The sequence below is a fragment of the Mesorhizobium sp. WSM4810 genome (genome assembly GCF_055811235.1).
The window spans coordinates 1-52,185 of the sequence record NZ_JBVVQV010000038.1; the positions used below are offsets into that span (position 1 = coordinate 1).

A 52,185-nucleotide genomic window follows, 5' to 3' on the forward strand; every position below is an offset into this window, starting at 1 on the left:
CATCTACAGATCAATTGCGAAGTTCATGCTTCGTTCGACCTTAGCGTGTCTCTGGGAACAGTTCTTGTTCTGACCCCTCCTTCGCAGCACGATGGATGAGGTGAGTTCGCTTAGTGCCTTGTGCCGATCGCATCGTGCGGTCAGGACGCGCATCAGATTGGGCCACCTCATTCTCCTGGTCCCATGCTGGGAGGGCAAAACGCCGATCCCGAAGAGAAGCGAGGCCCTGCGGAAGACGCCAAAACTCCGGACATATGAAAGCTCGAGAGCGCTTGACCTCAACACGCCGAATAGAGAAGGCTCTTAGGCAAGGCCGGTGAGCCCTAGCCTATTGAGTCGCGGTCGGCGAGGGTGTGGTATTCGGAAATACCAGGATCGGGCTGTGCGCGTCATTGGTGCGCTAAATCTTTTGATGTCTAACAGATGAAAAGGAGGATATTCCGCAAATTCGTCCCAGTCTTCAATAGCACAGAATTCCCTGCTTTCAGCGATTTCGTTTTGGCTAACCTATTAATTTACCTAGGTCGATCTGTTTTTCTGCAAAATTCCGGGCGAGAACCGCATCATTACCGATCCCGGCGCCAACGCGCGGCTCACGGCGACCGATGTCGAAACCTTCGCACCGCCACCTGGACGAGCCCCGGCATCCTACTCACACAACTTGAGGTCCCAGTCGAGACGGCGGCCCGCGCGCTTGCCATCGGCAAGGCGCGGGGACTGACGACCATCCTTAATCCCGCACCTGGCCGGCCCTGCCGAAGGAGATATCCCTGCCGACGTTGACATCCTAACGCCGAACCAGTCCGAAGCGCGCATCCTGCTGGGGCTCGACGCGGACGATCGGCAGGCCGACGCCGATTTAGCGGCAAGACTGCGCGGCCTCGGCGTGGGACACGTCGTCATGACGCTGGGAACGGATGGTGCCTTGATTGCCGGGCCCGACGGACTGACCAAAATCGCGGGCTACCCGGTCGACGTCGTCGGCACTATCGGGGCCGGAGATGCATTCAACGGGGCACTCGCTGCAGGGCTGGCCAGTGGATTGACCCTCGCTGACGCCGTTCGCCGGGGCACCGCGGCGGGCGCCCTCGCGGTCACGAAAAACCTCGTGGTTCCGGCATTGCCCGACGAGAGACAGATTTCAGAATTGATGAAAACCGGACCGCTTGCGCATCAAGATTAAAGTTGCTTCCCTTCCTTGGGCTGGCCACCATGATCAGGATCTCGTCGGCGTCATCCCAAGGACGCCTCATTGGCGTTTGGCGCATTTGCCGCCGCGCCTTGGATGGGATGACGTTCGGCGCAACGACGCCGGTCGACATCCGCGATCAGCCGTCCTGCTCGCCACCACGAGCATTCCCAACGGCGAGCTACGCGCCATTCAGCTGCAGGATATCAACTGGCGAGCTGGCGAGGTTGTCCGGCGCACCAAGGGCAAGCGTGATCGCGTGGCGCCGCTCCTCAAGGAGACCGGCGCCGCGCTCGCCATCGCCGCCGACGGCCCAGACGCTTGTCGGGAAAGGCCGCCGCAGAAAGCTCTTCCTCCTGCCAAGCGGTTTCGCTGCTGCCGGTCTTGTCTCGCATCCGTGACGCCTCCGTGATTCGGCGTCACGGACAGAATCACGGCAGATTCATACGGGGCAATGGGCCCGCCGATGATGTGGGTAATCAGAAGTCCCGCGCAATGGCGGATTGGAAGGCCGTGACTGAGCTCTGCTGACAGCAGCGCACACCGCTTCAGCGCGTTCATACGAAGACAACGTGACAGCGCCTCGAGTGCTTGTTGGCCCTGCCGCACGACGGCGCCAGCGTTGTATCTCTCGCCAATTACCTCATGCCGCGTCAGACGAAGCTTCTGCTAACCCTAACCTGCATCAACTTTAACACTTTTCCATCAAAACATCACAAAGCTCCGGTGCGTGCACACGCAGTTGTTTCTCAACATAATCAAATACTTGGCAAAACATGTCGCACTCCCGTCGCTACGTTGACGGGAAATCTATAAGTGATAGTTTCGGCCGAAAGTTTGGTGAGACGCAGAAAATCAACTAAGTGAGCAGTTCTCCGCCGGACACACTTTTACTTGCGCAAGGTAGAAAAAAATATGCAGCTTATACTGGAGCGTTTGGCCGCTAAGATAAAGCAAGGCGATATTGATCAGCAGTCTTCCGGAATCTTACGTATTGAGCATATGTTTGATCCGGACTTCGTGTCGCATATTCCCGTAGACGACGCCTGTCAGTTCACCGGTCACCCGGATGCAATGTTTCCAGACGGAGGCGGCCTAACAGAAAAGATCCACAAACTGCAAGAGCCGGAGGATCGCCTGCTCTGTAGTGACATGCGTGATACCCATCATAAGGCGCAAATAAAGGTACACGATATCCCCAATGTTCTTGACGACTTTGAGGATTCCGTAAAGGTACTCTCACTTGACTGTTTCGATACGTTGCTATGGCGCAAGACAGCTACACCTAGAGACGTTTTCGCCGTGCTGGCCGATAATCCCGTCGCGCGAAGGTTAGGGATAACTCCTCACCAACGCGTTAGCGCAGCTGCGCGTGCGTATCGAGCGAAACCTTTAGAGAACGGATCCGGGGAGATCGATCTCGGTGACATTTATCGGTTTTTTACATCGCTCTCTGGTGAGGAACGGGAGCTATTGGCCGAGGCGGAAATCCGGACCGAAATGAATGTTTGCTTTGCATTCTCACCGTACGTCGAATTGATCAGACTGGCGCGCACCCGTGGTATCAAAATTATCGTTGTGAGCGATACGTATTTCCGCGAAGACGAGTTAAGGCGCCTCTTGGCTCGGCATTTGCCTTCGGACGTTATGCAGGCAATCAGCAAGATTTACTGCTCTGTCGACTATGGGATGTCGAAGAGCCATGGCCTTTTTCAGGTTGTAATCAAAGAGTGTGGCGTGCCTGCATCGCAACTACTTCACATCGGGGATAATGATGTCTCCGATGCGCAAGCGCCGCGGAAATTGGGCGTACGTGCGCTGCATTTCCTGCCGTTTGATCGTGAGGTCGCAGACTTCTTGCGCCTACAGCACGCGGCATCTTCGTTGATTGGACTTGAACAGACAGCACCGGAGCCAGGTCTTCTGCCATGTTATAGTCCCTTTCGGCCAATTTTTTCTGTAGCAAAACTGCGGCCGTACTCGCCTGAGACAGTGATCGGCTACATGTCATTCGGACCGGTGCTATACGCCTATGCTCGTTTTCTAATGGACGAGGTGGAAGAACTGCAACAGCAGGGCAAGCGAGTAAAGGTCTTCTTTCTGTTGCGTGATGCGCATCTTCTTTCAGCTGCGTGTGAAGCCTATGCGCGCCAGCCCGTCGGCAAGCTGGTACGAATCCGCAAATTCGTTGCTGTTGCGGCCTCTTTCAAAACCCGCGCCGATGTCGATTATTACATCAGCGGGATCGAGCCCGAATTTGACAATCTTCATGCCACTGCAAAACAGCTTTTGCTTCCGTCAGAAGTGACGGAATTGTTAATACGGATCGCCCATCAATCTGACGATCCAAAAACGGCGTTCCATCAGTTGCTGCACGAGGACGATGTTTTGGAGTTGATATTCAAGAACTCCTTTGCTTTGCGTGCCCGCCTGATGCGCTATATCTCAAAGGAAATGGAGTTGGAGGAAGGCGATACCGTTATCTTGGCAGACACAGGCTATAACGGCAAAACGCAGGAATATTTGGTCCGCACCTTCAAAGAAGAATTGAAAGTCGACATACTGGGCCGCTATGTGGTCGCCTCCGACGAGCCTTACCGTGCGGCGAACAGCAAAGCACTCATTACGTCGCGCTGGTGGAATTACACGTTATTTGAGAAATGCTGCACCTTCAAGGAAGGGGCGGTTGTGGACTATGATTTGGACGGTGAGCCAGTTCTTGGAGAGATCAAACTTAGTGAGAAGCAGTACGAGAAGGTTGCCAATGTTCAAGCTGAATGCGTGCGGTTCATCAATGATGCGAGGACGTTTTTTACCAAGGCGCGTGTGACGCACGAGTATTCTATTTTGCGGGGAGCCGCCCACGCAGCTCTACTCCGTCATGCCTACATGCCTGTTGAAGCGGAGTTGGAGTATTTCAAGGACTTCCAGCACGACAAGTTTATGGGGCCAGATCGCAAGAAGACGATCTATCATCTAGAAAGTGCTTGGAAGAATGTGCGGTGCCTGTCCTCACCTTATCGGCTGGGTGCATATGAAACGCGTAGCTTGGGGCTTGACTTCACATTCAGCGGTCTAGTGCAAAGAAGATTTCAGCTTGATCTAGACCCCGAAGATATGAACGTGCGTTTCTCACCTGTGAAAGTCTTGATAGGGAGCACACGGGAGGCCAAGATCTTCCTGGTTAGAGCACACCATCTGTATGACGGATATTTCTCCATTATGCTGCCCTATGTAAGCGGCACCCGTGTGAAAATGCTCCTGGGGGAGCACTACGAATGGTTGCAGATCTCAGACATACAACTTGTGAATGATGCAAGAAGCGTGAGTAAGAATGTGTCGAGCTCTCTCGATCTGGAAAAAATCAACCGGGAGGGAGAAATTTACCGGTGCCTGTCACAAGCAAGTGTCGCGACAATCCGTCCCGTTGATTTGCAACAGTGCAAAACGCCTCATTACTATCATATGATCTTTCGTCCATTGGTTTCCAGGGCATCTGATCCGCCGCGGAGACCAGGTGCCTCGCAATGAAGGAGGAAAATTCACGCCGCCTGCGCAGCGGTGGTTCACTGGCTCCGAGGGATTCGGAGGATAGCGATAGCAAGAACGTCCGGGGATCGATGAATCGATTGTGATGTGACGCCGGGCCGCTGGACTGATTCAACGTCTGAGGAGGTGGACGATGGCACGGGTCCGGCGACGGCATGTCTGCACGGCAGGGGGGCACGGTTCGGGGTGAAATATCGACAGCGATCCGTTGGATGGGAGAAAAAAGATCGGCGAGCGAGCGCCTGGCCTCCGGGGCGCCGACGCGGTTTAAGCCTCGATGCGTATGAGGCCTTCATTGTCGGGCTGATCGAAGAGCGTCGGGACATCACGCAGGTCCATATAGTGGTCGATGTCGCCGATGCTCAGGTCCATCAGGGCCTTCGACACCGCATCGTTCAAGTTGCCAGGCAAGGCAGTGTCGAGCCTCCCACAAGAACGCGTCGATGCTGGGCGGGACAAAGCCCCGCTCCTCGTGAAGCCAGGTCTCGTATTCGTTGCAGATCGTAAATCGCAGTGCGATCGGCGGCGCAGGTCGCTTTCGGGGCTGGTGGCCACTGCCCCTGCACAAGCCGAAGCAGCGCTTGAATGCGGCGCACGGAATCTGGTGCCAGCGCGGACCGGGACGTCGACCACGACGCTGCCGGAAGAGGGCGACCGACTCGCGCAGATATGGCTCCACTTGGGCTCGGTCACATCCGTGACCAGGATATTTCGCCGCGCAAGATGGTCGTGGAACCCGCGCGCATAAGCGCAATAGTTCAGTAGTTTCCTATCAGCACCGGGCTGCATTGTTGGCTGATCAGTACGGCTTTGAGCTCGGTAATCAGTTCGCTATCGGATTCGACATCAATGGCTCCTCCGCTGGTCAAACGACCGCAGAAATTCGCGGTAAATAATGCGGAGCAAATTCCCTCGACGAACGGCAGAATTGTGCGGATTTCAAGCGTTCCTTCACATTCCTGCGACCTCGGGATTAGTCAAGCGTCAGAAGATGGGATGGTTGCCGCCCTCCCCAGACGGCATCGCAATGTGCCAAGGTCGTGGTGTTCAACGCCACATGAAGGAGAGGACGGCAAATGAAAGATACTATGATCGGGGTGGACCTGGCAAAGAACGTTTTCCAGCTTCACGGCGCGACAATGACGGGGCATCTGAGATTCCGTAAGAAGCTGACGCGGTCACGGTTCCGGCAGTTCATGGCATGCCAGCCGCCTGCTGTGGTTGTGATGGAAGCATGCGGCAGCGCGAGCTACTGGGCTCGAGAAATGGTCAAGCTTGGCCACGAGGTGAAGCTGATCGCACCTCAATATGTGCGGCCCTTTGTCAAACGGCAGAAAAACGATGCTGCCGATGCTGAAGCAATCGTCGTTGCAGCACAGCGCCCGGAGATGCGTTTTGTACAGCCGAAGTCGGAAGATCAGCAGGCATGCGCTGTGTTGTTCCGAGGTCGGGAGCGCCTCCTCCATCAGCGCACCGAGCTTGTGAACGCTCTGCGTTCGGTGCTGTACGAATATGGTCACATCATTCCGAAAGGGATCGCCCATATCAAGCGGATTGAGACTATTCTGGAGGAGCCGAACAGTGACCTGCCTGCTCTGGTGCGCGAGGAATGCTTTGATCTGCTCGAACAGATTGCTGAAAAGACGGCCCGGATCGACGTCAAAACGGCAAAGGCCAAAGCCCTTTCCCTGGCGACCGATACAGCGCGGCGCCTGCAGACAATGCCTGGTGTCGGGCCCCAGACCGCGTTGGCGATCAGCGGCTTTGCTCCGCCGATGGAGAGCTTCAAACGCGGGCGGGACTTTGCGGCCTGGCTTGGGCTCGTGCCACGTCAATACACCTCCGGCGGCAAGGAGCGACTTGGACGCGTGTCGAAGGCTGGCCAGACCGATATCCGGTCTTTGTTGATCATCGGCGCCATGTCACGCCTGACAGTGCTGGCCCGCAAATCCATCGTCGAGGGTTCATGGCTGGCACGGATGCTGCGTCGCAAGCCGCTCATGCTGGTCGCGATCGCGCTTGCGAACAAGATGGCGCGGGCGATCTGGGCGATGATGACAAAGAAAGAGGATTATCGAAATCCGGCGCGAGTTGTGGCTGCATGACGCATATGCATCACCACACAAACTGGCGCCGGTGAAAAAGGTGTAGGAAGTCGATGACCTGAATGGGCACAATGATCGAAAAGATCCGGATTGGGAAAACCAGCCGTCGTTCCCGAGCTTGAAAGCTCTTGCAGAAGATTTGGACCCGATCCGCAGATCACCATACCGGCCCGCGGCTTCTTGAAAGGCCGCAACGACAGGCCTGAGAGAAGAACGCACTCGATCACCGGCACATCAGGTTGGAAGGCTTCTTGCATCAAGGGCGGCAACCAGAGAAGAACGACGCGGCCGATGCTGCGGCTCTTTGCGAGGCGTTGAGCCGGGCGACGATGCGTTTCGTGCCGGCACGCAGTGATCGTTATCTATGCACATTGATGATCCGTGGCGCTCGATCTGCGCTCAGCAAGGCGGCCGGCAAGCAGTATCCAAGGAGCCTCTGGCTCGGAAAGCTGCGGGCCGTGGCGGCATCCCAACGTTGCGGCCGTCGCGCTCGCCTCACCCGGCAATTGCGGCAGAATGGCAGGAGATGGCGAAACGGTCATTCCGACGCTTTCCAAACCTGATCTGTGGACCGGCTTGGCTCGGTCAATGTCTTGGGGGCCGATGAGGTGGAAGCGCGCGAAAATCCATCGGGGCTCGCGGCGACGATATATCAAGCCGCATCGAGAATCCGGATATACGTCAGATGGTGTCGTCTAGTCGCCGCTGGGACGTTAAGCATGTAATTGCGTCGAGACGACGCTGCCGGGTGCATGGTTGTCTTCGCGGTCGACATCAGTCGCCGCATGATGGAGCTCCGCGGACGAGCCTTCAATGTGGACGACGCACTTTGCTGAGACAGCGGTGCAACCCCATCAGCGGAATGGCTCGGCTCACGTCCCGGCAGGGACGTCTCAGGCGCTCAGATCCTGAACGCTATTCGCAAGATTTCATGCCTGTGGCGCCTGCATTTCGATCAAAGAACTCACCGGTCTTGAGCATCGAATGCATTATCATCGCCAGTTTGCGCGCCACAGCCACGGCAGCTCGTTTGAAGCCAACCCCCTCCCGGAGCTTGAGGCCCCACGTGCGCAAGCTGCTGTCGATCGAGCTGCGTGTCAGGATGACCGCCGCAGCCTCATAGAGAAGTCCCCGCAAATGTCGATCGCCGCGTCGGGATATATGGCCGTCATAATCGACTTCTCCCGATTGGTAGCGGCGAGTTGTCAGGCCGATCCAAGCGGCAACAGAGCGGGACTTCTTGAAGTTGCCCGGATCTTCAATGGCAGTGGCGAAAGAGGTTGCGGTGATGGCGCCATGCCGGGGATCGACATGAGTATGCGGCATGCTTGGCTTTGACGTGCATCTGCGACAAGCTGGCGCCCAAGCTCGGCGGCACGGATGCGAATGCTGCGCCAGGCTTCCAATATCGGTAGCACGACAGGAGCAATGATCGGATCTGTTTGGAAAGCTCGACGGTGATCCGGACCAGCCGGGTGCGTGCTGCCACGAGCGTGCGGGTCAACATACTGTAGAAGCCTTTCACGCGCACCTCGCGAAAGAACCCTGCTTCAGCAAGATGCGCCAAACCATCGGCGTCATTCGCATCCGTCTTGTTCGCCGCCATATCGAGAGCGGCTTTGGCATGGCGTGCATCGATGCAGATGGCTGGCAATCCCTCGGCGCGCAGCGCATGATAGAACCACACCGACAGCGGGCCGGTTTCGAACACGACGCGCTTTGCGGCCGGCGCCCGCTTGCGGACAAGCTCGGCAATGATCCTGGGATCAGATGCGCACTTCCCGCGCAAGATCCGTTCGCCTTCACGGCGGATCGACACTGCCGTCTCTTTCATCGACACGTCGAGACCGATATGTTCTTCCATGGCTGTTCTCCGTTGATGCTGGCCCGGCGTCCAGTCGTGAGCCCGTATTTCATCTTATCGGGGAACAGCCACCCTCCAAGGCTATGATCGGTTCCAGGGCGCGTCGCTCCCGCGATTACCCCATGTGGATGCCAGCCTCCCGGGCGGCATCGCAATGTACCGGGCGCCAGGATAAGCCGTGGAAAGTAACTGGTATGATCATGACGGTGCCATCCGGTCCGCGCTGGAGATACGAGATTTTCGGCGTATGGTGCGACCATCCGGGACAGGGGCACCGGGAGCACGCCAAGTGCGGGCAGGCCGATCCATTCGACGAGCTGCGAGCTCGCGTTAGTAGCTGGCCGCCCTGCGACCTGCCCGGTTGGGCCGAGAGCGCGGATCCGTAGGTGTCGCGCCGCCCGCCGCCTCGTCTTCGCCGCCTTGTCGCCCGGTCGTACGGCACCGCACGCGGGTGAAGAACGAGGTGCACGGCATCCTGCAAGCGCATCTGGCCGAAGTGCCCGCATACCGATCTGTTCAACAATAGCGGCCGGGCCTGGCTCGAGCGTCAGGTGCTCCCCGACGATGAGCGGGCCGCCATCGCTCGCCACATTCGCGAGATTGATCGCCTGGCCGAGGACTTGGCAGACCTTGATGTTGACATCGCCACGGAGGCGGTCGACGATCCGCAGGTCCGTCGGCTTCAAACGATCACCCGCGTGAATGCCATCGTGGCAACCGGTATCATCGCCGCCATCGGCGTCATCCGGCGGCTCAATGAGCCACAGAAACTGGTGAGCTACTTTGGCCTAAATCCGCGTGTCCGCCAATCCGGCCTTGGCACCGCTCAGTATGGACGTATCAGCAAACATGGCGTTCCAAAGCCCGTGCCATGCTGGTCGAGGCTGCCTGGGCGGCGACGAAGGCGTCCGGCCCACTCAGAGCCTTCTTCCTGCGCATCCGCAGCAAACGTGGCCATCAGGTCTCGCGGCGGTCGCCGTTGCCCGCAAGCTCGCCGTGCTGATCTGGCACTTGCTGACCAAGGAGCAGGACTCCTTCTGGGTCCGCCCTGCGCTGGTGGCGGCGAAGCAACGGCAACTCGCCCTCAAAGCCGGGCGCGCCGAGCGAGCGCAGTGTTGGGCGCCGCCGAGCGGCCTACGCCTACAATGTCAAGTAGTTGCGCAACCGGGAGAAGGCCGCGGCCGAAAATGCCGAGGTGCCTACGAGCTGATGGTCCGGCACTGGCGATCACGAGGGCCGAAGCGGCGCACGGACGCCACAAAGGAGGAGCGACTATAGGCTGCTTGGCGGCGCTCTCATCCTCTCGCGCCACTCTTCGCCACGTGGTCGTCCGTGCTGGGCGATCATAGCACAAAGAATGTGCCGTCACGACAATCGCCGACACGGCCTGCTCCAGCCTGGCTCCGGGCTCGACGCCGTCAAGGCATGGCCTCGAAGCGTCGTGACCTGCCGAACCGTCAGTACGACGGCCAGCCTTGACCGCGTCTCGATACGGGAGCCGATGGCGATGCGTCGGCCAGGACGAAGAAACGGACTCACCGGAACCGAACAAAGAAACGAATGAGCCAACATCAGACTTGTCGATGTCATCCGTCCAATGACGGCAATCGAATGCTGCAACGGATCGTTCAAACAAGTTTACAGAACCTTCACTGTCGCACATTGCTTACCATGGTAGATTGATCCTAGTCGGAGGTGGGCGAACCAGATTCCTGGCTTAGCTTCAATGGCCGCACGGCACGCAGCGCCGGTGCAAATAGTAAATGGAAACAAGAGCGTTCATGCGGAAAGTGCAATCCGCGTCAATGTGACATGCGCTGGTCCGACGATCTGTCCGGTTGCATACGACCTATAGCGCACTCCCTTTTATCGCATATCCGAAGGAAAACAGATGCCTCTCGAAGTTTCATTGATGTTCGGTGGGATTTCTACCGAGTATGACGCGTCGATTGCGACTTTAAATAATATCGTGTCATCATACGTATCGCTTCCCGAGAACGAACGACCATTTGTGGTGCGAAACTTTTATCACGTCAGCCGCGACGATGGGCTTGTTCGAACCTTTCCTTTTCACAGCGGCTTTACGGTTGATGAGCTTGGTTCCTTTATTTCAAATAACGCCTCCCTCTCTGGACGCACACTGCTCACCACTTTCGAAGCGATTGCATCATCTCGCAAAGAATACGTTGTGAATCTGTTGCACGGTCAATTTGGTGAAGACGGAGGCGTCCAGACCCTTGCGGCGCTCTCGGGCGTAAGAGGGACGTTCGGCGACCCGCACGTGGCTTCTCTAACAATGAATAAGTACGCAATGTCGTCGTTCGTTTCCTCGCTCCTACCCGATGAGCTAGTAAAAGTTCCAAAAACAACATTAATCAAACGTAACAGCGTTGCCGAGGCGGTCGAGATCGCGAAGTCATTCGACACCCCAATCGTTGTAAAGCCAAATTCACTGGGCTCCTCATTGTTCTCGGGGCTTTTTCGCAATCCTGGGAGTTCCGGAGCCGAGATTGAGGCTTTAGCGAAAATGATATTTAAATATGATAGTGCGGTCCTGCTCCAGGAGTTCATCCTGGGGGATGACTATACATGCGGTTGCTTGGTAAGCTCATCGGCGGTATTTCCGCTGCCGGCGGTAAAGATTGATACCGATATACAATTTTGTGGACGCGATCAAAAATACTCCAACCGTTTAACTACAAAGACCTTAGTCGAACTGGATAGTGAAATTTCGGAAAAGATACGCTGTGTCGCAAAGTCTATTGCTTCTTATTTGGATTTATACAACATGGCTAGATTCGACTTTAGAGTAACCAAGGAGTCAGAAATTTGGTTTCTAGAATGCAACTATATTCCCGGCCTAGCGAAGGATGGCACATTCGATATGATGCTTCACCGGCATGGAATGACCGTGGTAGGCTTGATTTCTTGGATTGCTGCAAACTCAACCCCATTTGTAAGACCAGACCATTACATTAATTACGAGAAACTTAATAGTTCCGACTAAGAGTCCTCTCTGATTGAAATCTTTGAAGTCGAGTTGCTCGTGCTCTTTTCCGGACCGCATCGTCCGCGGGTCACGCGCTTCTCTTCGCGGTCAGCGCTCGGGCTGCCGCATGACGGGTTCAGGAGAGCAAGGCGTCTCATCTGTGTCACGACCCTTGAAGGCTTTAGGCCCCAAGGCTCTGGACTCTCAACGAGATTGCCCTTCCCCATCGTCCACACACGGACGATCCGTCATCACCCTTGCGGGCGAAGGTTTGTATCTTGGCCCTCCAGCTGTTGTCTCACTTTATGCCGCCCGATGTACAGATAGGCGATCTCGTATTCGCCAAGGTCGCGCGTGGCGAATTCCTGGTAGTCCGCCCACAGCCGCTCGCCGATCTTGCTGACCGCGGTCTTCGATAGGAGCAGCCGCCCCGTCTCGTCGTGGAAGGCATCCTCGATGTCGCGCCCCGAAATACCGCGTGCCAGCAGTTCCACCGCCAGGTCCTCGAGCGCGTCCGTGCGTCCCTTCAGATGGTCGCGGATCTCGGAACGAAACGGCTCGTCGCGGCCCGCCACCTGCGGGGCCGAGTATTCCACAAAGCCTTCCGCCAGTGTTCTTGTCGCTTCGAAGCGACCAGATCGCGCCGCCGTACCTCAACTCCAGGAACTCCGGACAACGGCAGGTGCTGTGGAAGCTTCCGGTCTATGCTACGGTGAACGAGCAAGACAGCCCAAGCTGAACGAATGGGCCGAGCGCGGCGAAGTCACGTTGACTGAAGCCGCCGGCATGCTCAATCTGAGCCCTGCGGCGGTCCTTCGCCAGATTCGCGCCGCCATCATCCCTGCCCAGCAATATTGCATGGGCGCACCTTGGGTTATCAAACGAGGAAATACCGAAGAGTCGCATTTGATCGAGCGGATCAAGTCGTGCTCCAAGGCGCCGCTATCATCAGATTCGCATCAGAAGAGCCTTGTCTTTCAATAGCGTAGCGAGATGGGCATTATGAGGTGGGACCAGGCCCCATCACCGCACTCGCGTTCCGGGCCACGGTCGACCATCCCCGACCGATTCAGGCATAGAGAAATGTGCGCGCATCTCGGCCGAACCCCCGCGCGCTACCAGTCGGGCGAAACCGACATTCAAGGCAAGGTCGACGAACTCGCCCGTACAGCGCTTTACGAAGCGGCCCATACGCTGCTCGTGCGTAGCGAGAACTGGTCGAGCCTCAGAGCATGGGGAATGAACACAGCCAGGCGACGCGGCATGGCGCGCGCCCGGGTCGCGGTTGCGCGCAAACTCGCCCGTCGTCCTGCATCGTATGTGGAGTGACGCGACCGAGTTCCGCTATGGCAAACAACCGGTCTGCGCAGCGCGACGGCATTGCCGAACGCATCCGCCCCGGGCAGAAGCGCTAGCCGGTGCTGGCCACCTGGGTTTTTACGGCATCTGGCGCCAAAGTGCTTCTGCATCTGATGGCGGTTCCAAGGAGGACGCCGAGACGGTGAGCGCCTTCTTCCATGACAAGCGCGGCCGCGGGCTCGGCGATCCGCTGCTCGTCGTGTGCGACGGGGCAGCCGACATCATCAAGGCGATCGAGACCTGCTTTCCGCGCTCGGAGCGTCAGCGCTGCCTGGCGCACCGGGTGCAATCTCGCCGCCAAGGTGCCGGAAGACCGCTGGCCCGAGTTCAAGGCCCACGCCACCGCTGCCTATCAGGCTCCTCGCGCGCCATTGCCCGCGATCTCGCCGCGGAGCTGGTCAGGGATTATGAGATCGAGCTGCCGAGCGCGGTCGCCTGCTTCATGGACGACTTCGAAGCGGCAATCGCGCATCTGAGAATGCCGATCACTCACCGCCGCGCCATCAGGACCACCAATCTTGTGGAACGTCTGTTCTTCGAGGAGCGGCGCAGGCTAAAGATCATTCCCAATGCCTTCGGCGAGAAGCCCGTTCTCAAGCTCATGTTCGGCCGCCATGATCCGAGCTGCCGAGCGGTGGCGGGCGATCAGCTTGCGCATAACCGTGACTATAGCGATTTTGGCTGGTTTGCCCGATGCAATGAGGTGCTGATACTTTTCCCTGAGGTCAGGGTTAAAACGGGCAGCGACGAGAGCGGGCATGTAGAGTGCGCGTCTAACGTTGGCCCTTCCTGCGTATTCCGATGCACCGATTCCGATTTAAAGCCGGCCAGTCACTCCGATTTCATTCCGGCCGCCATTCCAATTTGAAGGCGGCCATTTTTCGGACCGATCCTGAGTCTCGTTGATGTTTGGGTTGGGTTTTGTTTCAGGTCAAGCTCGGTGTTTTCGGGGACGATCGGCGGGCGCTGTTTTCGCATGCTTTCACCGGTGAGATCGATGCGATAGGCGTTGTGAACGAGGCGATCCAGGATGGCGTCGGCCAAAGTTGGGTTTGCAATAATCTCCCACCAGCGATCCACGGGCACCTGACTTGTGACGATGGTTGAGCGTTGGTCGTCATTGAGTTTTTCCGGTCCCCAGCCATCAAGGATCAGCAGGTCGGTTCTGGCAAGAGATTTGAGGATCCTGCCGTATCGCCCGTCGCCTTTTGCGAGCGCAAGGGCGGCGAACAGCCTGGGAACCCGGTGGTAGGCGACTGAGAAGTCTTCGCGGCAGGCCTGGTGGCCGAGAGCGCAGGCAAGCCAGCTTTTGCCGACGCCGGCTGGCCCGGTGACAAGAAGACCGTGATGCTTTCTGATCCAGTCGCAGCCGGCAAGCGCCATGAACAAATTGCGGTCGAGGCCGCGTGCGGTGCGGAAGTCGGAAGCCATTCGCCGTGCTCGAGGCCGCGCACTTCGGACTGTGCGTCGAGTTCCTAGAAAGCGGTTGCCATGCCGAAAAGGCCGAGCTCTCGCAGCAGTTCAGGCCACCGATCTCGACAGCGCGGGCTGACACGGCTTCGGCCCGATTGCGATCGATGTCGCGAAACAGACGTAGGATGCCCGGACATGTTCGAAAGCCCTGCTCGGGATGCGGACGGTTGGCGAGAATTGCGATGACCAGACCTTCGGTCTGCGGCCCGATCGACGTGGCCCAGCGCCGAAAGCGCTCCGGCGTCCATTCGGCATAGCGCCGGTGGGAACTGGGCATGTGATCCGGATCGGTTCCATGGCGAGGACCTCCATAGCGGCGCTGATGCACCGCGACGCGCTTGCCGCGGTGGAAGATCTCGATGGTGCGCGCCGTTGCTCTCAGATCGACCTGCTGACGAATGAGGCTGTGGGGCACGGAATAAAAGAAGGTCTTGAACTCGACATGATAATCCGTCGAGACGCGGGCCAAACGCCATTCGGCAAACTCGTAATCCTCCAGTGGAAGACTGGCCAAAGCGGGCGCTCGACGGTCTCGAAGAGCTGTCGGCGACTGACGCCCAGCCGGCGCATGACGTGGTCGTTGATGCGATCGAGCGCCTGGCGAATTGCGGCATTGGCCTCAGCCAGCGAGAAGAAAGTCTGGTTGCGCAGGCGCCCCAGAATGCAGGACTGGGCGAAACGCACTCCATTCTCCACTTTCGATTTATCCCGAGGCTTTCTTGGCCGTGCCGGAAGAACGCCGACGCCATAGTGGGAAGCCATCATGCCGTAGCTGCGGTTGATCTCGGGATCGTAGAAACTGGCGCGACTGACGCCCGACTTCAGATTGTCGGGAACGACGAGTCTGGGAACGCCGTGAAAAAAACGAAACATCCGGACATGCGAGCCAATCCAGTCGGGGAGCGTTTGCGTCCAGGTGGCCTCGGCAAAGGTGTAGCTGGACGCACCCAGCACCGCCACGAAGATCTCCGCCTCGCGGATCTCACCGGTCTTGCGATCGACAATCGGAATTCTTCTTGCCGGAATAATCCACGAAGACCTTGTCGCCGGCCGCATGCTCCTGGCGCATCGTCGGCGACAGTCGCTGCTTAAATCCCCGTAGAAGTTCACAAAAGCGACTGTAGCCATAACCGTTGGGATGCGACCCTCGATACTCCTCCCACAGGATGAGCAAGGTGACGCCGGGCTTCTTGAGCTCGACCGCAAGATCGGCCCAGTTCGGTTCCGTGCGTCGTCGCGTGCCCTGTTTGACGCCGCTGCGACTGAAGAGCTTGTGCTCAAGCGCATCGTCGGTCAGCTCGCCCGGCAAGGGCCAGCTCAATCCAACCGCGGCTGCACGCTGCAAACTATCCTGCACCGTACTGCGCGCTATCCCCAATACGACCGCAATCTCGCGGGAGCTCGTCCCGCTTCCGGCAAGCCGCAGCATCTGTCTCAATTGTCTCATGGTCAGCCTTCTCTTTGCCGGCATCAAAATGTCCCCGTTCATGGCGAGGTGATTGATGCCAAAGTTGCTGACCCAGGAGGTAATCTTCAGTTCCGAAAACTGGCCGGCTTTTGATTGGAATGGTGGCCGGCTTCACGTCGGAATCCGCAGCCCTTCCACCCTTGATGAAGCTTCTGCCTTTCCATTGCCCTGATTGGCGGGCGACGGGAGCGAGTCCTGCCAGGGATGCGGCCTGTTTGTTGTCAAGTGATCCAAGCTCTGGCATTATGGCGACCAACTGGTTGGCAGTGCGTGGGCCGAGGCCAGCTATGCTGGAGATAATTTCATGCCGGCGGGCAAGTTGCGGATCGGCCGCAATGCTTGCTGCGAGCTCGGCATCGAGAGCGATTATATGCTGATCGATCTGATTGAGGCGTAGTTTGTGCTGACGCTTTAGAAGCGGAATCGTCAGGTTTTTCTCCTGGTTTTTAAGCGCGGTTCTGTCGCGCATCAGACCATCGCGGGCGCTGATAAGTTCGGCCAGCCTTGCCTGTCCGCGGTTTATAGCCGGGCGCACGGGCGGCTGCATTGTGCTAGCCATGCGGGCAGCATCACTGCATCGATCCGGTCGGTCTTGGCCAAGGTTCCAGCTGCTTGAGCAAAGCGTCGCGCACGAGCGGGGTTGAGCTTGACGCAAGGCAGATCAGCCAGAGCTTGCTCAAGTTCCCGGTGGTAAGCACCAGTCGCCTCATATGCCACGCGTTCGACTGAACATCGCCCGAGCCATGCAATTAAGGCTTTATGGCCGCTGGCAGTATTGGCAAACTGCTGGTTGCTGCCTGCAGGATAGGCATGAGCATCGAGTGTTGCTTTTGAGATATCGATGCCGATGGTTCGTGGTAGGGTATCGCTCATCTTTCCGCTGTCCTATTCTTGTGATCCGGCCCAAACGCCCCGGTTTCCGTTCAGGCCTGATGGAAAAGAAAGGGGTGATCACACCAATCGACGGTCCTCAACGACCTAGACAACTCCGATCCATCCCCTCCCGCCCGATCTGGGATGGCCATCCCAGATCGGGCAATCTCTTATTGGACCAAATGGCCTGGAAAGTCATAAGACAAGACAACTTCATCAGTTTGGGAATTGGTTCAATGGCTGATTCTGCGCATCAAAAGACTGCCCACGGCGACGGGGATCATGGCTTCGGAGACGTCCTGATTATACGCGCCGCATACGCCGCAAGCCGTCGATGAAAGGCCTGTGTCTGGCACCTCGATGAAGTCCTGGCGCGCATCCTCACGCGCCGCATTTCAAACTACGTGACAACGCGCTCGTTGCACCCACTTGCACTCAGCGACACACGCGATATGTCCGGTGGTGTGGGAGGGGCACCGCCGCAAAGCGGCTCCTACCGATCAATATCGGATTTCCGACGATGTCAGATTTCCGACAGAATGGTGATCCGCTAACTCATTGGTTTAATAACATTCCTTTTACGGCACGGTCTATGCATCCGGATCTTCGAACGCATCAGCGAGACGTCGTCCTATGATCACGCTCATCGAAAAGTTTGCGACAGATCCCTCGGGGGAAGCATCCGATTACCCACATCGTCGGCTTGATCCAATGGAGATGCCGAAGGCGATGTCGTGCAAGCGGGTCATGCCGCGCCAGACGACCATGTTGCCGGGAGGCGGATCATGTTTGCGGGCGAGATAGCCGCCAAGCATGGCGATTTGCAGCAGGTAAGCGGCGAACGTGGGCCGTTGAAGGCGTGGTCGCGTTCGGGACGCGTCGATCGGGTTGAGCGCAGTGATCTCGGCGAAGGTGAGAACGCTGTCGGGTGCGGCGTCTGGCTTGGCGCGCGCCGACATCGTGACGAAGAATATGCGCCAGTTGACCACCGCGATGAGGGCGAGGAAGTTCGCCAGCCTCTCGGCGGTCTCGAGCCTCGCCTCCTCAGCACGGCAGCAGGACTGCATGACCTTATGGAACAGCTCCGCTTCCAGCGCAGGGCATGCCAGCCGAGCTTCTGGGCACTTTCGAGCTCACAACTACCAAGATAGATAGCTGCACCGAGATACAACTCTTCGTTCCACCTGATGTACCTACTTCCAGAGAAGGATCCTGAAAATGATAGTTCGTAAGCTAGCGGATATTGAAGGCACCGACCGTGATGTTGCCTGGGGCCACGGGAGGAGCCGTCGTTTCCTGATCAAAGCCGACGGCGTTCCATATTCCTTGACTGACACGATCGTGGAGGCTGGGACCTCGTCACTCCTGCAATATCGCAATCACGTCGAGGCCTGCTACTGTATCGCCGGCAAGGGTCACGTTCGCGATGCCATCACTGGAAAGGAGCATGTCATTGTCCCAGGAACGATGTACGCCTTAGACAAACACGACGCCCACTATTTGGTCGCCCACGAGGAAGAGCTCCGTCTGGTCTGCGTTTTCCTTCCCGGTCTCAATGGCGACGAGGCCCACGACCTCGCGTCCAACGAACTCTCGTCGGCCTACTGATCGCAGAAGCACGCTGACCGGAAACTTTCCCGAATGAAACCTCTCTCCTAGCCTAGGCGGTGTGGACTCTTAGGATTCCTTTTTTGATCGCAGCGTGATCATGGGGTGGCCCGCCCCTCTCTGGAGCGATCCGTTTAGGATTGCTCTGTATTGAACGAGAGAGCAACGGACCGAGGAAGCAGAGGCGGGCCATACGTTCAAGACTGCTTTTTGGAGGGGCAGCCTTGGGTGTGATGGAGCGGTTGGTATTGAATGACGCTGCGTGGGAGCGTGGGAGTCGGAGGGCACCGCTGATCATCGGGCGCCCTGATCAGAAGGGATCGACGGGCTGGGATAACAGGAAATTCGTCCAGGCGGGTGCTATGGATTGTCCGAACAGGCTCCCCTGGCGCGATCTTCCCGATGTATTCGGCGATTGGAACAGCGTCTTCCGCCGCTTCAGTCGATGGAGCAAGCAAGGGGGTTTGGTGGCGCATCTTCGAGGCGATGTCGGATGACCCGGACTTCGAATATTTCATCATCGATTCCACCATCGTGCGAGCCCACCAATATGCGGCTGGCGCCAAAAAAAGGGTTCCGAAGATCAAGCCCTGTCGCTCTCGCGGCGTGAGCACCAAGATACAGATGTCCGTTCGCGGCTTGGGATGCCCTGTGCGGTTCACGATTACCCCAGGTCAAAAGGGCGATGCGCCACAAACCGTCGCCTTGATTGAAGGACTGCCCGCCGAAGTGGCCATGGCCGACACCGCCTATGACGCCGATTATCTTATCTACGCCAAGCCATCGCCGCCAGGGATGCGATCGCGGTTATACGCAACAACCCGCCGCGCTCGCTCAAATCCGCTCGACAAGCACCTCTACGCACAGCGGCATCTCGTCAAATGTTGCTTCTCCAAGCTCAAGCAGTTCCGCCGGGTCGCAACCCGCTTCGAGAAACCGCCCGTACTACCGCGCAGTTGTCACTCTCGCGGCTACCGTCCTATGGCCCAGGTAAATGTCCACGAAGCCTAGCATTACAGTTGGTGCGCCGGGAGACCGGCAAGGAGTAGACGGTGGAAGTCCGTTACGATGAAGGAATAACGAGCCACATCGGCCCCGAGCCGTGCGCAGGCATTCCGTGAGGGAGGTCGGCGAAGCGTCGGCAGGGGAGCGTGTAGGCCAGCCATTGAGCCGCGAAAGAGTGTTTTTCCGGGCGCCGACTCCGTCAACTGGGTGGAAGGCGAAATGGGCAGGCGCGCAAGCGCGAGTGTCTGTCCGGCCCGGCGTGGTCGGAGACCCTGGCATGTGCAGACGCTCCTTGTACGGGAACCGGGAGATCTCTGGATTGGCCATACACCCCAAGACTAATGGGTTGTCTAATCGCCGCTGGGACGTTAAGCATGTAATTGCGTCGAGACGACGCTGCCGGGTGCATGGTTGTCTTCGCGGTCGACATCAGTCGCCGCATGATGGAGCTCCGCGGACGAGCCTTCAATGTGGACGACGCACTTTGCTGAGACAGCGGTGCAACCCCATCAGCGGAATGGCTCGGCTCACGTCCCGGCAGGGACGTCTCAGGCGCTCAGATCCTGAACGCTATTCGCAAGATTTCATGCCTGTGGCGCCTGCATTTCGATCAAAGAACTCACCGGTCTTGAGCATCGAATGCATTATCATCGCCAGTTTGCGCGCCACAGCCACGGCAGCTCGTTTGAAGCCAACCCCCTCCCGGAGCTTGAGGCCCCACGTGCGCAAGCTGCTGTCGATCGAGCTGCGTGTCAGGATGACCGCCGCAGCCTCATAGAGAAGTCCCCGCAAATGTCGATCGCCGCGTCGGGATATATGGCCGTCATAATCGACTTCTCCCGATTGGTAGCGGCGAGTTGTCAGGCCGATCCAAGCGGCAACAGAGCGGGACTTCTTGAAGTTGCCCGGATCTTCAATGGCAGTGGCGAAAGAGGTTGCGGTGATGGCGCCATGCCGGGGATCGACATGAGTATGCGGCATGCTTGGCTTTGACGTGCATCTGCGACAAGCTGGCGCCCAAGCTCGGCGGCACGGATGCGAATGCTGCGCCAGGCTTCCAATATCGGTAGCACGACAGGAGCAATGATCGGATCTGTTTGGAAAGCTCGACGGTGATCCGGACCAGCCGGGTGCGTGCTGCCACGAGCGTGCGGGTCAACATACTGTAGAAGCCTTTCACGCGCACCTCGCGAAAGAACCCTGCTTCAGCAAGATGCGCCAAACCATCGGCGTCATTCGCATCCGTCTTGTTCGCCGCCATATCGAGAGCGGCTTTGGCATGGCGTGCATCGATGCAGATGGCTGGCAATCCCTCGGCGCGCAGCGCATGATAGAACCACACCGACAGCGGGCCGGTTTCGAACACGACGCGCTTTGCGGCCGGCGCCCGCTTGCGGACAAGCTCGGCAATGATCCTGGGATCAGATGCGCACTTCCCGCGCAAGATCCGTTCGCCTTCACGGCGGATCGACACTGCCGTCTCTTTCATCGACACGTCGAGACCGATATGTTCTTCCATGGCTGTTCTCCGTTGATGCTGGCCCGGCGTCCAGTCGTGAGCCCGTATTTCATCTTATCGGGGAACAGCCACCCTCCAAGGCTATGATCGGTTCCAGGGCGCGTCGCTCCCGCGATTACCCCATGTGGGATGGTCCGCAACGGGAAGGTGAGGAGCCGTAGCCGTTGATGCACGATCCAGAGAAGTCTGACTCCGGCATAGTAGCTGTGAAACGAACGAAAAAAGCTGGGCACCGGCAGCGGAGCCGGTGGAGCCAAGGCTGGGGACCAAGGGGAACGCGGAACAGCAGCACATGCACCGGACCCAGAGCCGGGCTCGCATGGTTCAACGGGGAGCGTACCGCCCGCAACCGTCGCGCCGGACGTTTATTCTGAAGGCGGATGGAAAGCAGCGGCCGCTGGCGATTGCAGCCCTGTAAGACAAGGTCGTCCAAGGGCAACGGTCATGGTGCTCAATGCCATCTATGAAGGTGACTTCTGCGGTTTCTCCTACGGGTTTCGGCCCGGACGAGGACCACATGGTGGTTGGACGCTCTGTGCGTGGCGATCGATAAGCGGAAGGTGAACTGGATTTTGGACGCCGACATCCAGAACTTTTTCGGGAGCGTCAGCCAGGATTGGCTCGTACGCTTCCTGGAACACAGGATCGGCGACAAGCGCATCATCCGCCTGATCCGGAATGGCTGAAGGCGGGCATCCCTCGAAGACGGGATCGTGACGGTGGATGACAGGGGTACGGGTCAAGGCTCGGTGATTTCGCCGCTTCTTGGCAACGTTACCTGCACTACGTCCTCGACTTGTGGGCCCAGCGCTGGCGACAGCGCGAGGCCACCGGCGACATGATCATCGTGCGCGATGCCGATGATGTGATCGTCGGCTTCGAGCATGAGGGCGACGCTCGTCGTTTCCTCGATGCGATGCGTGCGAAACTTGAGGAGTTCATGCTGTTGCTTCATCCGGACAAGACCCGCCTGATTGAGTTTGGCCGCCATGCAGCGGCAATCGCAAGCGGCGCGGGCTCGGCAAACCGGAAACCTTCGCGTTTCTAGGCTTCACTTTCATCTGCGGCAGGTCTCGCCGGGGCAGATTCCTGCTCGTGCGGAAGACCCGGCGAGACCGCATGCAGACGAAGCTCCGAAACATAAAGGAGGAGCTACGGCGCCGAATGCATTGGCCGATCCCTGAGCAGGGGAGATGGTTGAGGCAAGTTGTTACCGGCCACTTCGCCTATTTTGCCGTGCCGACAAATGGCCGCGCTTTACAGGCGTTCCGATCATGTGACCGATCTCTGGCGGCGTACGCTCAGGCGTCGCAGTCAGCGCAACAGGACAACCTGGACGAGGATCACAAGGTTGGCCGGGGACTGGCTCCCACAAGCCAAAATCCTTCATCCATGGCCAAACCAGCGCTTTGCCGTCAGGCACCCGAGGTAGGAGCCGAGTGCCCGAATTGGGCTCGCTCGGATCTGCGCGGGGGGCGTCGTGCGGGGTGGCGCGTCAATACACCGGATCGGCCGGCAAGATCACCAATTGCCAGATCGGCCGTCTTTGCGTGCTATGTGTCGCGCCGCGGCCACGCCTTCATCGACCGAGCGCTCTATCTTCCGAAGGCCTGGACGGATGATCGGGATCGTACGGCCAGGGCCCATGTGCCTGACGATGTCGGCTTTGCCACCAGGCCGGCACTGGCGCTCACCATGATTGAACGTGGCATCGCGTCGAATGTGCCATTTTCCTAGACGTTATGACCGTGGTCTGCGGGGTGGCCCGCCCTTAGACTTTGCAGCTGTAAGCAAAACGGGGATTGCTCGGGAATGCCGAGCCGAGCCCTCGCAAAGGAAGGACGGGCACATGAACGAGGATAAGGTTTTTTTCGTCGGTGTCGACGTGTCGAAGGCCAAGCATGCGATTTGCAATTGCCGAGTGCGGACGCAATGGACAGGTCCGCTATTTCGGCGAGATCGAGGCGACACCGGCGGCGGTGGAGCGATTCGTGCGCAAGCTGGAGAAAAAGTCTCGCCGCTTGCATTTTGCTACGAAGCCGGCCCCACCGGTTACGGTTTTTATCGCCAGATCGTCGATCTCGGCCACCGCTGCGATGTTGTTGCGCCCTCGCTGATCCCCAAGCGTGCGGGCGAGCGTGTCAAGACGAACCGGCGCGATGCGGTGAGCCTGGCGCGGCTGCTGCGGGCCGGCGAGTTGAAGGGAATATGGGTTCCAGATGCGGTGCATGAAGCAGTGCGAGACCTGGTGCGTGTTCGTTGCGCGGCGAGCGAGGATCTCCGCAAGAAGCGCCAGCAGCTCCTCTCATTCCTGCTTCGCCATGGTCGGATACTACCGGCCGCAGGAACTGGAGCCCGGCGCATGCCCGCTGGCTGGCGGCGCAAAAGTTCGACCATCCGGCTCAGCAGATCGTGTTCCAGGACCAGGTCGATGTGATTGCCGATGCACATGACCGGTTGGATCGGCTGGATGAGCAGCTTGTCGAACTCGTGCCGAACTGGTCGATGGCGCCGGTGGTGGCGGCCTATCAGGCGCTTCGTGGTGTTTCCTTCATCGTTGCAGTCACCTTTGTCAGCGAAGTCGGCGACGTCCGCCGCTTCGACAATCCGCGGCAATTGATGGCCTTTCTCGGCCTCGTACCCTCGGAGCGGTCAACCGGCGACACGGTAAAGCGTGGCAGCCTGACGCTTGCCGGCAATCGCCGCGCCCGCCGCATCTTGGTGGAGGGTGCCTGGAGCTATCGCTATCCCGCCAGGGTCACGGAGCCCATTCGCGTCCGGCTCGAAGGGTTGCCAAAGTCAGTGCGGGAGATCGCCTGGAAGGCGCAGACACGGCTTTGTGCGCGCTACCGCCGCATGACGGCTGCCGGCATGCGCATTTCGCTGATTGTGAGCAGCCATTTCACGCGATGGTGAGCGCTCATTTCATTTGATCGTGAGCAGGTATTTCACGCGATCATGAGCGGCCGCTTCGACGTCCCTGTTCATTGATTCAGGTGTTTGCGGCTGCGTCAAGAGCGTGAGCGCGGGCGTTGTGTTTTCGCATGCTATCGCCCTCGAGGGTTATGCGGTGGGCGTTCACATGGGGGATTAGGTGTCAAGTCGATTGAAGCAAAGTCGATCTCCTTCATTGCATACGGTTCCAGGCTTGGGCCCAAACTACTGACACGGCTCGCTTTGCCGAGCCTGATCCAACTCACATTCGGTCGCCGTTTATTCCGGTCGCACCAATATCCCGCGTTCGGCGGGCTGAGCCCAGGATGACGAGACCATTCTGTGAAAACGGCATTTTTGCCAAACGCTCACTCGGTCGTCACCTGGATCCGCCAGGGTTCATGAGGCCCCGGAAGATTTCAGAAAGATGAAGTGGTGGACGTGTTATGCGTTTTTCATAACGGCACCTTCGATCACGACCCCAGAGGTCACGTACTTCCACAGGGCGACCAGCAGCTTGCGCGCCAGCGCAACGATGGTCGTTTTCTTCATGCGCCCACCGTTGCATTTAACGCGTGCCTTGAACCATTTTGCTAATGCCGAGTCCGGTTGGTGCCGCAACCATAGCCAAGCAGTTGGATCAGCGTTGTTCGCAATCTTGGATTGCCCGCCTTTGATACGCCTTGCTCCCGGTCGATCGAGCCGCTTTGCCAGGGCGTCGGCGCGAGGCCCGCATAGGCGGCAACTTGACGGCGGTTGACAAAATGCCGGAACAGCCCCTCCGACCAAAGGGTGTTGGCGAATTCCGCACCGAGTCCTTTGATCTCAAGCAGCATCGTGACCGGCGCAGGCTTCGTGCTGTCAGCAGTCTGCGCCGCGATGAGCGCATCGCGTTCATCCTCGATGATCTTGATCTGATTGATGACCAGTTCCAACCGGTCCAGCTCCCGGCTAATCTGGGCCTTCATATGCCGTGGCAGTGTATGTCCATCTCCCGTCCGCAACTCTTCGAGTCGTTGGCGGCGATTTTTTGTAAACTGGTTCGTAGTCGGTGATGCCTTGCGAGAACAGCAGGCTCTTGACGCGATTGACATGCGCGACGCGCTCGACCATCAGCGCCTTGCGTTCCCGGCCAATTCGCCGCCGGTCCTCATCTTCACCGGATATCGTTCCCACCATTGAGCATACGCGCGGCTCTCCTCTTAAAGGCCAGCAAGACGCGCAGTAGCGCCTCGCCATCGATGCGATCAGTTTTCACACGCCGATGACGACGTGGCGTGGCGATCGACGCCGGGTCCACAACGTGGCTCTCGATGCCCTCTTTCACGAGAGCCCGGTGTATCCAGAAGCCATCGAGACCAGCCTCCTGGATCGTAATGATCGGATAGCTCTGCCCGGTCTTGGCGCGGCTTCTCTCCCGCAGCTTCGAAAACAGATCAAACAGCCCGGCAATGTTGCCGGCTGTTATGGGATACTTCGACATCTTCTCGCCGTTCCCCGGCAACACCGCTGTAATCAGCCAGGTTGAACGGGACAGTTCCATCGAAACGAAAATTGCCGCAAGATTGATCTGGATGGCGGCAGCGGGTCTTTCGGTCTTGAGCATCGGGGCCTCAGAATGAATGGTTGGTCGTACGGCCAATCATTCTGCAAAACGCTGGCCGGCATCCATACCCATGGATCTGTGAACGATACGGTCCAGCATCGCATCACCGAGCGTGGGAGCGCGGCCATGGCGATCATCGAGGATTTCCAGGAGGTCGCGGCGCTCGGCGGCGTTGAGGACCGACAGGCCCCAGTCGTCGAGGATGAGCAGTTGAACGCGCCCGAGCGTTTTGAGCAGGCGGCCATAGCGCCCGTCGCCGCGCGCCAGCGCGAGCGCCTCGAAGAGGCGCGGGACGCGATGATAGAGCACCGAGCGATTGTCGCGGCAGGCTTTGTGGCCGAGCGCGCAGGCGATCCAAGTCTTGGCCAGGCCGGTTGCGCCGGTGACCAGGAGTTTCTCGCCGCGGTCGATCCAGTCGCCGTTGACGAGTCTGGCGAAGACAGCGCGGTCGATGCCGCGCGGGGTGCGCAAATCGACATCTTCCACGCATGCGCTCTGGCGCAGCGCAGCGAATTTGAGGCGCGTCGTGAGCCGTTTGGTGTCGCGCTCGGCGGCTTCGCGATCGACAAGCAGCCCGATGCGTTCCTCGAATGACAGGGCATCGAGATCCGGTGATCGTCGTTGCTCCTCGAAGGCTTTGGCCATTTCGGTCAGGCCGAGTGCGACCAGTCGTTCATGGGTGGGATGGGTGAGCATTGGGTTCTCCCTGGTTCAGTGGAAATAGCCCTGACCGCGAATGTTGCCGTGGCGCAGGGATTGGTGATCGGGCGTCTCGTCGAGGAAGCTGCGATCAAGGCCGTTCTTGAGGATCGAACGGATCGAGGCGACGGAGCGTGCCTTGATGAGGATGCCGCGTTGGCAGGCTGCATCGACGCGCGCGTTGCCGTAACTCTTGGTCAGCGCCAGAATGCCGAGACAGGTGCGAAAGCCCTGCTCGGGATGCGGCCGGTCAGCGATGACGGCCTCGAAGAAGGCGGCCGTGGAAGGACCGATCTTCTCGCCGGCGGCGATCAGACCTCCCGGCGTCCACTTGCCGTAGCGGCGATGCGCGCTCGGCATGTGATCGGCAACGGTCGTATGGCCGCGCCGGTTGGGCGCGCGGGCGTGGCTGGCGATCCGCTGGGCGATCGAAGACAGCTTCGAGACCGCCAAGAACGAACTCGGTCTGACCACAACGAGACCCGCTCCTGGCTGGCATCGCCATGTCTCGCTGGTCATGCTCGCTTTCGCCATTGTGGCCGTCATTCGCCATCGCGCCAGTGCCATGCCGCCCGCAAAAACGATGCGGCCCTCAAGGCGCAAGACCGGCACTGATCCGTTTGGTCGATCCAGGAAATCCGCCGCATCGCCACCCGCCTCGCACGGGCGCGCATCGAACCTTCATACCTCATCGCCTGGTCGCTCTGGCGACGAGCACATCAGGCCGCTGCACGACGAGCACACACTATAGCCTACGCGGCGGTGACGATTTAACAATCTGACCATAGGACGATAGCCGCGCGAAGCCCATGAAATTGGCGAGCAGCCTGTCGTACCGTGTTTTGACCAGCCTGAGCTGCCTGAGCTTGCTGAAGAAGCGCTCGATGCGAATGCGCTCGTTCTAAAAATCGCGGCCGTAGCGTCGCGGGACGTTGCGGTTGCCGCTCGGGATGACGACCTCGGCGCGACGATCGCAATACGCACCCTTGTCATGCGCGTTGTTCCTCCATCCGAATAATTCTCCAGGAACCGAGTTCTACGAGGTGTCCTCGCTGACGAAACTAATCTAATTCCTGACCAGGGAACATTACCGCAGCGGCAGCGGATCCCCATGCCATGGCTGGTTGGGTCTTGAACAACGGTCCAAAGTTCCAGAGGATAATGTAGCGGAGCCGGGTTCACCACGGCATGCCAGTTGAACGCACGGCGTCAACGCGCAGGGTCTGGACGAAGCCCTGCGACACGTGCTGTCGGCTTGTCGGGTTGCCGACACATATTCAATCACCAACTGCGCCATACACTAAGTTGCTGAAAAGCATACGTTAAAAATTTCCCTTCAGACAGTTCAGCAAGGGGCATGAGTTTTGCACGGTTTCTTGCGAGGCGATCGTAGCTGCCCTGCGGCAAGGCAGCAAAGATGTTGCAGGAGTTCGGCAAGGGAAGTTGGCCCTTGCTGTATTGTTCGGCACGACGGCACGACAAGGACTCTGAATACGGTTGTGAGAAGAACAGTCAGCGGCTCAGCGGTCGTGTGGAACGTTATTGGAGGCAGCGAGGTGCAACAGGAAGCTACAGAATTTGCACTGAATTCATCGCAGGAGCGAATGTGCTTCTTGGATGCGATTGATCCGCAGCGCAAGGATCTCAACATATGCTGCGCAATAGAAATGACGACCCGATTGTCGACCCGGCAGCTGCATGAAACCCTGATACCCATTCTGTCACAGCACGTCTTCCTAAATACGCGGCTTGTCCGCCGTGATGGGCGTTATGTTTGGCTTCATCCAGTAGGAGAGGGCTGCCTAAAAGAGGTTGTTCTATCCGAGAGAGCCTGCTCATCGGTGCAGCAACTTTCTGCTCTGTATCAGGAGTTTATAAGCCAGCCTTCTGGACTGATGGTTCGCTGCCCGTGGCGGGTCCAACTTGTTCAGTGCGAAAGCAAGAGCTATCTTTTCTGCCTGTTTCATCACATCATCTGCGACGGGGAACGATCACTACTTTTATTGCTGCAAAGCCTGTCGGGCCAAACCAAGATTGAGAGGGACCGCGGCACGCTGGTCGGAGTCCCTTTGGCAGAGCCACCGACGAAAGTCGATTGGGAAGCGGTGTCGCGCCTCGCTGATGACGTCGACGATCTGGGCGATCTGCGCGCTAGGTTCCACCACATTGGCACGCCGCGACCGACTTTGAGTGAGTTTGTCATTGCGCCAGATGAGCGGATTTGGGGCCATCACGAAACTGAAGCGTGTCTTCTGTCCGCATTGCAATTCGCGACCGCAAATCTGTTGAACAACGAGCAGATTATCGTTGCTATTCCTCAGGATTGCGTTCCCGACAGCTGCCCGGAATTCGGCTATTTCGGAAGTCCAGGATTGGCACTGATACCGCCATTGATTGAAGGCAGCTGTTTTGGGACAGGTTTGGGCCAAGTGCCGCAATGGGCACTGGCGCAGGTGGAACTCTCAACCCGCATCGGGCACGTTCCGTACCAGGAGATCGCCGCCTCGCCTGGTTTTGCGGAATTGGGCCAAGCTGACAATCTGTTCGATGTTCTCTTGGTGCGGCGTCGGATTTTCGGCTTTTCCAGCCCGTCGATCGCACGAGTCTTCGAACCGGCACCATCCCTCACGCCGTACCTGATGGTCGCCAATCATTGGCATGACGCTTCCGGACGGCTGATTTGCCGGCTAGAGGCTGCCAACGGTCTGATGAACCAGAGTTCGCTCGATTATCTGGCAGGCCGCATGAAAGCCTACCTGCTACCAAACCGGCCCATTGCAGCCCGCCCGAAGGACCCGATTGACTTCACCGGGACTCCCGCGGCTGTGACGCCATTTTTTCTGGCCGCATTGCGCCAGCAAGCCGATCGCAATCCAGAGCGTGAGGCGATACAAGGTCAACGTGACAGCTATTCCTACCTGTCACTAATCCGCATTGCGGATCAATTGGCCAGCCATATTCAGAGACGGATCGGTGAGGGCAATCCGACGGTCGCTTATGCCGGTCCGCGCGAGGCTAAGGAAATCACGGCTCTTGTCGGGGTGAATATGGCAGGCGGGTGTTTTCTTCGGCTGGATGAAAGCGACAGTCATTTGCACCTAAAGCAATTGGAAAGGACAGGTGCGGAGGCGATCCTAGTGACGGAGGAGTCGTTTCAGGATTTCGATCGGCCGGAGGGGTTCGCTCCTTGCGACACGCCGGTCGCAGGGTTTCGCCTTCTGGTCGGGTCACGAGAGCGGGTCCCATCCCCAAAGTTTGACGCCTATGCAGTCATGACTTCAGGATCTACAGGAGAACCAAAGGTTATCCGGTTTGCGGCTGCACAATTGGACCAACTGGTGAAATGGCATCTCGACAGTCTGCCCGAGGCACATCGCATGGCTCAGCTGTCGTCGCTCGTGCACGATATAGCCTATCACGAAATCTATGCGACGCTGGCTGGAGGGCGCACCCTCGTCTTCGCGGAGCCGAATTTAAGGTCGAGTCCAGGCGCGCTCGCGTCGTTCGTGAACGAAATGGCGTTGGACAGAATCTACCTCCCAACGGTGCTGCTGGAAGGAGTGGCCAACGCAGCGTTGGAAAAGAACCTGCCTTGCCGGGAAATGCGAATGGTCATTGTTGCCGGCGCGACATTAGAGATCAGTGACAATATTCGGCGCTGGTTCGCTAAGACAGGCGCGACCCTCATCAACCACTATGGCATGTCAGAAACCCAGGACATAACCGCCCATATCCTCGGAGGGACACCCGATACTTGGCCAGACCGGCCCCATGTTGGCCGGCCGATCGCAGGGACAAAGGTTTCTATATTAGGCTGCCGGAACGAACCACTTCCGGCGGGCGTGGCTGGCAACCTGGCGGTCCAGTTCCCGATCGACTCGGGGCAAGGGTTCTCAGCGCCGACAGTGTTGGGTGATGTTGGGTTTGTGGATGCCGACGGCAATATTCATTTGGTGGGACGCAGCGATCGGATAGTCAAACTGCGTGGCAACCGGATTTCGTTGGAGGCGATAGAATTGGTCCTTCGTCAGCGCGAAGGCATTCTGGATGCTGCTGCCATCGCTCCGCATGCAACGGCGTTTGGACAGGAGCCTCGCGTCTTTTTCACATGCGAACCTAACTTTCCAGAGCCGCCGTCGGACGATCTGATCGATTACGTCGTAGGCAAACTCGGACGTCAGTTCCGTTGCCGGGTGTCGAAGTTAGTCGAGATGCCACGTCTGAAGAACGGCAAGATAGATTACCCGTCACTCCAACGCCGCCCTGCTGAGATAGGTGTTGGAGAGACATCCTTGGCCGTCCTAGACCAGGAAGCAGCACCCGATGACATGAAGGTGACGGCAGCGATCCGCAAATTAGTGCCCGACGCGAGGTTCACAGCGTCTAGCCGTTTCAGCGACATCGGTTTCGATTCTCTTAAGCTCATGTCGCTTGAATTGGAGCTTGCCAGCACCTTTCCGGATTTGACGGTAGCCGATTTTTATCGCTTTCCCACCGTTGCCGCGCTGGAGAAACACCTTGAGAGAACCAAGAGTCCAATCAAGTTCGATGCCCCCGCTCCCGTGCGATTCGAGGGGCGAAACGAGCACGTCAGCGTCGTCGGCATGGCCGGTCGGTTCCCCGGGGCCGTAACAACGGAGGCCCTGTGGCAGAATCTGGCGGGTGGGCGTTGTCTGATCACGAAGGAAGACGACGGCGCAGCCAAAGAGGAGGCGAAAGAAGAAGGTTCCAGATACTTTGTTCCAAGCTTCGGACGGCTTGAAAACGTGGATTCATTTGACTACGAATTCTTTGGGCTCTCACCGGCTGAAGCCTACAGGACCGATCCGCAGATACGAATTTTTCTCGAATTATGCTGGTCAGCGCTTGAACATTCGGGTGATGCGGGCTACGGGGCCGATACCCGCATTGGACTGTTCGCGGGTGCCGGGCTCAGTACGTATTTAATGAATGAACTCGAGCCCTTGCGCAAAAGCAGGACCGATGCCTGTTTTCGCGAGGACAACACGCTGCAGCAACGGCTGGGCAACGACCGAAACTACCTGACATCCACGGTTTCTTATCGCCTTGGCCTCACGGGACCGAGCGTAACGATTCAGGCGGCGTGCGCGACGTCGTTGGCGGCAATTCACTATGCCCGGCAAGCACTGCTAAACGATGAATGCGATATCGCACTGGCCGGTGGCATTTCGGTGATTTGGCCTCAGCCGACAGGGTACGACTATGTCGAAGGATCGGTCCGCAGCCTGAAAGGTCTTTGTCGTCCCTTCGATGCTGAAGCCGACGGAACCGTGTTTGGAAACGGTGGCGGCCTCGTTGTACTGAAAAGGAGCAGCGATGCTATCCGTTGCGGCAACACAGTTTATGCAAACATTGCCGGTAGCGCGGTCAATCATGACGGCAGCCGCAGGATGAACTTTGCCGCACCAAGCCCCCAGGGGCAGGCTGATGTAATCACGCAGGCTTTGCGCAATGCAGGCTTGGGTTCCGATGCGCTGAGTTTTGTCGAGGCACACGGTACCGGTACAGTCGTTGGAGACGCCATCGAATGGAGTTCCATTAGGCAGAGTCTGAAGAAGGCCAAACGGGATGCGCCGTGCTTGGTTGGCTCCATCAAAGGCAACATAGGGCATCTCGACGAAGCAGCCGGGGTCGCTGGATTCATCAAATCCTGCCTAAGTTTATATCACGCTATCTTTCCGGGCACCTGCCATTTCCGCGAACTAAACCCGCGGCTACCGCCGGATGAGAATATCCGGGTGACCAGCAGGCCGGTGCCGCTCGATCTCTCAATCCCGCTGTTTGGCGGTGTAAGCGCGTTTGGGATGGGGGGCACAAATGCCCACACGATCCTGCAAGCTGTACATGGCGGAACATCGAGGGAGACAGTAACATGACACAAGAAATCGGCACTATACTTCCGGTGTCGGCGACATCGCGCCCAGCCTTTGAAGCCAATGCTTCTGCATTAAAAGATTTCCTTTTGTCTGGGATCGACTTTAGTAGGTCCAATTTGGTTGAAACCTTGTCGCGTGGGCGATGTCATTTCAGCGCGCGCCGAGGCGTGCTTTATGGATTTAAAGGCAGCTATAGTATCCACTCCGGCGAACCGATGATGCAGCTGCCTGATGGACAAAGTTCGGCAAATCTCATTTGGACCTTTCCGGGGCAGGGAATGCAACTGAACTGGAAGATCCTAGCCCATCTCAACGGCATCAAGGCGTTTCAGGACCGTTTCAACGAGGTTCTCGACGGCTTTCGGTCCCGCCTGGGCCAAAGGCTATTTGCCGAAAAGATTGGCGCGTTTCTCCCGAAAGAGGGCAACAATGGTTTCGTCTGTGATCGATCAAATACGATCCATGATCAGGCGCTCGTTTTTGCTGTTGAACTGTCGCTGAGCGCTTTGTGGCTGTCATGTGGAATTCGACCAGCGGCGCTAGTTGGGCACAGCGTAGGCGAAATCGCTGCCGCAGTGTCTGCCGGCGTCCTTGCTCTGGACGAGGGATTAGATCTGATTGTCTCGCGGGCGATGGAAATGGACCGGGTGCCGGATGAGGGCTTCATGTGCCAAGTGGACGCCGGTGCTGAGTCCTTGCAGGCTCCACTACGCAAGTTCGGCCTCGAAATCGCTTGCAAGAACAGCCCCGAACGGACAGTTGTGGCCGGGCCAGAGGCTGGATTTGAGCTCCTTGAGAATTATTGTACGGAAAATCGGCTAAGGCACCGCCGCCTCAAAGTCGCGAATGCCTTTCACACCGAGATTATGGCGCCAGCGTCGCAAGCTTTGCGCGTTAGAGGTCCTAATCTCGCGCCCAAGACTCCTCTTATTCCGATTTTCCCCACCTGTTCCGCGCATACAGGTGAGCCATTCACACGAGACTACTGGGCCACGCAAATGCGATCTTGCGTTGATTTTATCGCAGGGGTGGAGCGTGCGTTGGACCGGATTGAGGCGCCAATTTTTCTTGAGATCGGCCTTGGACAGGCGCTGAGCGCCTTTACTCGCACAATTGCAGAGCGCACTGTCCGAGCTGAATTCGGTGTGGTGGCGGGGATTGGTCGTCCCGACAATCCAGTTGCGGAGAAAATCGCTGATTTGTTTGCGGCGGGCTATGCTCTGCCCTGGCACAAGCTTAACAACACCGAACGTGGTTTGCTCGTCCCGATGCCGACTTACCGGTTCATCCAGAGTGAAATCGGCAGCACTGCGTTTCGCATGCAGGTCCCTAGACAACACGTGGCCTCGCTGCCACCTCTCGGTAAAGGGACCATCCGCAAGACCACGACGTTCGAGATATCTCCGCAGGAAGCCGCTTGGTTTGAGGAGCATCGGGTGAACGACGCCTATGTCGTTCCCGGAGCTGGAATGCTGGCGATGATTTTCGATTTCCTTTCCGCCCTAGGCCCCGCCACTGAGAATCAGCTGAATGATGTGGTTTTTGAAGCGCCTATCGTTTTGAACACGGCCGAAAGCAGATGTCGGATTGGCATTCAGGTCGAAGGTGGCGATCGGCCAAGGGTTGCGCTTTATTCCTGGACGATAGGGAAAGAAGAGACTTGGACGCGCAATGCTTTGGCCGTGGTGGTAGACTCAATCGCAAGTTGGCCTGATGACGCTGAACCTTCCGCTATGGGGCAACGCGGTAAGAGTGATGCCTCTGAAAGACTATATGCACAATTTGCCCGGCAGGGGCTGGAATATGGTCCACAGTACAAGCGAATTGAAAGTAGTAGGTGTAAAAAAACGGCGGTTCATGCTCGGCTCTGTGCGCTGTCCAGCGCCACCGGATTGACCGGACTAACCACCGCCCTGAATGCGATGTTGCAGGCGGCGAGCTTTGCGTTTCCTGTGGAAACGGCTTTTTTCCCGGCCAGCATAGGTTCGGTCAATCTACGCGACGCGGCAAGTTTCGCCTATGCGGGAACTATCTCGGCCCGGGTTGACGGCAAGCGCCACGACGCCGTCCTTCGCGACGTTAAGCAAAGGCCGATCTGCAGGATGCGGGATGTCAGACTTATTCCTAGCAACTTAGCGCATGGCATTGATACACTAGCCGAACTTGAGGACAGGCCAGTTCTGTCGACGGCGGCGGAGGTCCTGGGCGTAGATAAGGCGTCGCTAGATATAAACGGTTCCTTGTCCGACAACGGCGTTGACTCCTTTCAGTTGGTCGAGCTTCGCTTGGCACTCGAAGAATTGAGCGATACCCGTATACCATTGAGCTTGCTTTCTGACGGCGCCAGTCTCCAGGAGATTGAGCGCCAGTTCGCAGCGATGAGCAGAGGGAAATCCCCTGTTCTGTCGGCCGCGCTTGCTGCTCCCGAAACAGCCGAACAACCCCGGTCGAAGATCTTTTTCGTGGAAGGGATTTTCGGCCACGTTGGGGGAGAGGCCGGACTGCGCCACTCAGTCAAGTCCAGCATCGATGTGATCGGTCTGGGCGCGCCCAACGATGGCACTTCTGACGATATTGTAGCGGCTGTCCGCCAGATGGCCGATGAAGTCGAGCAACACCAGCCGAAGGGTCCGCTGGTGCTAGTAGGCCACTCATTCGGAGCTATGCTCGTATATTCCCTGGCTGTGGAATTGAGACGTCGCGGCCGAGAGATCGAGCGGATTGTGGCCATAGATGGCCTTTTGGCGCCGGCATTGCCCCCGCATCATACCGCTCGTGTGGACGATGACGATTTCAACCAACTTCTGCATAAGAGCCAATGTAAGCAAACAGCGCCAAACTCCCCCCCGTCGACGGCAGAGCGCGTCGTAATCGGCGAATTGAAGCGGGTGTTTGAGAAGAATTGCCGCATCGCAGCTTCGGCTCAGATCTACGCGCCGGTCGACTATCACGTGACCTTGGTCCTGCCTAGGCAGGACAATGTCACCGGCATAACCGAAGAGGTGTTCTTGCAGAATTTACGCGCGATCCAAGCAGCTGCCGGTGTAGAAGAAATCCCCAACGTTAAGGTTTTGTATGTCGATGGTGACCATTTCTCGATGATCCGCAATCCGGCCATCAATGAGGTCGGGTGCCTCCTTGTATCTCACGCAAGCTTGTCCCCCGTGAGCACGCCCCGGCCGCACCTAAGGAAAACCGATGAAGCAACTGCAGATCGCTGAAGGTACGCTCCAATCCGAAGAGGAGGCTGTCCTGCGCGCTGACAAGATCGAGAAATTTTTTGATGTACATGTTCTGAAAGGAATTTCTCTCCAGGCGCGGCGTGGTGATGTTATTAGCTTAATCGGTGCTTCGGGATCGGGAAAGTCCACCTTCCTTCGCTGTCTAAATTTTCTCGAAGTTCCTACGAGTGGGTCCGTTTCCATTCGCGGCGAAACCTTCCAGGGGGCAGATGCTCTAGCTCGATCAAGCTCCAGTAAGCAAAAGCTACGTCGTCTACGGCGGGAGGTAGGGATGGTTTTTCAATCCTTCAACCTCTGGCCTCACATGACAGCAGCAGAAAACGTGATGGAAGGTCCGGTTCGGGTTTTAAAGGAACCACCAAAAGTCGCACGCGCTCGTGCGTTAGACTTGCTTTCCCGCGTTGGACTGTCAGACCGTGCTGGCTACAGGCCGTCGCAACTTTCCGGCGGGCAACAGCAGCGAGTTGCGATTGCGCGCGCTCTTGCGATGAACCCAGACGTTCTCCTTTTCGACGAGCCAACATCAGCTCTGGATCCTGAGCTTGTTTGTGAGGTTCTTGCGGTGATGACCGACCTTGCGAAGGAGGGGAGGACGATGCTGATCGTTACGCACGAAATTGGCTTCGCGCGTGACGTGTCGAATAAGATGATTTTCCTTCGGAAGGGCATCATCGAAGAAGAGGGCCCGCCTCGCAGTCTCATCGAGTCTCCGAAGTCCACGGAACTTAAGAGGTTCCTTGCGCGGATGCGGCACTAAAATCAACAAGACTACAACACAAAAAAGAAGGAAAAGATCATGAGAGTGCAGGAGCTTTTGATATTGGTCAGTATGGCTGGAGCACTTGCGATGGCAACACAGGTTGCTCACGCTAAGGATACGCTTAAGGTCGGCATGGATCCCCTGTACGAACCCTTCTCGTTTCAAACGCCTGACGGGAAGCTGACCGGCTTCGATTACGAAATTTCAGGCGCTTTGTGCGAGGCGATGGACGTCACCTGCGATATTAAGGCGATCCCGTACGACGGCTCTATCGCGGCACTGCAGTCAGGACAGATCGATGCGTTGATCAACACCTACGCTATGACTAAAGAGCGCTTGGAAAAGTTCACCATGGTTGGGCCATACATTTGGCAGACATACCATTTAATCGTCCCAGCAAATTCTTCGATCGATGGCAGTGAGGCCTCTCTAAAGGGCAAAACCATAGCCTATGAAAAAGGCGCGTCTGCGATAGTCTATTATATAGATGAAAACTTCGCAAAATTCGCGACCATCCAGCCCTACGATCAGATCAACGACGCTATCCTTGATCTGGGCACAGGCCGGGTTGACGCCATCTTCGGTGATGAAAACCAACTCTATTACGCATATGTCAAGAAGCAGCCGGACGTCTACAAGTTGGTCGGCGAGAGCATCCGCGATGCGGATTATTTTGGCGCGGGGCAAGGGTTCATGCTGCGGAAGGGCAATGAAAACTGGGCCAGTAAGCTCAAGACGGCTCTCGATGCGATCGTAAAGAGCGGCAAGTACGACGAAATCTCCAAGAAGTATTTCGGCAGAAATATTCTCGGCAATTGATCTTCCCCCATAACTAAAATCGAGGGCGATATGAGTGCGCAGTTCTCACAAAAATGTTTTGCCAGCGTTGTTTGTATTGGGGCCGGGAATATTGGGGCTGGATGGGCTGCGCACTTCATGCGCGCCGGGCTGGACGTCGTGGTTTACGACCCAGTGGCAGAGCGCAAAGAGTGGCTTGACGAGTATCTTGAAAGAGCCATGCCTGCGCTCGAGCAGCTTGGTTTGTCACCCAATGCAGGTCTTGAACGGGTAAGGTTTACGGCGAATTTGGAAGAAGCGCTGAATGGCGCTACGTTTGTCCAAGAGAGCTCGCCCGAAATCCTATGCCAGAAGCAAGAACTCTTCGAGAAAATGACAAATATTGCGCCGCTTGAAGCGATCATAGCGTCAAGTTCAGCGGGTTTTCTCGCAAGAGACCTTAGAGCGAAGGTGAAGGGGCCCGAGCGGGTCATTATCGGCCATCCGTTCAATCCACCGTATCTTATTCCTTTGGTCGAGATCGCTGGAGGCGACGACGCATCGTCCGCAGCAAAAGTCGCAGGTGACTTTTACAAATCGACCGGTTGCGAAGTTGTCGAGCTCAAGCGGGAGATCGAAGGTCACATCGGGAATCGTATACAGGCGGCAGTTCTGAAGCAAATTTTCTATATTTATTCGCAGGGCGTGGCTGACGTGGATACAATCGATCGCGCGATCGCGACCGGCCCGGCGCTTAGGTGGGCCGTGATGGGTCCTTCGAGTGTGTTTTACCTGGGAACGCAAAATCCTGATATGTATGAGGGTTTCGTCAAAGGACTGGTAGACGAAATCAAAGGCGGTTTCGTCGCGGACGCAGCGTTCAATCCAGATGAACCATTAATTGCCGCGTACACACGGGAAGTGCAGCAGAAAATCGGATCGAACGGACAAACTCCACTTCTCGACCTTAGAAACACAGGCGTCATTGCACTTCGCAACGCTCTAAAACGGATAGCGGAGAAGCGCGACCTCGGTTCAAATTAGATCAGCCAAGAACTTTAAAGCACGTGACAAAGGCGTCTCCCTCGTGAACACTACGGCAGAATACCTACCTTATCTGACCCAAGGGATTATCGCATCTGTTGGTTTGGGAGGCACTTCGTTCGTAGCGGCAGCCGCGATCGGCTTGCTGTTGGCGGTCATCCGGGATCACTCATCGCCTCTCGTCAAGCTTCTGATATCGATCTACATCAGCGTATTCCGCGCTCTCCCGGAATTGCTGACTATCCTCCTGACGTACTACGGCTCCATAGCGTTTACCCGTTCCGTTGGAATTCCAGAGTTGAGCCCATTCGCTGCCGCGCTTCTCGCCTTTGGAGTACAGATTGGCTCCTACGCCTGTCAAATCTTCTCAGACGCGTATCGAGCGGTTCCCCGCGGCTTACTGGAAGCGGCGCACGCCGTGGGAATGCCGGGGCATATTATCCATATTCGCATCGCGATTCCGCTGATGCTTCGTTTGGCTGCTCCTAGCTTGGGAAGTTTACTGTTGGTCGTGATCAAGTTGACAGCAGTCGCTTCTGCTATCGGCGTCACCGAACTAACTCGCCGGGCACAGATCGTTGTGGGTGCAACCCATGATGCACTGACTGCTTTTGGTTGTGCTGCGGCTATTTACCTGGGCGTGGCTGCGATTCTGACCATCTTGCAACGCCGGATCGAGACTGCGAGCCAACTGGATGTTTGATCTTCTTTTACATTCGGAACTCTGGCTCGCAGTCGCACGGGGGGTACCAGTGACTATCGCGCTCACGACCCTTGCCATGGTCTTCGGCCTGGCATTGGGCGCCGGTCTGGCGGTACTCGTGAACAGTGACTATCTCGTTTTGAAATGGGCTGGCGAAGCGCTCACGTTCTCGTTTCGGGCAATACCGCTTCTGACGCTGCTCTACTTCCTGTATTACGGCTTGCCGAACATCGTCTTCATCCGACAAGGCCCGCTTTGGGGTGTATTTTTCCGGTATTCGTTTGCTATCGCCGTCCTTGGGTTCAGTCTAAGCAACGCGGCATTTTTGGCAGAAGTTCTCCGAGGTGGAATCAAGTCAGTAACACGGGGCCAAGTCGAGGCGTGTATGGCCGTGGGAATGAGCAAAGGGATGGCCCTTCGGCGCGTGATGCTTCCGATCGCTTTTCGCAATTCGGTAATGACAATTGGGAACGAGTTGGTTTTCACGCTCAAAGCCACGTCGCTCGCAAGTGCAATTACCCTCTCAGACGTTTTGAACAACGCCAAATCTTACGGGAAGATGTTCTCTGACAATATCTCCCCCTACATCGCAGCCGCCGTTTTCTATCTGATAATGGTTGGTATCATCGATATAACGCTCGCGGTAATAAGAAAACGAGCGGCAATGTGAGTCAACAACGAAGCAACTTGGCTCTAGCAAAATAGCATCGAGCCGTCACGGCAATTTTCCCTGTGCGTTTCGTGGGTGCCATACCGTGAGACTACTGTGGCGATAAAGATAAGCCAGCCTGGTAAAACGGAGTTATGACGTGCAAAAAGTATTCACCAGCCATGCGTCAGCATGTGGAGGGCTTTTGTTCGACGGAATGTTCACAGCAGCTGGCGGCGTCGGTCTCTGTGGTATCCCAGAGCTTTCGAGCAGCACTATTCGGCCAGCCGGTACCAAGGACCTTATGATAGCCGCGAACAAATGCGGCGTCGACGACTTCGGCCTCGGCATCCTGTTGAAGCCGGGGCAGATCAAGAAGATGACCTCGTCCTATGTCGGCGAGAACGCCGAGTTCATGCGCCGGTATCTGTGCGGCGAACTGGAGCTCGAGTTCAGCCCGCAAGGGACGCTCGCCGAACGAATGCGCGCCGGCGGCGCCGGTATCGCAGGCTTCTACACGAAGACAGGCGTCGGCACGGTTGTAGACGAGGGCAAGGAGCATAGGATCTTCAACGGCTATGTGCTCGAGACCGGCATCGTCGCGGATCTCTCGATCGTCAAGGCCTGGAAGGCTGGCGCGTCCGGCAATCTCGTCTTCCGCAAGACAGCGCGTAGCTCCAATCCGCCGGCCGCCGTGCGGCAGGGTTTGCGTGGCGGATGTCGAAGATCAGATCCACCTGCCGGGGATCTACGTAAATCGCCTTCCAAGGCGAGCACGAGAAACGCATCGAACAGTGCACTACGCGCTCGGATTGAAGTGGAAGTAGAGTCAGACAGCACGGGCTACGATTTCGATCGGATAGCGGTTGTTCTTGTAGGTCGGTGCACTCACGGTCATGGGCGCGCTGCTATCTCAATTTCCTCACCGCTCAATCAATGTGACAGCACCTTCAAATCTCCGGCGATTGCCGTTGTCGCTACCCACACGGCCGACCCTAGACTTAACTCCTAGACAAGGAAAATCAGCAATGGAAAAACCAATTAGTGACTTTGCCCCGGCCGACGCTAACCTCACTCCCCGGTTTGCAGATCTTGCGACATTCATGCGTTCTAAAGCTCTTCCGATAGAGCAGGCAGGCGCTATTGATGTAGGTATCGTTGGCGTTCCGTTCGACCTTGGAACGGTTTATCGAGTGGGCAGCCGGCACGGACCAGCAAGCATCCGAGATCAATCACGTCCTATCAAATCCGTCAATTTCCATACGAAAGTGGCCCCATTCGAAATCGCGCGGATTGCTGACCTGGGTGATACACCCGTTCATCCTTTGAGCGTCGATGTGAGCCTTGAGATCATCACGGATTGGTTTAACCGAATTCGCGATAAAGGTGTGAGGCCGCTGGTCTTGGGCGGTGACCACACGGTCTCTCTTCCGGCACTGCGTGGGCTCGCTCGCGATGGGGCAGTCGGGTTGATTCAGTTCGACGCTCACAGCGATACGAGCGATGAGACGCGAGGCATGAAGATCAGCCATGGCACGCCGTTTCGCCGGGCCGTCGAGGAAGGTCTGATCGACCCGAAACGGGTGATTCAGATCGGACTTAGAGGCACGGCGAATTCAAACGACGACAATGAATGGGCGCGGGACGTTGGCATGACCTTGGTCACGATGGATGACTTCGAGGCAAAGGGACGTGCGGCTGTCATTGAGGAAGCTCGGACCGTTGTCGGTGACCTGCCTACCTATGTCACGTTCGACATTGATGGCTTAGACCAGTCTCATTGCCCCGGCACGGGCGTTCCCGAACCGGGTGGCTTCTCTATGCGTGATGCCCTAGTCCTCCTTCGAGGTCTGCAAGGGATCGACGTCATCGGCGCCGACGTTGTCGAAGTTTGCCCACCGCTCGATGTTGCGGACATGACAGCCCGGAATGCCGCTTATCTAGGCTTCGAAATGCTGTGCCTTATGGCAGTTGGCATCTCAAGATCGCCTTAACACGTAGGAGGGCCGGCGATAAGGCCATCCTTCTGCCGGCAACTCCTAAATGAGTGAGGGGTGTGCTGGGCTCGCCCGCAGCCAAGCCTGTCTTATTCATGACGCATCTGGGTCTGTTTGCCACTGAGCGGCGGACAGGTTGCGGCTCGGCGTCTTTTTCACCGCGGCTGTGTCTGGACTTGTGGTACGCCTCCGGCGAGGCTTTCAATTGCCCATAAGTTCGGCTCCGATGGTTTGCGCCGAGCTTATGCCCGTGAGGCGCATAAGGCCGAGCCACATGACGGTGTTGCCCGGCGGCGGGTCGCCTCCCTGCTGCTAATCGCCATGCTTGGCGGCTATCTCGCCCGCAAACATGATCGCATCCCGGCATCGTGGTCGTCTGGCGCGGTATGATCCGCTTGCACGACATCGCCTTCGGTATCTCCATTGGATCAAGCCAACGATGTGGGTAATCGGAAGCCTCGCCGAAGGGGAACGCAGGTTTCGCTGTTTGCACGTCACTTCGGCAAGTCGCCGGACGGTTTGGTGGCGCCGATGTCGCGAACCCGACAAAGTGTCGCGGCCACTCCAGCGGGCGCGCGTGTTTCACTCTTGCTAAGTAAGGAGCACCGCATTTCGCACGTGGCACGCCGATTGCTGGGATGATGAGCAGGAGCCGCCGCGACAAACCGGTCGTAACGGCCCTGTCCCAAGGTCGCAGGTTATATTGGAGGGCGAGCTATGTTGTCCCAGTTTGAAAACCAGTCCATAAACCATGAGGTCGCTAGGCTCAATCTGCCGAACTCTCGGATCAAGCACTTCGCGCCGGCAAGTTACGCACAATCCGGAGAAGACGTTATTGTAGAAGGAATCTTGGCTGCAAGCCTCTGCAAGAGCCAAAGATCGTGGTCCAGTGTGTTCTATGTCGAGATCGGCGCTAATCACCCCATCTCTACCTCAAGTACCTATCTTATGTACCAAAGAGGCGCGCGAGGTGTTCTGGTTGAACCCAATCCTGAATTGGAAGCGCTGATCCGCACTGCGCGCCCGGAAGACGTTCTCGTGCGATCCGTTGTCTTGCCAGCTCCGCAAGCGTCTGCCACGCTCTTCATCGGAAACGCCCATGAGCTTTCCTCTGTGGATAAGGCACATATTGAAAGTTTCGGCGACTTCAACGGTATAGGAGGTGTCCGAGAACATGTCGAGGTGAGCGCGATCGGTATCAATCAACTATTGACCCCATATGCCAATAAGGTCGATTTCTTATCGATTGATTGCGAAGGACTGGATCATGATCTCGTTAAGGCCATTGACTACGAGCGCATCAGACCTGCTGTCATCCAATGCGAGCCAAGTGAACATCGACTAAAGGGCAACAGGGCTCGGATCATCAGTCTGATGGAATGCAGATCATACCGGCTTGCTGCAATGACTGACATCAACGTCATCTTCGAGCGATTGACCTAATGCAGCGGCCCAAATAGAACGCTGTCATCGAACATACACCAAGCCCTAACATTGCGTCCGGCCCTCAGGCGCCGCGTGGCAAATTAAGATGGAAGCGCATATTGCCGCATGGCGGGGCGGCCTGGCGATGGGGCGGTGGCGAGCGGCTCGCAGGCTCAGGATAAGGCCAGACTAACTTCGTCTCATCCGCATGCGACAACGGTCAATCCATCCCACGGCGCAATACAGCAGGGCATAACGGTCGGAATTCCCTAAGCCAGTCCACTCTTGAAAGGAGAAAAAAATAGGTCCGCATGCGCGCGACGCGAAAAAAGGGTCGCGCGAGCCCCGCACCGGCCCTGTCGATCCGAATCGGGTAGCCTGTCCCAATCTATTTGTCCTGAAGGAGAGCGATATGACGTTCCGTCCATTGCATGACCGCATCCTGGTCCGCCGCATCGAAGCCGACGAGAAGACGGCCAGCGGCATCATCATTCACACTGCGGAGGAAAAGCCGCAGGAGGGCAAAGTGATCATGGCCGCCCCTGGCGCACGCAATGAAACCGGCCAGCTTCAGCCGTTAGACCTCAAGGTCGGCGACCGCCGCAAGGCGATGCTGGAGGATATCGCGATCCTGACTAGCGGCACCGCCATCAGCCAGGATCTCGGCATCAAGCTGGAGAATGTCACGCGCTAGGAAGGTCTCGATCGAGAAGAGAACACCACGATCGTCGAGGGCGCAGGAGGAGGAGATCCAAGGCCGCATCGAGCGGCGGCGTTGCCCTGCTCAGGGCAGCAAGGGCGCTCGACGCGGCCGCCCTCGACAACTCCGACCAGAAGACCGGTGTCGAGATCGTCGTGCGGCGCGCCATCGAGACGTCGGCGCGCCAGATCGCCGACAATGCTGGTGCGGAAGGCTCGATCATCGTCGGCAGGCTGCGCGAGAAGCCGGAGTTGAACGTCCAGGCCAACGAATTCGGCGATCTCTTCAGTCGAGATGTGGTCGACCCCGCCAAGGTTCCTTCAAAACGCACACTTTGATTCATTTCTTGCAAAAATGCAATATCCTAATATTGCCAACCACCCAAGTCGCGTGATAGCAATGACTCGGCTTGAGGAGGCCGCATGATTCAGCCCGGAAGAACTCCACTTCATATTCAGCTCGCCGATATCATTCGGTCTCAGATCGAGAGCGGCGTCTTCAGTGCTGGCGATCAACTCCCCACTGAGATGGAGTTGATGAAGCAGCACGAACTCAGCAGCAGCACTGTGCGACAGGCGGTGCTTGCCCTTGTGGGTGAAGGCTTGCTTTATCGACGCGCTGGCAAGGGGACGTTCGTTGCCAAGAGTCACATCGGCCGGGACCTGCTCACTTTTTCAGGGTTTTCGGAAGAAGCGGTAGCGCGTGGATTCCGGCCTGGTACTAGGCATCTGACGATGCACTGGCGTCCCGCTGACGCCGTGGTTGCAGCCGCACTTAACGTGCCGACCGATGAAAGCGTGCTGACCATCGAGCGCGTGCGAACGATCGACGACGAGATCGTAGCGGTTGAGACAGTTTCGTTCGTAGCAGCAATCGGGCGCCAAATGGAAAAGCTCGACCTTGCCGACACCTCGTTCACCGAGATTCTCGAGCAGCACCTCGGTGTGACGCTTGCTCGAGCCAAGCAGGATATACGGGCCGGCATCGCGCGTGCAAAACTGGCAAAAGCGCTCGACGTGTCGAGCGGCACTGCGGTGCTGCAAATCGACCGCACCGCCTTCGACGCAGCCGATCGAGTTATTTACTTCTCGTCCTCGTCCTATCGGGCCGATCGCTACACATATTCGAGCTGGATCGAGCGAAAAAACGTCTCGATCGCTCAACCTCGACAATTAATCGGCCGGAGTAGATGATGCCTACCTGTGAAGTTTATGTGGTCGGCTCGTACGGAGTTGCATTTTGGATCGTGGGCGACGTGCCAGCGCCGGGCGAAACCGTGCTAGGGTCGGGGTTCGCATTCGGAAATGGCGGCAAGGGCTCTAATCAGGCTATCGGAGCCGCGCGACTCGGCGCCAGATGTAAACTGCTGGCAAGTGTTGGCACCGATAAATTCGGTGACGAGGCACTGCAACTCTGGCGCGCCGAAGGCGTCGATTGCTCCGCCGTGAGGCACGTTGCCGAGACGCCTACGATGGCGGGGATCATCATTCTCGACGCCGCTGGCGAGAACCGCATCATCACCGATCCTGGCGCCAACGCGCGGCTTTCGACGTCTGATGTTGAGACCTTCGCGGCTACATGGAAGAGCCCGGGAATCCTGATTACACAGCTTGAGATTCCCTTGGAGACGGCGGCCCGCGCGCTTGCCATTGGCAAGGCGCGGGGACTGACGACCATTCTAAATCCGGCACCCGCCCTCGCCCTACCGAAGGAGATCCTTGCCGACGTTGACATCCTAACCCCGAACCAATCCGAAGCGCGCATTCTGATGGGACTCGAGCCGGACGATAAGCAGGCCGATGCCGAAATAGCGGCAAGACTCCGTGGTCTGGGCGTTGGACACGTCGTAATGACGCTGGGAGCGGATGGGGCCCTGATTGCCGGGCCTGACGGAATGACCAATATCGCAAGCTACCCGGTCGACGCCGTCGACACCACCGGGGCCGGAGATGCATTCAACGGGGCACTCGCTGCAGGACTTTCCAGCGGATTGACCCTCGGTGATGCCGTTCGCCGCGGCACCGCGGCGGGCGCTATCGCAGTGACGAAAAAGCTCGTGGTTCCGGCGTTGCCCGACGAAAGGCAGATCGCAGAGTTGATAAAAACCGGGACCTCTCTCCGATGAAAATAAGGGTTGCTTTCCTCCCTACCAGCCCACTGGCTATCGCCGGCGACGTATGTATCGTCATCGATGTGATCCGCGCCACGACGGCTATTGTTACGCTTTTCGACGCAGGCAGCAATCGTGTGTTTGTCGGAGGATTTGGCTCGGACGTCGCCAAAGCACGCGCCGCCGTGGGCCAGAATGGAGTTATTTGCGCGGAGCAAGATGATGGATCGCCGCCCCTCGGCTTCGATCATGAGCCCTCGCCGTCCCTGCTATCTGCACTGGATCTATCGGGCCGCTTTTCGATGCTGGCAACCGCTAACGGCACGCCAGCAATTCTTGCAGCGGTTCGCGAAGGCGCAGCCCTGACACTGCTGGGTTCACTGCGAAATCTGGATGCGGTTGCCCGGCGCGCGCTCGCAGAAGCATCATTGCGCAATGCAGACATCACGATTATCTGCTCAGGCCAACTGCGCAACTCACGTATCGCGATTGAAGATAGCTATTGCGCCGGAATGATCGTTTCACAGATTTGTGAACTTCCGAATAATGACGCCGTCGAACTCGATGACTCTGCGTCGCTAGCTCGCGGTTTCACAATTTCGCAAAATAGCGCCGTAACGGTTTTGATGAGCTCAATGACCGGGGGACGATTCATTAGCAATTATCGACAACACGACGTGGAGTTTTGTGCGCGCATCAACGAATCCACCATCGTACCCATCGTGACCGCGCAGCACGAAATTTCCGATCATCCAGTGTATCTCCTCAATGCCTGGTAGAGCGCACCCTATCACATTGATCAGTGGCCGACCTCGCGTCCTGGCGACAGCAGATCTCAGCCCAGAGGGTATTGCATCGCTCCGCGAAATGAGCGAGCTCAAGTTGCTCGGTTGGGCAGCCGGCGAGTGGTTCAGCGATCGCACTCAACTGATGGACGCAGTAGCTGACGCAGAGGTTGTGATAGCGGGATACGAGTGCTTTGACGCAGAACTGCTGGCCGCAGCACCTCATCTTCGCGCGATCCTATCAGTGCGCTCGGCTCCGCAAGCGAACATCGATGTGGCGGCCGCCACGGCGCGAGGGATCGCCGTATTGCACACTGTCGGGAGGACGGATCACGGCGTCGCAGAGTTCACGGTTGCGCTCGCGCTGGCGCTTACTCGACACCTTATCCCTGCCAGTGCATGGATAAGGTCACAGTCTCCTGACTTCGAGGCCGGGGAGGACTTTTATCGTGGCACGGTATGGGGTCGCGGCGCGCGTTGTCCCCAACTCGCATTCACGGGCATCGAGCTGCATGGTCGCACACTCGGTATCATCGGTTTTGGCGCGATCGGTCGTGTCGTGGCCGAAAAGTTTTCCGGCTTTGGCATGAGGGTTATCATTCATGATCCTTATGTCGATAGCGCCGAGCTACGAACCCTCGGAGTTGAATCGGTTTCTCTCGACGAACTGCTGGCAAACTCGGCGATCGTTACCTTACACGCCCGGCTCAGCGCGGAAACTCGCGGCATGATCGGCGCAGATGAGCTCGATCGGATGGGACACAGTGCATATCTCATCAACACCGGTCGAGCAGGCCTAATAGATACTGACGCGCTACTCAAAGCTTTGGATCGCGGACAAGTCGCTGGTGCCGCGCTGGACGTGTTTGACACGGAGCCGCCTTCGGCGACGGATCCGCTTGTTTCCCATCAACGCGTCCTCGCGACGCCTCACCTCGCCGCGTGGACCGAAGAAATGCGCGGACGTCATACCCGCAGCATTGTACAAAATCTGCAGCGGCTCTTGGGTGGCAATCCCGAGAATCTCTCGAACCCCGAAGTTCTCACTATGGCTGGGAGAACCTTGCCTTGAAAATCGTCGATGTTGCCTCGCGTCTCTATCATATCCCACCGACAGTCTCCTGGGAGGACGCCACACATCGCGTCGCGAACCTGGAGTACATCATCAGCCGTGTGACCACAGACGCTGGAATCGTTGGCGTAGGCTTCGCCTACACGACAGGGATCGGCGGAAGCGCCATCCTCGCCGTGATTGATGATTACTGCCGAACGATGCTTGTCGGACAAGATCCGCGACAGATCGAACGACTTTGGTCGTTCCTCCATGCCCAATTGCATCGCAGCGGCACCGGGGGCATCAACACCCTCGCATTGGGCGCGATTGACATCGCGCTATGGGATATTGCGGCCAAGTGGTACGACGTTCCCCTATTCCGTCTGCTTGGCGCGCGGCGTGACAGCATCCCCACTTACGGCAGTGGCATAGACCTCTTCCTCGATAGCGACGCTCTACTCAACCAGGTCGAAGGATTCCTGGCAGCGGGCCACAAGGCGGTGAAAATCAAGATCGGTAGGGACAACCCGGAAGAAGATCTTGATCGCATCGTAGCTGTGAAAAAATTAATAGGCCCCACTCGACGACTGTTCGTCGATGCCAATCAGCGCTGGAATGTCGCTGACTGCAAGAGCCGGCTGCAGAAACTAGCCGCGTTCGACCTTGGCTGGATCGAAGAGCCTCTCCATGCGGAGGATATTCGTGGGCACGCCGACCTGCGCCGCTTCGTGTCGCTGCCCATTGCGGTCGGCGAGAGCCTGTACACGCGACATCAATTTGCCGATTATCTACAGGCTAACGCGGTTGACATCGTCCAAGCGGACGTGTGCCGTGTTGGGGGAATTACCGAATGGCTGAAGATCGCCAATTTGTCAGCGTCCTTCCACCGCACCATGGCGCCTCATTACATGTCTGAACTCTCCGTCGCAGTTATGTGTGCGATCGACAACGTGGACATCCTCGAATGCGTGCACGGCGGCAGCTTCTCGGAAATGGGTGTACTTCAGACGAAACTTCGCCTTGAGAACGGTGTGGCCTTTCCTTTTGAAACACCCGGACACGGTGTGATGTTCGACGACGAAAAGCTCGAACCCTTCGCTGTCGATCCGGCAGAACTCCGGACAAGGAACATGCAGAGCGCAAAGTAGATGCGTCTTCATCAAGCAAGCACGGCGTTCGATTGCAACAATCTCCTAGGCGAAGGATGCAACTGGAGCGCATTAGACCATAGCCTCTGGTGGAGTGACATTGAAGCACAGTGCGTGTTCCGCTGGGACGACGACGGGAAAGTTGCGGCCATGCGGCAACTTCCCAATCGTGCGGCATTCGTCTTTCCACGCGTGCGTGGTGGCTTCGTGCTGGGCTTTCCTAAGTCGATAGTCATCACAGATCCAACCTTCACGAACTTCTTACAAGTGGCCGAAATCGAGCCGCATCTTCCGCAAACGCGCATCAACGACGCCGCTATCGATCCATATGGTGGGATCGTCTTGGGCACATATAATGAGCAAAGCCGTGAGCCCATTGGAGGCGTATATCGCATTGCGCCCAGCGGGGAGGTCGTTACCCTCTTCAGTGGAGTAGCGGCCGCCAACGGACTTGAATTTTCGCCTGATGGCAAGATCATGTATTTCACCGACACAGCCGAGGGCACCATCCGGCGTTTTGCCTTGGCCCCGCATCTTTCGGGTATTACTGAGATAGAGCCACTTGCAGGCCCGAACGTTGCCCCGGGATCGCCTGATGGCGCAACCGTGGACAACGACGGGGGGTATTGGAGCGCCAGGCTACGTGGCGGCTGTGTCGTTCGTATTGATCGAAACGGTCAACTCACAGATCGCGTTGATATGCCGACGATGGCGCCGACCTGCGTGGCACTTGGCGGCGAAGACCTGAAAACGTTGTTCATAACCTCGCGGCGAGTGAGGCAATCATCTGACGAACTTCTTCGATTTCCCGAATCCGGCAACCTTTTCCGAGTTGAGGTCGCTCAGGCTGGGCGATCGCTCTTCGGCTGCAGAGTCTAGCGGTGGAGTGGATGTAGGTAAGTGCTCGATTGCCTCAAGGACGCGTTTCATGCCCGAGCATAGATCCAGAGACCCGCGTTCAGAAGGTCTTTGTTGGTGCGTTGGTCTGTGTGCCTGAATCTAGGAAAAGTTCGCTTTGCCGTCGATCGCAGGGCGGCACTTATCGTTGGAAGGCTGTCAAACTGATTGACTGGGTGCCCGTCGATCGTCGATCGTTGATCTGCCTTCAGCCTGATTATAGTCTAAAAAGGGCAAGCCTGCCTTGCCGATGGTTTCGTTAAAAGCGTTGCTCTTTCGATCCGGTGCGTCCAACCTCCAAGCGCTGCGAGCGGACGACAGTGGTCCTCCCTGGCGGTTCTGTAGGCCTCCGCCTCAGAGTCTGGACTGTAGCAAAAAGGCAAAAAGCTTTGTGCGCTTCGAACAACCTTTTAGCCGCTCAAGGCCAAGGCGATTCAGGTGACCGGAACTTTAGTAAGAAAGTAAGAACGATAATGAGGCCATTGCGTCGAGTATGAGCGCAGCGCATGGATTCAAGGCCCATGCCGGCGCTACCGACTTCGAGGGAATGGCCATTGCAGGCGTCATGTTAAGCCAAGGCCGGATCTTAGAGGCTGTTTTGAAATCGGCTTGCTGGGGGTTCCGTTTGAGGCTGGTTATGATTCAAGCTTTGGATGTGGACCGAGCAGAGCCGTGGCCAGATCGCTAAGAAGACCAAGCGGATCTGACGGATACGGAGTGGGAACAGATCGCTCCGCTGATGCCCAAGCCTTGGCGGCGGGTTTTGTTGCAACGGGGTGCAGAGAGGCCTGATGCGAGGTCAATCAGGCCTCTCTGCACCCCTATTCAGCCGTTGCAACAAAACCGGTTTACGGCCGCTATGAACGCGCATTCTCAAAAATGCACGTCACGCGCATGATCCACCTGTGCGAAATCCTCGGGTTCATGCCGATGGAGATGCTGTTCAGCGCTGCCCCGCATCGGCCGCACCCCGGAGGAAGCGCGCGACACCATGGAACTCGCGCAGCAGGTCGTATCTCTGCCGCACGGCACCAAGCGCGATCTGCTGGCCCTGGTCAAGAAAATGGTCGCCCTGGAGCGGGCCGCAGACGGAGCGGATAAGCATCAAGCTGATTGATCCGGCTGACGAAGGTCTACTATCATTGTCCTCGAAGAAGTTGCCTTAACCTGAGACTGGCTATCTATCGGTGGCGTACTCATGAAGAAGACTGTCGTTAGGGTTGTCTGTGCCATCGGCCAAGCGGGGCCGCTCGGCCTCAAAGGCCGTCTTCCATGGGAAGGCAATATGGGGTCAGAACAAGAACTGTTCCCAGAGACACGCTAAGGTCGAACGAAGCATGAACTTCGCAATTGATCTGTAGATGAAGCTGTCAGCCGGTTGAAAGCAGGTGGCCGGTGGCGGCCAAATTCCCTCGAAGTTGTGTATCGAGGGGAATGCGGATGGGCAGAAGAAGGCTTCTCAGTTCAAAGGAAGCGGCGACGCTTCTGGGCATAGCGGTGGACGAGGATAACCTTATCCGACATTTTACGTTGGAAACGGCGGACCGCTTGGAATGCGAACTTCGCCGCCGACCGCAAAACAAGCTGGGCTTCGCGGTTCAACTTTGCACAATGCGCCAAACGGGGCGACTATTGTCGGAGAACGAGCAGCCGCCAGCCGCTGCGATCAAATATCTTGCGGAGCAGCTCGGCATCGACCCTCGCCTGTACGAGCTTTATGCTCGCCGGGTACAGACCCGTTTTGATCATAGCCGGCATCTGATGGACTATCTCAGTCTTCGGGCGGCTTCCAAAGAAGATAGGCGAGCCGCTCTGATAGCTGCAATCGAAGTGGCAACCAACGGCGATCACGGACTGCCGATCGCGATAGCAGTCGTTGCCGAGTTCCGGAAACGAAACGCTCTCCTTCCCTCGCTGCATTCCATCGAGAAAATAGGTCTCGGCGGTCGCGCGATTGCTCGCCGACGGGCAGAGAACGCGATCATTTCGGGTATCTCGCTGGATCGGCTAGCCTCATTGGACAGGCTATTGGAGGTTGATCCGGTGATCGGCCAAACCCGCTTTCATTGGCTGCGATCGGCGCCAGACGCGCCAGGTGCGTATTCCGACGAAGCCGGCCATCGATTCCGATTTGAAGCCGGCCAGTCATTCCGATTTCATTCCGGCCGGTGTTCCGATTTGAAGCCGGCCATTTTTCGGACTGATCCTGGGTCTCGTTGATGTTTGGATTGGGTTTCGTTTCCGGTCAAGCTTGCGCTGTTTCAGACGCTCTTGGCGAGCGCTGTTTTCGCATGCTTTCCCCGGTGAGATCGATGCGATAGGCGTTGTGAACGAGGCGGTCCAGGATGGCATCGGCCAGGGTTGGGTTTGCAATGATCTCGTACCAGCGATCCAGAGGCAACTGGCTGGTGACGATCGTCGATCGGCGTTCGTAGCGGTCTTCAATGATCTCAAGCACATCACGCCGCTGGTCATCATTGAGTTTTTCCGGTCCCCAGTCATCGAGAATGAGAAGGTCGGTCTTGGCGAGTTGCTTGAGGATCCGGCCATAACGTCCGTCGCCTCTCGCGAGGGCAAGCGTTGCAAACAGCCGGGGAACGCGGTGATAGGCGACGGAGAAATCCTCTCGGCAAGCTTTGTGGCCAAGCGCACAGGCCAGCCAGCTCTTGCCGACGCCCGCCGGACTGGGCTCATAATGCCCGTTATCAGGATGGCGAGGCAAAGAAGATTGTCCGTTACGCCTTTCATCCGCGTTCG

General features: G+C 57.5%; 34 protein-coding genes and 18 pseudogenes. 37 read left to right on the forward strand and 15 right to left on the reverse strand.

Annotation, left to right across the window (positions count from 1 at the left end; genetic code table 11):
* The first annotated feature begins 766 nt into the window (after positions 1-766).
* From AC0L3O_RS31920 to AC0L3O_RS31930, 3 genes are all read left to right on the forward strand, one after another.
* Positions 767-1,183: a PfkB family carbohydrate kinase gene (locus AC0L3O_RS31920; protein ID WP_473617655.1), complete on the forward strand. Its 417-nt coding sequence runs from the start codon at positions 767-769 to the stop codon at positions 1,181-1,183.
* A 900-nt stretch (positions 1,184-2,083) separates the two neighbouring features.
* Complete coding sequence (locus tag AC0L3O_RS31925; RefSeq protein WP_473617615.1) at positions 2,084-4,720, forward strand: HAD family hydrolase; 2,637 nt, start codon at positions 2,084-2,086, stop codon at positions 4,718-4,720.
* 1,094 nt (positions 4,721-5,814) lie between these two features.
* Complete coding sequence (locus AC0L3O_RS31930; protein WP_065012380.1) at positions 5,815-6,843, forward strand: IS110 family RNA-guided transposase; 1,029 nt, start codon at positions 5,815-5,817, stop codon at positions 6,841-6,843.
* A 915-nt stretch (positions 6,844-7,758) separates the two neighbouring features.
* Here AC0L3O_RS31930 and AC0L3O_RS31935 read toward each other — a convergent pair.
* Positions 7,759-8,707 (reverse strand): annotated as a pseudogene (locus tag AC0L3O_RS31935) (IS110 family transposase).
* A 710-nt stretch (positions 8,708-9,417) separates the two neighbouring features.
* Here AC0L3O_RS31935 and AC0L3O_RS31940 point away from each other — a divergent pair.
* Complete coding sequence (locus AC0L3O_RS31940) at positions 9,418-10,056, forward strand: transposase (RefSeq protein ID WP_473617657.1); 639 nt, start codon at positions 9,418-9,420, stop codon at positions 10,054-10,056.
* Between the two features lie 542 nt (positions 10,057-10,598).
* Complete coding sequence (locus AC0L3O_RS31945; protein WP_473617616.1) at positions 10,599-11,714, forward strand: D-alanine--D-alanine ligase family protein; 1,116 nt, start codon at positions 10,599-10,601, stop codon at positions 11,712-11,714.
* 233 nt (positions 11,715-11,947) lie between these two features.
* Here AC0L3O_RS31945 and AC0L3O_RS31950 read toward each other — a convergent pair.
* Positions 11,948-12,328, reverse strand: a pseudogene (locus AC0L3O_RS31950) (transposase); the annotation flags it as partial.
* A 136-nt stretch (positions 12,329-12,464) separates the two neighbouring features.
* Between AC0L3O_RS31950 and AC0L3O_RS31955 the strand changes: the two are divergent.
* The 3 genes and pseudogenes from AC0L3O_RS31955 to AC0L3O_RS31965 all read left to right on the forward strand — a co-directional run.
* Complete coding sequence (locus AC0L3O_RS31955; protein ID WP_473617617.1) at positions 12,465-12,680, forward strand: hypothetical protein; 216 nt, start codon at positions 12,465-12,467, stop codon at positions 12,678-12,680.
* A 26-nt stretch (positions 12,681-12,706) separates the two neighbouring features.
* Positions 12,707-13,056, forward strand: a pseudogene (locus AC0L3O_RS31960) (transposase); the annotation flags it as partial.
* 141 nt (positions 13,057-13,197) lie between these two features.
* Positions 13,198-13,563: pseudogene (locus tag AC0L3O_RS31965) on the forward strand (transposase); the annotation flags it as partial.
* A 45-nt stretch (positions 13,564-13,608) separates the two neighbouring features.
* On the opposite strand, the pseudogene AC0L3O_RS31970 reads toward AC0L3O_RS31965, so the two are convergent.
* From AC0L3O_RS31970 to AC0L3O_RS32005, 8 genes and pseudogenes are all read right to left on the reverse strand, one after another.
* Positions 13,609-13,845, reverse strand: a pseudogene (locus AC0L3O_RS31970) (hypothetical protein); the annotation flags it as partial.
* 173 nt (positions 13,846-14,018) lie between these two features.
* Positions 14,019-14,548: pseudogene (locus AC0L3O_RS31975) on the reverse strand (ATP-binding protein); the annotation flags it as partial.
* 347 nt (positions 14,549-14,895) lie between these two features.
* A pseudogene (locus AC0L3O_RS31980) lies at positions 14,896-15,042 on the reverse strand (Mu transposase domain-containing protein); the annotation flags it as partial.
* A gap of 62 nt (positions 15,043-15,104) precedes the next feature.
* Positions 15,105-15,584 (reverse strand): annotated as a pseudogene (gene istA, locus AC0L3O_RS31985) (IS21 family transposase); the annotation flags it as partial.
* Positions 15,511-15,837, reverse strand: coding sequence for a hypothetical protein (locus AC0L3O_RS31990; protein ID WP_473617619.1), 327 nt, complete (start codon positions 15,835-15,837; stop codon positions 15,511-15,513). The gene AC0L3O_RS31990 and the pseudogene istA, both read right to left, overlap by 74 nt.
* A 37-nt stretch (positions 15,838-15,874) precedes the next feature.
* Positions 15,875-16,543 (reverse strand): transposase, encoded by a 669-nt coding sequence (locus AC0L3O_RS31995; protein ID WP_473617620.1) that lies wholly within the window; start codon positions 16,541-16,543, stop codon positions 15,875-15,877.
* Complete coding sequence (locus AC0L3O_RS32000; RefSeq protein WP_473617621.1) at positions 16,516-16,869, reverse strand: IS110 family transposase; 354 nt, start codon at positions 16,867-16,869, stop codon at positions 16,516-16,518. Before AC0L3O_RS32000 ends, AC0L3O_RS31995 begins: the two co-directional genes overlap by 28 nt.
* 686 nt (positions 16,870-17,555) lie before the next feature.
* Entirely contained in the window at positions 17,556-17,936 is a 381-nt protein-coding gene (locus AC0L3O_RS32005; RefSeq protein ID WP_473617623.1) for a hypothetical protein, read from the reverse strand.
* A 151-nt stretch (positions 17,937-18,087) separates the two neighbouring features.
* On the opposite strand from AC0L3O_RS32005, the gene AC0L3O_RS32010 reads away from it, so the two are divergent.
* The 3 genes from AC0L3O_RS32010 (at position 18,088) to AC0L3O_RS32020 (ending at position 19,488) form a co-directional block, all read left to right on the forward strand.
* Complete coding sequence (locus AC0L3O_RS32010) at positions 18,088-18,477, forward strand: ectoine synthase (protein ID WP_473617624.1); 390 nt, start codon at positions 18,088-18,090, stop codon at positions 18,475-18,477.
* A 233-nt stretch (positions 18,478-18,710) separates the two neighbouring features.
* Positions 18,711-18,974 carry a transposase gene (locus AC0L3O_RS32015; protein WP_473617658.1) on the forward strand — a complete coding sequence of 88 codons (264 nt, stop codon included), beginning with the start codon at positions 18,711-18,713 and terminating at the stop codon, positions 18,972-18,974.
* On the forward strand, positions 18,880-19,488 hold the full coding sequence (locus tag AC0L3O_RS32020; RefSeq protein WP_473617625.1) for an IS5 family transposase: 609 nt from the start codon (positions 18,880-18,882) through the stop codon (positions 19,486-19,488). The genes AC0L3O_RS32015 and AC0L3O_RS32020 overlap by 95 nt, the downstream gene beginning before the upstream one ends.
* A gap of 564 nt (positions 19,489-20,052) precedes the next feature.
* On the opposite strand, the pseudogene AC0L3O_RS32025 reads toward AC0L3O_RS32020, so the two are convergent.
* Positions 20,053-21,001 (reverse strand): annotated as a pseudogene (locus AC0L3O_RS32025) (IS110 family transposase).
* A 539-nt stretch (positions 21,002-21,540) separates the two neighbouring features.
* Here AC0L3O_RS32025 and AC0L3O_RS32030 point away from each other — a divergent pair.
* The 5 genes and pseudogenes from AC0L3O_RS32030 to AC0L3O_RS32050 all read left to right on the forward strand — a co-directional run bounded on the left by AC0L3O_RS32030 (position 21,541) and on the right by AC0L3O_RS32050 (position 23,917).
* Positions 21,541-21,687 (forward strand): hypothetical protein, encoded by a 147-nt coding sequence (locus AC0L3O_RS32030; RefSeq protein ID WP_473617627.1) that lies wholly within the window; start codon positions 21,541-21,543, stop codon positions 21,685-21,687.
* 152 nt (positions 21,688-21,839) lie between these two features.
* Positions 21,840-22,049 carry a hypothetical protein gene (locus AC0L3O_RS32035; protein WP_473617628.1) on the forward strand — a complete coding sequence of 70 codons (210 nt, stop codon included), beginning with the start codon at positions 21,840-21,842 and terminating at the stop codon, positions 22,047-22,049.
* A 427-nt stretch (positions 22,050-22,476) separates the two neighbouring features.
* Positions 22,477-22,735: pseudogene (locus AC0L3O_RS32040) on the forward strand (transposase); the annotation flags it as partial.
* A gap of 115 nt (positions 22,736-22,850) precedes the next feature.
* Positions 22,851-23,258, forward strand: a pseudogene (locus AC0L3O_RS32045) (transposase); the annotation flags it as partial.
* A 2-nt stretch (positions 23,259-23,260) separates the two neighbouring features.
* The gene (locus AC0L3O_RS32050; protein WP_473617629.1) at positions 23,261-23,917 is read left to right on the forward strand and encodes a transposase; all 657 of its coding nucleotides are present in this window, start codon (positions 23,261-23,263) and stop codon (positions 23,915-23,917) included.
* 462 nt (positions 23,918-24,379) lie between these two features.
* Here the strand turns inward: AC0L3O_RS32050 and AC0L3O_RS32055 are convergent.
* The 3 genes and pseudogenes from AC0L3O_RS32055 to AC0L3O_RS32065 all read right to left on the reverse strand — a co-directional run.
* Positions 24,380-25,541, reverse strand: a pseudogene (locus AC0L3O_RS32055) (IS110 family RNA-guided transposase).
* Positions 25,542-25,577: 36 nt separating this feature from the next.
* Entirely contained in the window at positions 25,578-26,237 is a 660-nt protein-coding gene (locus AC0L3O_RS32060) for an ATP-binding protein (RefSeq protein WP_473617631.1), read from the reverse strand.
* 15 nt (positions 26,238-26,252) lie between these two features.
* Positions 26,253-26,663, reverse strand: a pseudogene (locus AC0L3O_RS32065) (IS21 family transposase); the annotation flags it as partial.
* Here AC0L3O_RS32065 and AC0L3O_RS32070 point away from each other — a divergent pair.
* From AC0L3O_RS32070 to AC0L3O_RS32170, 21 genes and pseudogenes are all read left to right on the forward strand, one after another.
* Positions 26,659-26,829 (forward strand): annotated as a pseudogene (locus AC0L3O_RS32070) (IS701 family transposase); the annotation flags it as partial. The pseudogenes AC0L3O_RS32065 and AC0L3O_RS32070 overlap by 5 nt on opposite strands.
* A 967-nt stretch (positions 26,830-27,796) precedes the next feature.
* Positions 27,797-32,137, forward strand: a complete 4,341-nt coding sequence (locus AC0L3O_RS32075) for a beta-ketoacyl synthase N-terminal-like domain-containing protein (protein WP_473617632.1) — start codon at positions 27,797-27,799, stop codon at positions 32,135-32,137.
* Entirely contained in the window at positions 32,134-35,358 is a 3,225-nt protein-coding gene (locus AC0L3O_RS32080) for an alpha/beta fold hydrolase (protein WP_473617633.1), read from the forward strand. Before AC0L3O_RS32075 ends, AC0L3O_RS32080 begins: the two co-directional genes overlap by 4 nt.
* Positions 35,336-36,136, forward strand: a complete 801-nt coding sequence (locus tag AC0L3O_RS32085; protein WP_473617635.1) for an amino acid ABC transporter ATP-binding protein — start codon at positions 35,336-35,338, stop codon at positions 36,134-36,136. The genes AC0L3O_RS32080 and AC0L3O_RS32085 overlap by 23 nt, the downstream gene beginning before the upstream one ends.
* Before the next feature lie 39 nt (positions 36,137-36,175).
* Complete coding sequence (locus AC0L3O_RS32090) at positions 36,176-36,958, forward strand: substrate-binding periplasmic protein (RefSeq protein ID WP_473617636.1); 783 nt, start codon at positions 36,176-36,178, stop codon at positions 36,956-36,958.
* 30 nt (positions 36,959-36,988) lie between these two features.
* Positions 36,989-37,960 (forward strand): 3-hydroxyacyl-CoA dehydrogenase NAD-binding domain-containing protein, encoded by a 972-nt coding sequence (locus AC0L3O_RS32095; protein ID WP_473617637.1) that lies wholly within the window; start codon positions 36,989-36,991, stop codon positions 37,958-37,960.
* A 43-nt stretch (positions 37,961-38,003) separates the two neighbouring features.
* Entirely contained in the window at positions 38,004-38,663 is a 660-nt protein-coding gene (locus AC0L3O_RS32100; RefSeq protein WP_473617639.1) for an ABC transporter permease subunit, read from the forward strand.
* Positions 38,656-39,333: an ABC transporter permease subunit gene (locus tag AC0L3O_RS32105; RefSeq protein ID WP_473617640.1), complete on the forward strand. Its 678-nt coding sequence runs from the start codon at positions 38,656-38,658 to the stop codon at positions 39,331-39,333. Before AC0L3O_RS32100 ends, AC0L3O_RS32105 begins: the two co-directional genes overlap by 8 nt.
* A 196-nt stretch (positions 39,334-39,529) precedes the next feature.
* Positions 39,530-40,128 (forward strand): annotated as a pseudogene (locus AC0L3O_RS32110) (CoA transferase subunit A).
* A 212-nt stretch (positions 40,129-40,340) separates the two neighbouring features.
* Positions 40,341-41,306 (forward strand): agmatinase, encoded by a 966-nt coding sequence (gene speB / locus AC0L3O_RS32115; protein WP_473617642.1) that lies wholly within the window; start codon positions 40,341-40,343, stop codon positions 41,304-41,306.
* A 720-nt stretch (positions 41,307-42,026) separates the two neighbouring features.
* Positions 42,027-42,752, forward strand: coding sequence for an FkbM family methyltransferase (locus tag AC0L3O_RS32120; protein WP_473617643.1), 726 nt, complete (start codon positions 42,027-42,029; stop codon positions 42,750-42,752).
* Between the two features lie 394 nt (positions 42,753-43,146).
* Positions 43,147-43,335 (forward strand): annotated as a pseudogene (locus AC0L3O_RS32125) (co-chaperone GroES); the annotation flags it as partial.
* A pseudogene (groEL, locus tag AC0L3O_RS32130) lies at positions 43,327-43,751 on the forward strand (chaperonin GroEL); the annotation flags it as partial. The pseudogenes AC0L3O_RS32125 and groEL, both read left to right, overlap by 9 nt.
* A 105-nt stretch (positions 43,752-43,856) precedes the next feature.
* Positions 43,857-44,627, forward strand: a complete 771-nt coding sequence (locus AC0L3O_RS32135; protein WP_473617644.1) for a GntR family transcriptional regulator — start codon at positions 43,857-43,859, stop codon at positions 44,625-44,627.
* Entirely contained in the window at positions 44,627-45,559 is a 933-nt protein-coding gene (locus tag AC0L3O_RS32140) for a ribokinase (RefSeq protein WP_473617646.1), read from the forward strand. The genes AC0L3O_RS32135 and AC0L3O_RS32140 overlap by 1 nt, the downstream gene beginning before the upstream one ends.
* Positions 45,556-46,323 (forward strand): 2-phosphosulfolactate phosphatase, encoded by a 768-nt coding sequence (locus AC0L3O_RS32145; protein ID WP_473617647.1) that lies wholly within the window; start codon positions 45,556-45,558, stop codon positions 46,321-46,323. Before AC0L3O_RS32140 ends, AC0L3O_RS32145 begins: the two co-directional genes overlap by 4 nt.
* On the forward strand, positions 46,313-47,401 hold the full coding sequence (locus AC0L3O_RS32150) for an NAD(P)-dependent oxidoreductase (protein ID WP_473617648.1): 1,089 nt from the start codon (positions 46,313-46,315) through the stop codon (positions 47,399-47,401). Before AC0L3O_RS32145 ends, AC0L3O_RS32150 begins: the two co-directional genes overlap by 11 nt.
* Complete coding sequence (locus AC0L3O_RS32155; RefSeq protein WP_473617650.1) at positions 47,398-48,531, forward strand: mandelate racemase/muconate lactonizing enzyme family protein; 1,134 nt, start codon at positions 47,398-47,400, stop codon at positions 48,529-48,531. Before AC0L3O_RS32150 ends, AC0L3O_RS32155 begins: the two co-directional genes overlap by 4 nt.
* Positions 48,532-49,410 carry an SMP-30/gluconolactonase/LRE family protein gene (locus AC0L3O_RS32160; RefSeq protein WP_473617651.1) on the forward strand — a complete coding sequence of 293 codons (879 nt, stop codon included), beginning with the start codon at positions 48,532-48,534 and terminating at the stop codon, positions 49,408-49,410.
* A gap of 1,009 nt (positions 49,411-50,419) precedes the next feature.
* A complete protein-coding gene (locus AC0L3O_RS32165; RefSeq protein ID WP_473617653.1) occupies positions 50,420-50,545 on the forward strand; it encodes a hypothetical protein in 126 nt (41 codons plus the stop codon).
* A 323-nt stretch (positions 50,546-50,868) separates the two neighbouring features.
* Positions 50,869-51,528 (forward strand): annotated as a pseudogene (locus AC0L3O_RS32170) (DUF4158 domain-containing protein); the annotation flags it as partial.
* Between the two features lie 145 nt (positions 51,529-51,673).
* Here the strand turns inward: AC0L3O_RS32170 and AC0L3O_RS32175 are convergent.
* Positions 51,674-52,185 (reverse strand): ATP-binding protein (locus tag AC0L3O_RS32175; protein ID WP_473617654.1); only part of this gene is annotated, 512 nt, incomplete at its 5' end.

Bases quoted from the DNA above. Each gene is read 5' to 3' on its own strand.
- AC0L3O_RS31995 (WP_473617620.1), bottom strand. From the start codon at position 16,543: ATGCAGCCGCCCGTGCGCCCGGCTATAAACCGCGGACAGGCAAGGCTG.
- AC0L3O_RS32020 (WP_473617625.1), top strand. From the start codon at position 18,880: ATGTATTCGGCGATTGGAACAGCGTCTTCCGCCGCTTCAGTCGATGGA.
- AC0L3O_RS32105 (WP_473617640.1), top strand. From the start codon at position 38,656: ATGTTTGATCTTCTTTTACATTCGGAACTCTGGCTCGCAGTCGCACGG.
- AC0L3O_RS32035 (WP_473617628.1), top strand. From the start codon at position 21,840: ATGATCATCGTGCGCGATGCCGATGATGTGATCGTCGGCTTCGAGCAT.
- speB (WP_473617642.1), top strand. From the start codon at position 40,341: ATGGAAAAACCAATTAGTGACTTTGCCCCGGCCGACGCTAACCTCACT.
- AC0L3O_RS32145 (WP_473617647.1), top strand. From the start codon at position 45,556: ATGAAAATAAGGGTTGCTTTCCTCCCTACCAGCCCACTGGCTATCGCC.
- AC0L3O_RS32085 (WP_473617635.1), top strand. From the start codon at position 35,336: ATGAAGCAACTGCAGATCGCTGAAGGTACGCTCCAATCCGAAGAGGAG.
- AC0L3O_RS32140 (WP_473617646.1), top strand. From the start codon at position 44,627: ATGCCTACCTGTGAAGTTTATGTGGTCGGCTCGTACGGAGTTGCATTT.
- AC0L3O_RS32060 (WP_473617631.1), bottom strand. From the start codon at position 26,237: ATGCTCACCCATCCCACCCATGAACGACTGGTCGCACTCGGCCTGACC.
- AC0L3O_RS32135 (WP_473617644.1), top strand. From the start codon at position 43,857: ATGATTCAGCCCGGAAGAACTCCACTTCATATTCAGCTCGCCGATATC.
- AC0L3O_RS32120 (WP_473617643.1), top strand. From the start codon at position 42,027: ATGTTGTCCCAGTTTGAAAACCAGTCCATAAACCATGAGGTCGCTAGG.
- AC0L3O_RS32005 (WP_473617623.1), bottom strand. From the start codon at position 17,936: ATGCAGTCCTGCTGCCGTGCTGAGGAGGCGAGGCTCGAGACCGCCGAG.
- AC0L3O_RS32090 (WP_473617636.1), top strand. From the start codon at position 36,176: ATGAGAGTGCAGGAGCTTTTGATATTGGTCAGTATGGCTGGAGCACTT.
- AC0L3O_RS32010 (WP_473617624.1), top strand. From the start codon at position 18,088: ATGATAGTTCGTAAGCTAGCGGATATTGAAGGCACCGACCGTGATGTT.
- AC0L3O_RS31930 (WP_065012380.1), top strand. From the start codon at position 5,815: ATGAAAGATACTATGATCGGGGTGGACCTGGCAAAGAACGTTTTCCAG.
- AC0L3O_RS32165 (WP_473617653.1), top strand. From the start codon at position 50,420: ATGGAACTCGCGCAGCAGGTCGTATCTCTGCCGCACGGCACCAAGCGC.
- AC0L3O_RS32080 (WP_473617633.1), top strand. From the start codon at position 32,134: ATGACACAAGAAATCGGCACTATACTTCCGGTGTCGGCGACATCGCGC.
- AC0L3O_RS31945 (WP_473617616.1), top strand. From the start codon at position 10,599: ATGCCTCTCGAAGTTTCATTGATGTTCGGTGGGATTTCTACCGAGTAT.
- AC0L3O_RS32015 (WP_473617658.1), top strand. From the start codon at position 18,711: ATGGAGCGGTTGGTATTGAATGACGCTGCGTGGGAGCGTGGGAGTCGG.
- AC0L3O_RS32000 (WP_473617621.1), bottom strand. From the start codon at position 16,869: ATGAGCGATACCCTACCACGAACCATCGGCATCGATATCTCAAAAGCA.
- AC0L3O_RS32095 (WP_473617637.1), top strand. From the start codon at position 36,989: ATGAGTGCGCAGTTCTCACAAAAATGTTTTGCCAGCGTTGTTTGTATT.
- AC0L3O_RS32160 (WP_473617651.1), top strand. From the start codon at position 48,532: ATGCGTCTTCATCAAGCAAGCACGGCGTTCGATTGCAACAATCTCCTA.
- AC0L3O_RS32150 (WP_473617648.1), top strand. From the start codon at position 46,313: ATGCCTGGTAGAGCGCACCCTATCACATTGATCAGTGGCCGACCTCGC.